This is a genomic window from Streptomyces sp. AHU1 (assembly GCF_045343905.1).
GTDB classification, from domain to species: Bacteria; Actinomycetota; Actinomycetes; order Streptomycetales; family Streptomycetaceae; genus Streptomyces; species Streptomyces triticiradicis.
Window position 1 is genome coordinate 6,853,103 of the sequence record NZ_CP174283.1, and the last position, 56,660, is coordinate 6,909,762.

The 56,660-nt window shown below is 73.0% G+C and carries 49 protein-coding genes (1 of these 49 cut by a window edge); 24 read left to right on the forward strand and 25 right to left on the reverse strand.

From position 1 onward, the window contains the following. Positions 1 to 33 precede the first annotated feature (33 nt). Positions 34 to 699, forward strand: a complete 666-nt coding sequence (locus tag ACICHK_RS30420) for a Tat pathway signal sequence domain protein (protein ID WP_406839354.1) — start codon at positions 34 to 36, stop codon at positions 697 to 699. Positions 700 to 717: 18 nt separating this feature from the next. Here the strand turns inward: ACICHK_RS30420 and ACICHK_RS30425 are convergent, their stop codons facing one another. Beyond that, positions 718 to 1,674: a lytic polysaccharide monooxygenase gene (locus ACICHK_RS30425; protein WP_406839355.1), complete on the reverse strand. Its 957-nt coding sequence runs from the start codon at positions 1,672 to 1,674 to the stop codon at positions 718 to 720. A gap of 415 nt (positions 1,675 to 2,089) precedes the next feature. Between ACICHK_RS30425 and ACICHK_RS30430 the strand changes: the two genes are divergently transcribed. The 6 genes from ACICHK_RS30430 to ACICHK_RS30455 all read left to right on the forward strand — a co-directional run bounded on the left by ACICHK_RS30430 (position 2,090) and on the right by ACICHK_RS30455 (position 9,466). Then, entirely contained in the window at positions 2,090 to 3,289 is a 1,200-nt protein-coding gene (locus tag ACICHK_RS30430) for a damage-control phosphatase ARMT1 family protein (protein WP_151474815.1), read from the forward strand. Between the two features lie 151 nt (positions 3,290 to 3,440). After that, entirely contained in the window at positions 3,441 to 5,612 is a 2,172-nt protein-coding gene (gene cyc2, locus ACICHK_RS30435) for a germacradienol/geosmin synthase Cyc2 (RefSeq protein WP_406839356.1), read from the forward strand. Positions 5,613 to 5,753: 141 nt separating this feature from the next. Beyond that, a complete protein-coding gene (locus tag ACICHK_RS30440) occupies positions 5,754 to 6,488 on the forward strand; it encodes a PDZ domain-containing protein (protein ID WP_406839357.1) in 735 nt (244 codons plus the stop codon). Positions 6,489 to 6,600: 112 nt separating this feature from the next. Beyond that, entirely contained in the window at positions 6,601 to 7,221 is a 621-nt protein-coding gene (locus ACICHK_RS30445) for a LysE family translocator (protein ID WP_406839358.1), read from the forward strand. 94 nt (positions 7,222 to 7,315) lie between these two features. Further along, the gene (locus ACICHK_RS30450; protein WP_151474811.1) at positions 7,316 to 8,440 is read left to right on the forward strand and encodes an aminopeptidase P family protein; all 1,125 of its coding nucleotides are present in this window, start codon (positions 7,316 to 7,318) and stop codon (positions 8,438 to 8,440) included. A gap of 63 nt (positions 8,441 to 8,503) precedes the next feature. Next, positions 8,504 to 9,466, forward strand: a complete 963-nt coding sequence (locus ACICHK_RS30455) for an aminoglycoside phosphotransferase family protein (protein WP_406839359.1) — start codon at positions 8,504 to 8,506, stop codon at positions 9,464 to 9,466. 38 nt (positions 9,467 to 9,504) lie between these two features. Here the strand turns inward: ACICHK_RS30455 and treZ are convergent, their stop codons facing one another. Continuing rightward, the gene (gene treZ / locus ACICHK_RS30460; protein WP_406839360.1) at positions 9,505 to 11,250 is read right to left on the reverse strand and encodes a malto-oligosyltrehalose trehalohydrolase; all 1,746 of its coding nucleotides are present in this window, start codon (positions 11,248 to 11,250) and stop codon (positions 9,505 to 9,507) included. Between the two features lie 193 nt (positions 11,251 to 11,443). Here treZ and ACICHK_RS30465 point away from each other — a divergent pair, with 193 nt between their 5' ends. Together ACICHK_RS30465 and ACICHK_RS30470 are read left to right on the forward strand one after the other, a co-directional pair. Next, complete coding sequence (locus tag ACICHK_RS30465; RefSeq protein WP_151474808.1) at positions 11,444 to 12,013, forward strand: DUF1707 and FHA domain-containing protein; 570 nt, start codon at positions 11,444 to 11,446, stop codon at positions 12,011 to 12,013. A gap of 248 nt (positions 12,014 to 12,261) precedes the next feature. Next, positions 12,262 to 13,587, forward strand: coding sequence for a M14 family zinc carboxypeptidase (locus tag ACICHK_RS30470; protein ID WP_406839361.1), 1,326 nt, complete (start codon positions 12,262 to 12,264; stop codon positions 13,585 to 13,587). 29 nt (positions 13,588 to 13,616) lie between these two features. Here ACICHK_RS30470 and ACICHK_RS30475 read toward each other — a convergent pair whose 3' ends face one another. After that, positions 13,617 to 14,867: a M14 family zinc carboxypeptidase gene (locus tag ACICHK_RS30475; protein ID WP_406839362.1), complete on the reverse strand. Its 1,251-nt coding sequence runs from the start codon at positions 14,865 to 14,867 to the stop codon at positions 13,617 to 13,619. 491 nt (positions 14,868 to 15,358) lie between these two features. Here ACICHK_RS30475 and ACICHK_RS30480 point away from each other — a divergent pair, with 491 nt between their 5' ends. Then, entirely contained in the window at positions 15,359 to 16,690 is a 1,332-nt protein-coding gene (locus ACICHK_RS30480) for a cytochrome P450 (protein ID WP_406839363.1), read from the forward strand. On the opposite strand, the gene treY is transcribed toward ACICHK_RS30480, so the two are convergent. Both treY and glgX read right to left on the reverse strand, forming a co-directional pair. Next, positions 16,650 to 19,112, reverse strand: a complete 2,463-nt coding sequence (treY, locus tag ACICHK_RS30485) for a malto-oligosyltrehalose synthase (RefSeq protein ID WP_406839364.1) — start codon at positions 19,110 to 19,112, stop codon at positions 16,650 to 16,652. The two genes, ACICHK_RS30480 and treY, sit on opposite strands and share 41 nt — an antisense overlap. 120 nt (positions 19,113 to 19,232) lie before the next feature. Continuing rightward, positions 19,233 to 21,341, reverse strand: coding sequence for a glycogen debranching protein GlgX (gene glgX / locus ACICHK_RS30490; RefSeq protein WP_151473481.1), 2,109 nt, complete (start codon positions 21,339 to 21,341; stop codon positions 19,233 to 19,235). A 179-nt stretch (positions 21,342 to 21,520) separates the two neighbouring features. Between glgX and ACICHK_RS30495 the strand changes: the two genes are divergently transcribed. The 4 genes from ACICHK_RS30495 (at position 21,521) to ACICHK_RS30510 (ending at position 25,902) form a co-directional block, all read left to right on the forward strand. Beyond that, positions 21,521 to 22,342 (forward strand): Tat pathway signal sequence domain protein, encoded by an 822-nt coding sequence (locus tag ACICHK_RS30495; RefSeq protein ID WP_406839365.1) that lies wholly within the window; start codon positions 21,521 to 21,523, stop codon positions 22,340 to 22,342. 56 nt (positions 22,343 to 22,398) lie between these two features. Further along, entirely contained in the window at positions 22,399 to 23,715 is a 1,317-nt protein-coding gene (locus ACICHK_RS30500) for a copper amine oxidase (protein ID WP_406839366.1), read from the forward strand. Positions 23,716 to 23,834: 119 nt separating this feature from the next. Then, positions 23,835 to 25,073, forward strand: coding sequence for an SAV2148 family HEPN domain-containing protein (locus ACICHK_RS30505; protein WP_406839367.1), 1,239 nt, complete (start codon positions 23,835 to 23,837; stop codon positions 25,071 to 25,073). Between the two features lie 106 nt (positions 25,074 to 25,179). Further along, a complete protein-coding gene (locus tag ACICHK_RS30510) occupies positions 25,180 to 25,902 on the forward strand; it encodes a 3'-5' exonuclease (protein ID WP_406839368.1) in 723 nt (240 codons plus the stop codon). Between the two features lie 163 nt (positions 25,903 to 26,065). Here ACICHK_RS30510 and ACICHK_RS30515 read toward each other — a convergent pair whose 3' ends face one another. After that, positions 26,066 to 26,929 carry a phosphotransferase gene (locus ACICHK_RS30515; protein ID WP_406839369.1) on the reverse strand — a complete coding sequence of 288 codons (864 nt, stop codon included), beginning with the start codon at positions 26,927 to 26,929 and terminating at the stop codon, positions 26,066 to 26,068. 493 nt (positions 26,930 to 27,422) lie between these two features. On the opposite strand from ACICHK_RS30515, the gene ACICHK_RS30520 reads away from it, so the two are divergent. Next, the gene (locus tag ACICHK_RS30520; protein WP_406839370.1) at positions 27,423 to 28,397 is read left to right on the forward strand and encodes a CDP-alcohol phosphatidyltransferase family protein; all 975 of its coding nucleotides are present in this window, start codon (positions 27,423 to 27,425) and stop codon (positions 28,395 to 28,397) included. A gap of 136 nt (positions 28,398 to 28,533) precedes the next feature. On the opposite strand, the gene ACICHK_RS30525 is transcribed toward ACICHK_RS30520, so the two are convergent. Beyond that, on the reverse strand, positions 28,534 to 30,804 hold the full coding sequence (locus ACICHK_RS30525; RefSeq protein WP_406839371.1) for an MMPL family transporter: 2,271 nt from the start codon (positions 30,802 to 30,804) through the stop codon (positions 28,534 to 28,536). A gap of 262 nt (positions 30,805 to 31,066) precedes the next feature. On the opposite strand from ACICHK_RS30525, the gene ACICHK_RS30530 reads away from it, so the two are divergent. The 4 genes from ACICHK_RS30530 to ACICHK_RS30545 all read left to right on the forward strand — a co-directional run bounded on the left by ACICHK_RS30530 (position 31,067) and on the right by ACICHK_RS30545 (position 33,342). Next, entirely contained in the window at positions 31,067 to 31,615 is a 549-nt protein-coding gene (locus ACICHK_RS30530; RefSeq protein ID WP_406839372.1) for a DUF1697 domain-containing protein, read from the forward strand. Further along, complete coding sequence (locus ACICHK_RS30535) at positions 31,608 to 32,015, forward strand: DUF4440 domain-containing protein (protein ID WP_406839373.1); 408 nt, start codon at positions 31,608 to 31,610, stop codon at positions 32,013 to 32,015. Before ACICHK_RS30530 ends, ACICHK_RS30535 begins: the two co-directional genes overlap by 8 nt. A gap of 10 nt (positions 32,016 to 32,025) precedes the next feature. Next, entirely contained in the window at positions 32,026 to 32,619 is a 594-nt protein-coding gene (locus ACICHK_RS30540) for a TIGR03086 family metal-binding protein (protein WP_406839374.1), read from the forward strand. A 105-nt stretch (positions 32,620 to 32,724) separates the two neighbouring features. Continuing rightward, the gene (locus ACICHK_RS30545) at positions 32,725 to 33,342 is read left to right on the forward strand and encodes a DsbA family protein (protein WP_406839375.1); all 618 of its coding nucleotides are present in this window, start codon (positions 32,725 to 32,727) and stop codon (positions 33,340 to 33,342) included. 34 nt (positions 33,343 to 33,376) lie between these two features. Here the strand turns inward: ACICHK_RS30545 and ACICHK_RS30550 are convergent, their stop codons facing one another. The 15 genes from ACICHK_RS30550 to ACICHK_RS30620 form a co-directional block, all read right to left on the reverse strand. After that, on the reverse strand, positions 33,377 to 34,123 hold the full coding sequence (locus ACICHK_RS30550) for a sirohydrochlorin chelatase (RefSeq protein WP_406839376.1): 747 nt from the start codon (positions 34,121 to 34,123) through the stop codon (positions 33,377 to 33,379). A gap of 7 nt (positions 34,124 to 34,130) precedes the next feature. Next, on the reverse strand, positions 34,131 to 35,033 hold the full coding sequence (locus ACICHK_RS30555; RefSeq protein ID WP_406839377.1) for an ABC transporter permease: 903 nt from the start codon (positions 35,031 to 35,033) through the stop codon (positions 34,131 to 34,133). Next, positions 35,020 to 35,808 carry an ABC transporter ATP-binding protein gene (locus ACICHK_RS30560; protein WP_406839378.1) on the reverse strand — a complete coding sequence of 263 codons (789 nt, stop codon included), beginning with the start codon at positions 35,806 to 35,808 and terminating at the stop codon, positions 35,020 to 35,022. Before ACICHK_RS30560 ends, ACICHK_RS30555 begins: the two co-directional genes overlap by 14 nt. Before the next feature lie 36 nt (positions 35,809 to 35,844). Further along, positions 35,845 to 36,966, reverse strand: coding sequence for an aliphatic sulfonate ABC transporter substrate-binding protein (locus ACICHK_RS30565; protein WP_406839379.1), 1,122 nt, complete (start codon positions 36,964 to 36,966; stop codon positions 35,845 to 35,847). Between the two features lie 232 nt (positions 36,967 to 37,198). Then, positions 37,199 to 38,554 carry a sulfate adenylyltransferase subunit 1 gene (locus ACICHK_RS30570; RefSeq protein ID WP_406839380.1) on the reverse strand — a complete coding sequence of 452 codons (1,356 nt, stop codon included), beginning with the start codon at positions 38,552 to 38,554 and terminating at the stop codon, positions 37,199 to 37,201. Between the two features lie 2 nt (positions 38,555 to 38,556). Beyond that, complete coding sequence (gene cysD / locus ACICHK_RS30575; RefSeq protein WP_406839381.1) at positions 38,557 to 39,495, reverse strand: sulfate adenylyltransferase subunit CysD; 939 nt, start codon at positions 39,493 to 39,495, stop codon at positions 38,557 to 38,559. Continuing rightward, a complete protein-coding gene (gene cysC, locus ACICHK_RS30580) occupies positions 39,492 to 40,091 on the reverse strand; it encodes an adenylyl-sulfate kinase (RefSeq protein WP_151473465.1) in 600 nt (199 codons plus the stop codon). The genes cysD and cysC overlap by 4 nt, the downstream gene beginning before the upstream one ends. Continuing rightward, a complete protein-coding gene (locus ACICHK_RS30585; protein ID WP_406839382.1) occupies positions 40,088 to 40,798 on the reverse strand; it encodes a phosphoadenylyl-sulfate reductase in 711 nt (236 codons plus the stop codon). Before ACICHK_RS30585 ends, cysC begins: the two co-directional genes overlap by 4 nt. Further along, positions 40,795 to 40,974: a hypothetical protein gene (locus ACICHK_RS30590; RefSeq protein ID WP_406839383.1), complete on the reverse strand. Its 180-nt coding sequence runs from the start codon at positions 40,972 to 40,974 to the stop codon at positions 40,795 to 40,797. The genes ACICHK_RS30585 and ACICHK_RS30590 overlap by 4 nt, the downstream gene beginning before the upstream one ends. Next, positions 40,971 to 42,665 (reverse strand): nitrite/sulfite reductase, encoded by a 1,695-nt coding sequence (locus ACICHK_RS30595; RefSeq protein ID WP_406839384.1) that lies wholly within the window; start codon positions 42,663 to 42,665, stop codon positions 40,971 to 40,973. The genes ACICHK_RS30590 and ACICHK_RS30595 overlap by 4 nt, the downstream gene beginning before the upstream one ends. Positions 42,666 to 42,800: 135 nt before the next feature. Next, positions 42,801 to 42,884 carry a putative leader peptide gene (locus ACICHK_RS30600; protein ID WP_309486338.1) on the reverse strand — a complete coding sequence of 28 codons (84 nt, stop codon included), beginning with the start codon at positions 42,882 to 42,884 and terminating at the stop codon, positions 42,801 to 42,803. A 163-nt stretch (positions 42,885 to 43,047) separates the two neighbouring features. After that, positions 43,048 to 43,620, reverse strand: coding sequence for a GNAT family N-acetyltransferase (locus ACICHK_RS30605; protein WP_406839385.1), 573 nt, complete (start codon positions 43,618 to 43,620; stop codon positions 43,048 to 43,050). Between the two features lie 132 nt (positions 43,621 to 43,752). After that, positions 43,753 to 45,099, reverse strand: a complete 1,347-nt coding sequence (locus ACICHK_RS30610; RefSeq protein WP_406839386.1) for a hypothetical protein — start codon at positions 45,097 to 45,099, stop codon at positions 43,753 to 43,755. Between the two features lie 192 nt (positions 45,100 to 45,291). Then, a complete protein-coding gene (locus ACICHK_RS30615; protein WP_406839387.1) occupies positions 45,292 to 46,587 on the reverse strand; it encodes a GAF domain-containing protein in 1,296 nt (431 codons plus the stop codon). Positions 46,588 to 46,845: 258 nt separating this feature from the next. Then, complete coding sequence (locus ACICHK_RS30620) at positions 46,846 to 48,480, reverse strand: acyl-CoA dehydrogenase family protein (protein WP_406839388.1); 1,635 nt, start codon at positions 48,478 to 48,480, stop codon at positions 46,846 to 46,848. Between the two features lie 17 nt (positions 48,481 to 48,497). On the opposite strand from ACICHK_RS30620, the gene ACICHK_RS30625 reads away from it, so the two are divergent. Next, the gene (locus ACICHK_RS30625) at positions 48,498 to 49,676 is read left to right on the forward strand and encodes a YihY/virulence factor BrkB family protein (protein WP_406839389.1); all 1,179 of its coding nucleotides are present in this window, start codon (positions 48,498 to 48,500) and stop codon (positions 49,674 to 49,676) included. 37 nt (positions 49,677 to 49,713) lie between these two features. On the opposite strand, the gene ACICHK_RS30630 is transcribed toward ACICHK_RS30625, so the two are convergent. Further along, positions 49,714 to 50,547 (reverse strand): NAD(P)H-binding protein, encoded by an 834-nt coding sequence (locus tag ACICHK_RS30630; RefSeq protein WP_406839390.1) that lies wholly within the window; start codon positions 50,545 to 50,547, stop codon positions 49,714 to 49,716. 113 nt (positions 50,548 to 50,660) lie between these two features. Between ACICHK_RS30630 and ACICHK_RS30635 the strand changes: the two genes are divergently transcribed. After that, a complete protein-coding gene (locus tag ACICHK_RS30635; RefSeq protein ID WP_406839391.1) occupies positions 50,661 to 51,632 on the forward strand; it encodes an AraC family transcriptional regulator in 972 nt (323 codons plus the stop codon). Between the two features lie 10 nt (positions 51,633 to 51,642). Further along, positions 51,643 to 52,479, forward strand: a complete 837-nt coding sequence (locus tag ACICHK_RS30640; RefSeq protein ID WP_406839392.1) for a helix-turn-helix domain-containing protein — start codon at positions 51,643 to 51,645, stop codon at positions 52,477 to 52,479. A gap of 12 nt (positions 52,480 to 52,491) precedes the next feature. Here the strand turns inward: ACICHK_RS30640 and ACICHK_RS30645 are convergent, their stop codons facing one another. Next, the gene (locus tag ACICHK_RS30645) at positions 52,492 to 52,902 is read right to left on the reverse strand and encodes a VOC family protein (protein ID WP_406839393.1); all 411 of its coding nucleotides are present in this window, start codon (positions 52,900 to 52,902) and stop codon (positions 52,492 to 52,494) included. An 80-nt stretch (positions 52,903 to 52,982) separates the two neighbouring features. On the opposite strand from ACICHK_RS30645, the gene ACICHK_RS30650 reads away from it, so the two are divergent. Continuing rightward, positions 52,983 to 53,672, forward strand: coding sequence for a ThuA domain-containing protein (locus tag ACICHK_RS30650; RefSeq protein WP_406839394.1), 690 nt, complete (start codon positions 52,983 to 52,985; stop codon positions 53,670 to 53,672). A gap of 119 nt (positions 53,673 to 53,791) precedes the next feature. Next, positions 53,792 to 55,591: a carboxylesterase/lipase family protein gene (locus ACICHK_RS30655; RefSeq protein WP_406839395.1), complete on the forward strand. Its 1,800-nt coding sequence runs from the start codon at positions 53,792 to 53,794 to the stop codon at positions 55,589 to 55,591. Positions 55,592 to 56,150: 559 nt separating this feature from the next. Here the strand turns inward: ACICHK_RS30655 and mmuM are convergent. Continuing rightward, a protein-coding gene (mmuM, locus tag ACICHK_RS30660; RefSeq protein WP_406839396.1) for a homocysteine S-methyltransferase crosses the window boundary here: on the reverse strand, positions 56,151 to 56,660 show its 3' portion. Its footprint extends 417 nt past the window's final position; only the last 510 of its 927 coding nucleotides appear in the window; its start codon lies beyond the right edge, outside the window — the gene reads right to left on this strand; its stop codon occupies positions 56,151 to 56,153.

A 56,660-nucleotide genomic window follows, 5' to 3' on the forward strand; every position in this document is an offset into this window, starting at 1 on the left:
CCCACACCCCCATCGGAGAAGAGGCATCCCCCCATGCGTACTCGATCCCTGCTCGCCCTCGTCGGAACCGTCGCGGCCCTCTCGGCCTCCGCGGTCGTCCCCGCCTCCGCGGACGACGTCGCGGTGCTCACCACCGGCAGCGCCGGCGGGACCCCCGTCGCCGTCGGCGACGTCCTCACCGCCTCACTGGCGAGCGGCACCAACGCCACGCTCTACTCCAGCGCCACCGGCACGAGCGGCGTCTCCTGTTCCGCCTCGGCCTTCACCGCGACCGCCGCCGACAACCCGGCGTCCCCCGGCACGGCCACGGAGTCCCTCACCGGCCAGACCTTCAACGCCGGTTCGTGCAGCAGCAACGTCGTCGGCGTCCTCGGCGTCACCAGCATCACGGTCGACAACCTGCCCTACAGCACCGCGGTGGGCTCCGACGGCAGCGTCACGGTCACCCCGGCCGCCGGCTCCAGCATCCAGACCACGGTCAAGCTGCGCTCCCTGCTGGGCACGCTGACCTGTGTCTACCGGGCGGCGAGCCTGTCCGGCACGGCCGACAACGCCGACAACAGCCTCACCTTCACCAACCAGCAGTTCACCAAGTTCTCCGGTTCGTCCCTCTGCTTCGCGAACGGCTACTTCACCGCGAAGTACGCGCCCGTGACCGACACCAGCCAGGCGGGCAGCCCGGCCGTGTTCGTCAACTGACCTCCACGGGAACCGGGTTCACTGCCGGCGTCGCAGCACCACCGCGACGCCGGCAGTGAGCAGCAGTGCCGCCCCGGCTCCCCCGGCGACCATGGGGAGCGCGGGGCCGCCGCCCGAGGTGCTCTGGGCGGCGGGCGCCAGACGGTCGGTGTCCGCCGTCCCGGCCGCCGGACTCGCCTCGGGAGAGGGCGGTTCGGCGGAAGGCGAGGCGATCGTGGGGCTGGGTGACGCGGCCGCCGACCGGGTCGCCCCGGCGGACGCCTTGGCGCCCTTGCCGGCGGAACCGCTCGTGGCGGTCCCCGAAGCCGCTTTGCTCCCGGCCGGCTTCGACGCCCCGCTCCCGCTGGGGAACACCACGTCCGAGCACGAGTAGTACGTGTCCGTCGTGCTGGAGTTCTGCCAGATCGTGAACAGCATCTGACGGCCGGTGCGGTCGGACGGCAGCTTCGCGCCGATCCGGTACGCCCCGCCGACCAGCGGGGGATCGGTGACCGTGGCGAACGGCTTCTCCGGCAGGTCGGACCACTTCAGCGGCCGCGTCGGGCTGTAACCCTGCTTGGTCAGATAGAGCTTGAAGGTCCCCGTGTGCGCGATCGTCGAGCTGTACTTCATGGTCAGGGACGCGCCGGGCGTCAGGCGCGTCGCCGGGAAGTCGGCGCGCGCCAGGTCGAGGCCCTTGTAGGCGGGCAGGCCCCCGCTGCACAGCTTTCCGTCCGGGATGACCGAGCGGTCCCGGCCGTTCACACCGCCCACCCGCAGGTTGTCCCACGCCGTGAAGGACGAGCCGTTCGCGGAGATAGCCGCCCGGCAGGCCGCCGTGCCCTGGCTGCCGCCCTCGGGCGAGCACGCGTACACCCGGCTGACCGGAGACGTCGGGGCGCCGTGCGCCGACGCCGTCCCCGCGGCCCACGTCGTGAGCAGCAGCGGAGCCGCCAGGGCGACAGCGGCCGCGGTGGCGGTGCGGTAGGCGGTCATCCGGGACGTCTCCTCGATGCGTGGGCGAAGCGGTGTGCCCCCGTGCGCGGCCGGGACGCACTCCTCGCACGGGGTACGGAGGGATACGGATCCGGGGCGCGGGGCGTTCAGCCGGATCCGCATTCCGCGCGAAACGGGACCACCCCGCCGGACCGCGGGCGGGCGAGGGCCGTACACCTGCCGGATCGAGGGTTTTCCCGCTATCCCCGCGCTCCGCCGCCCGCCTATCGTTCAGCGCGACCGCCGACGGCGGCTGCGCACCCCGTGTCCCGGACCGGGCCGCGCAGGACACCGGGGCGGACGACAGCTCGAAGCCGACCGACCTAGGCAGAACGCTGAGCTCTACGGGGGGAGGGGCCGCCCGGCGCACACCGCGTCGGACGGCCCCTTCTGTTCAGCCGGTACGGTGAGCCGCATGCGCGATCCCGCCGACCCCGCCCGCTCCGCCGCCGGTCCCGACGACGCCCCGGTGGTGGTGGGTTCGGTGCGGGGCTCGTTCCCCCGGAGCGTGCTGGCCGAGCGGCACCCGGCGATCGTCCGGAAGGTGCGGGACGCCTTCCCGTACGGTCCCGAGCAGCGCCACGCGCTCGACGCCCTGCTGGAGAACTGCGTCGAGGGGGTCGTCGAACCGCTCGCGGAGCCGGCCCCGGACCGCGCCCGGTGGGACGCCTGGGGCGGCCGGGAGCACTACGGCCGGTCCTGGTTCGACCTGCCCTTCCTGTGGTCCGAGAGCTACTTCTACCGCAAACTCCTCGAAGCCGTCGGCTACTTCACGCCCGGCCCCTGGCAGGGCATCGACCCCTTCCGCCCCTTCAAGCTCGCCGAACTCGACACCCCGGAGGCCGACGCGGAACTCGCCGCGCTGGACGACCTCGCGCACCGGCCGGCCGGGGAACAGGAGGAGGCGCTGCTGCACGGCTCCCTGTGGGGCAACCGCGCCGACCTCGGGTTCAGACTGGCCGGCACCGGGAGCGGGACGGCGGACGGGTCCCGGCTCGTGGCGGACGACGCCGAAGTGCTGCGCTCCCTGTTCGCGGGCGGCACCCTCTGTCTCGTCGCGGACAACGCGGGCCGGGAACTCGTTCCCGACCTGCTCCTCGTCGACCACCTGCTCCGGCACGGCCGGGCCGGGCGGACCGTCCTGCACGTGAAGCCGTACCCGTACTACGTGTCCGACGCCACGACGGCGGACGTGCTGGACGCCCTGCGCCGGCTGACCGCGGCGAAGGGAGCGGCCGGCGAGGCCGGCGACCGCCTCTGGGCGGCCATGTCCGAGGGCCGGCTCACCGTCCGGGCCCACCCCTTCTCCTGCGGCCCGCTGCCGTACACCGATCTGCCCGACGACCTCCGGCAGGAGTTCGCCGCCGCCGACGTGACCCTGCTGAAGGGCGACCTGAACTACCGCCGGCTCATCGGCGACCGGCTCCACCCCGCCACCACCCCGTTCGCCGCCGCCACCGCCGGCTTCCCCGGTGCGGTGGCGGCGCTGCGGACCCTCAAGTCCGATGTCGTCGTCGGGATCGCCCCCGCCGTCGAGGCGGCCCTCGACGCCGCAGAGGGCGACCGCTGGCGCACCGGCGGCACCCACGCGCTGATCCAGGCGAGACGCGGCTGACCGGCCGGCCGCCCCGGTGGCCGGGCCGAAGCGCCGGGGAACCGGGCGGGCGGGGGCGTCGTCGCGCGCGGTTTCCGGACCGGTTCACGCGATGGTGTGATCATGTCCCGGCCCGCGGATGTGCCTCCGGGGCCCCGGGTAGGGCCCGGCCATGACGCAGCCGTTCCGACTCCCGCACTTCTACATGCCGTACGCCGCACGGCTGAACCCGCACCTGGACGAGGCCAGGGCGCACTCGCGCGAGTGGGCCCGCGGCATGGGCATGCTCGAAGGCTCGGGCATCTGGGAGCAGTCCGACCTCGAAGCCCACGACTACGGCCTGCTGTGCGCCTACACCCACCCCGACTGCGACGGACCGGCCCTCTCCCTCATCACCGACTGGTACGTGTGGGTGTTCTTCTTCGACGACCACTTCCTGGAGACCTTCAAACGCACCCAGGACCGCGTCGGCGGCAGGGCCTACCTGGACCGGCTGCCCCTCTTCATGCCGCTCGACCCGTCGGCCCCCGTCCCCGAGCCGGAGAACCCCGTCGAGGCGGGACTCGCCGACCTGTGGGCGCGCACGGTTCCCTCGATGTCCGCGCGGTGGCGCAGGCGGTTCGCCGTCTCCACCGGGCATCTGCTCGACGAGTCGATGTGGGAGCTGTCCAACATCGACGAGGGGCGGATCGCCAACCCCGTCGAGTACATCGAGATGCGCCGCAAGGTGGGCGGAGCCCCCTGGTCGGCCGGACTCGTCGAGTACGCGACCCGTGAGGTGCCCGCGTCCGTCGCGGGGTCGAGGCCGCTGCGCGTCCTGATGGAGACGTTCTCCGACGGCGTCCACCTGCGCAACGACCTGTTCTCCTACCAGCGGGAGGTGGAGGAGGAGGGCGAACTCAGCAACGGCGTCCTCGTCCTGGAGGCGTTCTTCGGCTGCACGGCCCAGCGGGCCGCCGAGACCGTCAACGACGTCCTCACCTCACGGCTCCACCAGTTCGAGCACACCGCCCTCACCGAGGTGCCCGCGCTGGCCCTGGAGAAGGGGCTCACCCCCGCGGAGACCGGAGCCGTCGCCGCGTACACGCGGGGCCTCCAGGACTGGCAGGCCGGCGGACACGCATGGCACATGCGCTCCAGCCGTTACATGAACGGGGGCGCCGTCGAGGAGGCGCGGCCCCTCGGGGCGAGCGGATCCGGCACGTCCGCCGCGGACGTCGGGGCACTGCTCTCCGCGGCCGGGGCCGAGCGGCTGCGCGCGTACACCCACGTCCCGTTCCGGAAGGTCGGACCCTCCAGACTCCCCGAGTTCCACATGCCGTTCGAGGTCACCCTCAGTCCGCACCTCGCGGGCGCCCGGGACCGCCTCGGCATCTGGACGCACGCCATGGGCATGCTCCGGGAGGGCGTCTGGGACGAGGACAAGCTCATCGCCTACGACCTCCCGCTCTGCGCCGCCGGCATCCACCCCGACGCGACACCCGAGGCCCTCGACCTCAGCTCGCAGTGGCTGGCCTGGGGCACCTACGCCGACGACTGCTACCCGCTGTACTTCGGCAACCACCGCGATCTGGCCGCCGCCCGGCTGGCCACCGCGCGTCTGTCCGCCTGCATGCCCGTCGAGGGCGAGGGGACGCCCGTCCCGGTCAACGGCATGGAGCGCGGGCTGATCGACCTGTGGCGGCGCACCACCGCGGAGATGACCCCGGACGCCCGGAGCGCCCTGCGCGCTTCGGTGGACGTGATGACGGAGAGCTGGCTGTGGGAACTGTCCAACCGGCTGCAGAACCGCATCCCTGACCCGGTCGACTATCTGGAGATGCGCCGGGCCACGTTCGGATCCGAGCTCACCATGAGCCTGTGCCGCCTCGGACACGGCCGGACGGTCCCGCCGGAGGTCCACAGCAGCGGCCCGGTCCGGTCGCTGGAGAACGCGGCCATGGACTACGCGATGCTCCTGAACGACGTCTTCTCGTACCAGAAGGAGATCGAGTACGAGGGGGAGATCCACAACGGCGTCCTCGTCGTGCAGAACTTCTTCGGCTGCGACTATCCGGCCGCGCTCGGCATCGTCCATGACCTGATGACCCGGCGCATGGAGCAGTTCCAGCATGTCGTCGCCCATGAACTGCCCATCCTGTACGAGGACTTCAAGCTCTCGGAGGAGGCCCGCGGGATCATGCGCGGCCATGTGGCGGAGCTGGAGAACTGGCTGGCCGGAACCCTGAAGTGGCACCGGGAGTGCCACCGGTACGGCGCGGCCGACCTGGCCCGGCGCGCCCACGGCTTCGTACCGGACCGGCTGCCCGCGCCGCCCGTGGCCCGGCGGGCGCAGCCCGTCTGACGGCCGGCGCCGGCGAGGGACCCGGCCGCCTTCCCGGGGACGGGGGCCGCAGTCTCACTCGTTGGGGGATCGTCGCTGGCGGGAGCGATGGGTAGGGCATGAGCCGAGAGCGGCCCGTGGAACATCTGCCGGAGGCGACCCATGGAACAGACCACGTTGCGGCCCAAGCCGATGCCGGGACGGGAGCCGGGCGGCGGCCCCCGTCCCACGGACGGTGCCCGTCCGCTCGCCGGAATCCGGCCTCCGGGCGCCGCGCGGCGTCGTGGCCGGCGACTGGTCACCCTGTTGCTCGGGGTGTCGGCCGCCGTGGTCCTCGTCCTGTCCGGCGTGGGGCTCGGCGCGGTGGGCGCGACCGTGATCGGCGTGCACGGACTGGCGCACCTCCGGAAGGAGGCCGCCGCGGCCGGGCTGCCGGGGCATCCCTCCGCCGGCTCCGGGGCGCGGCGGCCGGACGGTTCCGGAACACCACGGTCCGCCGGGCCGCGGTCCGCCGGGCCCGCGGCGCCGTCGTCCGCGGGGTCCGCGGCGGCGCGGGTCACCGGTTCCACGGCGGAGTCCGGCAGCGGCCGTCCGGTCCGGCCGCGGGAGTCCGAGGGGCCGGCCGCACGGGGGACCCTCGGGATCGAGGCCGTCGACGCCCCCGGCGGCGGCGGGGGCGCGCTGATCGTGGGGGTGCACCTCCCCGGTCCCGGCTACAGCGCCGGCCTGGTACGCGGCGACGTCCTGCTCGCCCTCGACGGGACCGGGATCACCTCGGCCGCCGACCTCGCGCGCGCGGTGGCGGACGCGCGGCCGGGCCGGGAGGTCACCCTGCGCGTGCGCCACGCGGACGGCGGACGCGGGCGCCTGTCCGCGGTCCCCGGCACCGCGACCTGAGGCGCCCCGGTCCGGGCCGTCCCGCGGGCATGGGTCCCCTTCGTCGGTCCCCTTCGTCGATCCCCGGGGAAAAGGGCTGGTCAACGGAGTCGCGGCCCGTCACGATGGCCGCATGCTGAGCACCCTCGTCGCCTTCCTCGGCGCCTGCACCCTGATCGCGGCCTCCCCCGGACCGAGCACCGTTCTGATCATCAAACGGTCCCTGGGCAGCAGGCGGTCCGGCTTCATGACCGTGCTCGGCAACGAGACGGGCGTCTTCCTGTGGGGCGCCGTCGCCGCTCTCGGCCTCACCGCCCTGCTCGCCGCCTCCGAGATGGCGTACGGGATCATGCGCGTCGTCGGCGCCGTCGTGCTCGTCGGCTTCGGCGTCCAGACGCTGTGGCAGGCACGCCGTTCCAAGGGGGCCGCCGACGGCGGCTGGGAGGGCGCGGAGAAGAGCGCCTGGGCGTCCTACCGGGGCGGTCTGCTGCTCAACCTCGCCAACCCCAAGGCGGCCGTCTTCGCGATGTCCTTCCTGCCGCAGTTCGTGCCCGAGGGCGCCCCGCACCTGCCCGCCATGCTCGGCCTCGCCGCGCTCTGGGCTGTCTACGAGGTGGGGTACTACGGCGTCTACGTGTGGTTCGTCGGCCGGATGAAGGCCGTGCTGTCCCGGACGGGCGTGCGCCGGCGCCTGGAGCAGGTCTCCGGTGGTGTCCTGCTGCTCCTGGGGGCCCGCCTCGCCCTGGAGGGCTGACCCGGGGCGGCCGCGACCGGCTCGCGCACACCCCACCGGAGGGGCAGGATGCTGCCGTAGCCCTCTGGGGAACTCCGGACACACGGAGGCATGGATGACCGCCGCCACACCCGCGCCCTTCACCGCCGACGACTACGAGGCCCGTATGCGGCGCGCCGCCGAGGCCGCGGCCGATGCCGGGCTCGACGGAGTCCTGGTCGCGCCGGGGCCCGACCTGGTGTGGCTGACCGGGTACCGCCCGGTGGAGACCGAGCGGCTCACCCTGCTGGTGCTGCGGGCGGGACAGGACCCCGCCCTCGTCGTGCCCGTCCTGGAGGCACCCGACGCGGCCAAGTCGGCCGGCGCGTCCGCGCTGACGCTGTACGACTGGGCCGACGGCACGGACCCCTACGCGGCCGCCGAACCCCTCATGGGCCGCGCCGGCCGCTTCGGCATCAGCGACAACGGCTGGGCCCTGCACCTGCTGGGCCTCCAGAAGCGGCTCCCCGCGACCCGCTACTCGGCCCTGACCGAGGTCCTGCCGATGCTCAGGGCCGTCAAGGACGCGGCCGAGCTGGAGCGGCTCGCGTCCGCCGGAGCCGCCGCGGACCAGGCGTTCGAGGAGATCCGCAAGGTCCGCTTCGCGGACCGCAGGGAGTCGGAGGTCTCCCGAGACCTCGCCGAGCTGCTGCGCCGGTTCGGGCACTCCCAGGTCGACTTCACCATCGTCGCCTCGGGGCCCAACGGGGCCAACCCCCACCACGAGGCCGACGAGCGCGTGATCGAGGACGGCGACATGGTGGTCCTGGACTTCGGCGGCCTCAAGGACGGCTACGGCTCCGACACCTCCCGCACGGTCCACGTCGGCGAACCGGACGACGAGGAGCGCAAGGTCCACGACATCGTGCGCGAGGCCCAGGAGGCCGGCTTCCGCGCCGTGCGGCCCGGGGCCGCCTGCCAGGACATCGACCGCGCGGCGCGCGCCGTCATCGAGGCCGCCGGGTACGGCGAGTACTTCATCCACCGCACGGGGCACGGCATCGGCGTCACCACCCACGAGCCGCCCTACATGGTCGAGGGCGAGGAACAGCCCCTGGTCCCCGGCATGTGCTTCTCCGTGGAACCGGGGATCTACCTGCCCGGCCGCTTCGGGGTCCGCATCGAGGACATCGTCACGGTCACCGAGGACGGCGGACGCCGGCTCAACAACACCTCCCGCGAGATGGTGATCGTCGACTGACGTGCGCCCGCAGACCGCGCGGCACCCCCTTCGCCCCCGCCCCCGGACGACAAGGGCGCGACCATGAACCCGACACCGACATCGACACCGGAACCCGCACCGGCACCCACCCCCGAGGCCGTCCGCGGACTGGTCCGTTCCCTGCTCTCCGACGACACCGCGCCCGGTCCGGGACCGGAGGTGCGGCCCGTCCGCGAGCAGGGCGGCCACTTCACCTGGTGGGTGGGCCGACGCCATGTGCTGAGGCTCGCCCCCGACCGCGAGGCCTCCCTGCGCCAGCGCCGTGAGCTGCGGCTGCGCGATCTGGTCCGCCCCCTGGTCGGGGGCGCCGTCCCCATGAGCGTGGCGAGTGGCGAGTGGGCGGGCGGACTGAGCTACACCCTGGACACCAGGGTGCCCGGCGTCTCCGGCGAGGAACAGACCGTCTCGGCACTCGGCGAGGCCGACCTGGCGGACCTGCTGACCGGGCTGCGCGAGGTCCCCGTACGGCAGGCCGAGACCCTCGGCGTGCCGCGGACCCCGCCGCGCTCCCTGAAGGCGCTGCGGGCCACCGCCGTACGGGCCGCCGGGCGTCTTCCCGCGGAGGAGTTCGACCCCGCCCGGTTCGACCAGCTCGCCGAGCCCGCCGCCGTCCAGCTCGGCGCGCAGACCGGCCCCGCGGTCCTCGTGCACCACGGACTCCTGGGCGAACACCTCGTGGTCAGCCCCGACGGCCGGGTGCGGGGCGTCCTCGACTGGACCGGCACGGTGATCGGGGACCCGGCCGAGGACATCGCCGGGCTGGCCGTCGCCGTCGGCGCCCCCGCGGCCGTACGCGCCGCCACCCTCGCCGGTTACGGGGCCCGCCCCTGCCTGCGCGGCCTGTGGCTCGCCCGCTGCGACACCGTCGTCCGGCTCGCCGGCCGCCTCCACGGCGGCGATGCCGGACGGCTTCCGCTCCTGGAGGCCCAGCTGGGGCGGGCCTGGGAGTCGATCCTGCTGGAGCGGGTCACGGACCTGCGGGAAGGGCCGGGCGAGGCGCCGTAGGGGCGCGCGGCCGGCCCTTCCCGGCCGCGGGTGGGCCCTCACGCCTGGGTCAGCACCACGCACGACTCGCCCGGAACGTGCAGCATCCCGTCCGCTCCCGGTGCCTCGACCGGCTCCCAGGCCGCGAGGACGAGCACGCGGCGGATGCCGAGGGGAATCGCCGCGGGGCCCTTGCCGAGGTTCACGGCGACCCGGACGTCCCCGCGCCGGACGGCGATCCAGCGGGCTCCCGGGTCGTGGGCGACCCGGACCGCCGCGAGATCGGGGTCCGACAGGTCGGCCTGGCTCCGGCGCAGCGCGATCAGTTCGCGGTACCAGGCCAGCAGGCGCGCGTGCGGCTCCCTCCCGGGTTCCGACCAGTCGAGGCAGGAGCGGTCCCGGGTCGCCGGGTCCTGCGGGTCCGGCACGTCCTCCTCGGCCCAGCCGTGCGCCGCGAACTCCCGCCGCCTGCCCCGCCGTACGGCCTCCGCGAGCTCCGGGTCGGTGTGATCGGTGAAGAACTGCCAGGGCGTCGCGGCGCCCCACTCCTCGCCCATGAAGAGCATCGGCGTGAACGCCGCGGTGAGGGTCAGCCCGGCCGCGCAGGCCAGCAGTCCGGGGGACAGGGAGGCCGACAGCCGGTCCCCTTGGGCGCGGTTGCCGATCTGGTCGTGCGTCTGCGTGTAGCCGAGCAGCCGCTGCGCCGAGACCCGCGCGCGGTCGAGCGGGCGGCCGTGATGACGCCCGCGGAAGCTGGACCAGGTGCCGTTGTGGAAGAAGCCCGTCGTCAGCGTCTTGCACAGCGCGGTGAGCGGGGCCCGCGCGAAGTCCGCGTAGTAGCCCTGGGCCTCGCCGGTCAGCGTGGTGTGCAGCGCGTGATGGAAGTCGTCGTTCCACTGGGCGTGCAGCCCGAGTCCGCCCTCCTCGCGGGAGGTGATGAGCCGCGGGTCGTTGAGGTCCGACTCGGCGATCAGGAAGAGCGGCCGGCCCAGGTCGCCGGCGAGCGCGTCCACGGCCGCCGAGAGCTCCTCCAGGAAGTGCACCGCCCGGGTGTCCCGCAGCGCGTGCACCGCGTCGAGGCGCAGTCCGTCGAGCCGGTAGTCGCGCAGCCAGGCCAGCGCGCTGCCCACGAGGTAGGCGCGCACCTCGTCCGAGCCGGGCGCGTCGAGGTTCACCGCGGAGCCCCAGGGCGTCTGGTGGGTGTCCGTGAAGTAGGGCCCGAACGCGGGCAGGTGGTTGCCGGACGGGCCGAGGTGGTTGTGCACGACGTCGAGGACGACGCCCAGGCCCAGCTCGTGCGCCCGGTCGACGAAGCGCTTCAGCGCCTCGGGACCTCCGTACGGCTCGTGCACGGCCCACAGGGAGACGCCCTCGTACCCCCAGCCGTGCCGGCCGGGGAACGGGCACAGCGGCATCAACTCGACGTGCGTGACGCCCAGTTCGACCAGATGCCCGAGCCGGTCCGCCGCCGCGTCCAGGGTGCCCTCGGGCGTGTACGTACCCACGTGCAGCTCGTAGAGGACCGCGCCCGGCAGCGGACGTCCGGGCCAGTCGGCGCGCCACGCGTACCGCCCCTGGTCGACCACCGCGCTCAGTCCGTCGGGGCCGTCCGGCTGGCGGCGCGAACGGGGATCGGGCAGGACGGGACCGTCGTCCACCGCGAACCCGTACCGGGTCCCCTCCGCCGCCTCCGCCTCTCCCGTCCACCATCCGGTCCGCCCGGCGTCACGGTCCAACGCGCGCGTGGCACCGTCGCAATGGAGCGTCATCCGGTCGGCCCGCGGTGCCCACACCTCGAATCGCATGGACGCTTCCCCCTTGTCGGCTCGCAGTGACCCAGCCCGTCCATGGTGCTCCACGGGAGATCAATTCGCTTACGGATCCACCCTTTTGCCGCGTGTCTCCCGCCTTTCGGTCGCGCGAACGGCCGCACCCGGTCCCACCAGCCGTTTCCGGGTCTTCTGGACACTCCGTGGTTACTGGCCGACAATCACGAACGTGACGTCGTCCTTCGAGTTCCATCCGTACCCCGCGCGGCTGTCCGACGCGGAGCGCGACCGGGCGCTCAAGTCCCTCCGTGACGGTGTCGCGCTCGGCCGCCTCTCGCACGACACGTTCGTCCGCCGCATGGAGCTGGTCCTGTCCGCCCGCCGGTCCGAGGAACTCGCCGTGCTCACCGCCGACCTGCCCGACGGCGACGAGCCCGCCGGGCGGCGCTGGGCGAAGGTGGTGTTCGGCACCGTGGAGGCCGTGTCCGGCTTCTCGGTCCGGTTGCGCCGGGCCTGGCAGGCCGAGCGGCTGCCCAAGCTGCAACTGCCCGATCCGGGCAACGCCTATCCGCTGCGCATCGGCCGTGACCCGGCCAGCGGACTGCGCCTCAACCACGAGACGGTGTCCCGGGTGCACGCCGAACTGCGCCGGCAGGGCGGTGTGTGGGTGCTGCGCGACCTCGGCTCGACCAACGGCACGACCGTCAACGGCCGGCGCGTCATCGGCGCGTCCGTCGTGAAGGACGGCGACCAGGTCGGCTTCGGCCGCATGATGTTCCGCCTCGCCTCGGCGGCCTGAGCCGCGTCGCCTCCCGGCTGCCCGCCTCCCGGCTGCCCGAGGAGTCCGGGCGCGCCCGGAGAGCGGGCCCGGAGAGCGCGCCCGGAGAGCGGGCCCACCCGCCGGATCCCGCAACATCCTTTCGCCCCGGCGGTGTTGACGCGCCCCCGAAGTCGTGACTGACTGTGTGTACTTCGTGTACATCAGGTGAAACGACGGCACCGTACGAGTGGAGGTGTGCTCTGCCGCCCCTCCGCCGCTACCCGACCGTGGACGAACTCGGGGTCCGCGCCGCCGCGCTCGTCGCCCGGCGCCCCGGCGACGCCCGGCTGCGCCGCGTGGGCACCTCCCGGGCGGGCACGCCGATGCTGCTCCTGTCCGTCGGACACGGCAGCCGCCAGGTCCTCGTCGTCGCCGGACCGCACGCCAACGAACCCGTGGGCGGCGCGACCGCGCTCAGACTGGCCGAACGGGCGCTCGCCGACCCCCGCCTCACCGAGGGCGCGGACGCCACCTGGAACCTGCTGCTCTGCCTCGACCCCGACGGCTCCCGCCGCAACGAGGCCTGGCTCCAGGGCCCTTACACCCTCGGTCACTACTTCCGGCACTTCTTCCGGCCGGGCTTCCTCGAACAGCCGGAATGGCTGCCCGACGGCCCGGACGGCGCCGCCCTGCCGGAGACCCGGGTCCTGCTCGCCCTCCAGGACGAGCTGAGGCCGTTCCTGCAGTGCTCCCTGCACGGCGTCGACGTCGGCGGCGCCTTCGTCGAGCTGACCCGCGACCTGCCCGGCCTCTCCCGGCGCATCGCGCACAGCGCGGCCCGCCTCGGCATCCCGCGCGAACTCGGCCCCTACGACACCCTGTACTGGCCGGAGCTCGGCCCCGCCGTCTACCGCGTCCCGCCGCCGCGCCGGGGAGACCTGGCCGCCGCCATCACGGAGGCCGCGGTCGACTCCACCTGGTTCCACCCCCAGCCGTACGGCACGGTCACCGCGATCGTCGAGGCGCCCATGTGGGGTGTCGGCGCCGTCGAGGACCGGGCGCGTCCCGCCGACGCCGACGCGGTGCTGCGCTCCGTCAGCCGGGCGCTGCGGCACGACACGAGGACCCTGGAGGACGTCCTGGCCCGGGTGCGGCCCGGCCTCGGCGGTTCCCCGGACGTGACCTGTCTGCTCGCGCCCGTCGACGACTATTTACTGGTCGGCCCCGGACTCGCCGACTCCTGGGACCCCGACGCGCGCGACACCGGGGCACGGGCCCTGCCGCCGCTCGACACCGCCCGGCTCACCGCCCTGCGCCTCGCCGGGCGCCGGGTCGCGCTGCGCACGGCCGGGCTGCTGCACCAGCTGGTCACCGCCTCCGGGCAGGACCCGTGCGGCGCGCTGCCCGAGCTCGACCGGCTGATCGACGCGTGGTGCGCCGACTACCGCGACGGCTGCGGGGCGCGCTGGATACCGGTCGCGCGCCAGGTCGAGTACCAGGCGCGTGTCGTCCTCTCCGCGTTCGAACTCGCCGGGCGGCACACCGGCGCACGTCCCCGTTCGGGCGACTCCGGCCGGCCCGCGCAGGCCACGGTGCCGACACACCGGGAATGACGACGCCCCTCCGGGCGGTCCGCGCCGGGTCAGACGGTGCCGTCGCGGGCGTGGCGGGCGGCCGCCATCACCGTACGGGCCTGGTGCTCGACCTGGTTCTCCAGCGGCACCCAGCGCGCGCGGAAGCGTTCCGCGAAGGAGTCGCTCCAACCGGCGACCAGCTCTTCGAGGCGCGGCGCCTCGCGGTCGCCCGCCTCCCGGAGGACGCGCAGCAGCATCGACGCGGCCCGCAGCGGGATCCGCCGGCCGAACGCGTCGACACTTCCCACGTACGCCATCGTCGTGTCCACGGGGAGCGGCTGCGACCAGTCCGCGGCGAGCCCCGGCACCAGGGCCAGCGCCCACTTCGAGGCCCGCAGGAGGGGCCCGTCGGGCCCCCGCAGCCGGGGCAGGGCCCGTTCGAGCACCGCCTCCACCTGGCCCGCGTCCGCCACCAGCCGGTCGGCCAGGCGTCGCATCGCGGCCGCGGGCGCGGGGTGCGGCGCCGGATCGTCCACCAGGTCGCTGGCCCACATCGGCACCTCCACGACGGCCGTCAGACCGCCGTACCGGTGGGCGTGGTACCAGGTGCTGTGCCGGGCGTCGTCCGGCATGCTCGGGTACGCCGCGTCCGAGCCGGGCGCCGGCATCACATGTACCCCCGGCCCGGACGCGGGCCAGCCCGCGGCGTCCGAGGCGGCCGTCTCGACCGGGATGCGCAGCTCCGCCGCGGACTTGGCGAACGGCTCCGCGAGACCGGGGATGTCCTTGGTCAACTGCACCCAGCTGCCGCCCAGATCGGTCCCGTGCAGGGTCACCTGGAGGTAGGGCCGCACCTCGTCGATGACCCGGGTCAGCGCCCGGGTCTCCGGCGGCAGCCGGTCGGGGGGCAGGACCGAGGGCGACCACTCCGGCTGCTCGGGCCCGGCCGGACGGAAGAAGCCCAGGTGGTAGTCGAGGAGGGTCCGGGGCGCGGGAGTCGCATGGAGGCTCGCCCCGTCGGGGTCCGCGCAGAGCAGGAAGTGCCAGGAGGTGTCCCTGCGTAACTCCCGCCGGTACAGCACGCGTTCGGCCAGCGACAGCAGCGTCGAACCGCCCGTCGGCTCGTTGGCGTGGGCCCCCGCCACGACGAGGACCGCGTGCCGGGAGTGGCCGACGGACAGCAGGTGGAGGGGTCTTCCCGCGCGGGAGGCGCCCACTTCCCGAAGGACGCACAGATCGGGCCGGTGGGCCGCCAGCGCCGAGGCGGACGACACGATTTCGGCCACACTGGGGTAGCGCAACTCCGGCAGATGACTCACCCCCGACTTGTCCGCCCTGCGTCGCTTTTGGCAGTACTCCACGGTCTCGGAGAACTGTCAAGGACGCGTCGGCGCGGCCGTGACGGACCCCGGCCGGCGTTTTCCGCCGGCGACGGGCGGCGGCGGGTGCCCGGACCTCCCCGGCCGGAACGGACCGCGTCCCGCGGGCCTGCGGAGAACCGGGGACGGGCGCGCCGGAGCGGGCGCCCGGGAGACGGCGGCCGGCGTCCCCGCGTGCCGCGGGCGGATGGATCGATGCGATGTACACGATTCACTCGTCCGGGTGTACGGGACCTGCGCTCGCGGGCTGATGGTGGTCGACTCGGAACAACCGCGCGCGGGTCCGGCGCGCAGACCCGAGGCGGTGGCCCGCGGTGCTGTGTCCACACGGTCTTCCCGGCGAAGGCGCCGCGACGGCGACCCCCACGGGCCCACGGGCCCCGGTCCCGCCGCCCTCGCCCGCCGACGCCGGGCCACCGACGGCCGCGGGCGTGACCTCCGCGCACGTCGCGGGCGAGCCGCCCCCGCCGGCCGCGGGCCCGGCACCGGCGTCCTCCGCCACCGGTGATCCGGGGACCGCGCTCGTGGGCTCCCGGACGCCGCGGTCCGGCACCGCCGCGCCGCGCCCGTCCCCGGCGGGTCCGGCGCCGGTCCCCGTGCCGGGGTGTCCCTCGCCGACGGCCCCGCTCGCCCCGTCGGGCCCTTCACCGTACGGCCCGTACACGCCGCCGCGCGGGCCTTCCGTGCACAGGGGCGCCCCGGCCAGCCTCCTCGACCCGGGAACGGAGGACGATCCCCACCCGCTCCACCGCACCCTGCGCGGAAAGTTCCCCCTGGTCCACGACGAGCCGTTCGGCGCCTGGCTGATCAGCAGGTACGCCGATGTGCGCGCCGCGCTCGCGGACCCGCGGCTCGTCCCGCCGTCACCCGGACCCGTACCGGCCCGCGGCGCCTGCCGGGCCGTCGTGTCCCAGGCGCTCGGGGACCGGGTGCCGGCCGCGCTGCGAGCGGGCGTCGAGCGCACCGCCCACGTCCTCGCGAGCCGCCTGGCCTTCCGCCAGGAGGCCGATCTCGTCGCCGAGTTCTGCCAGTGGCTGCCCGCCGCCGCGGCCGTCGCCGCGCTCGGACTGCCGTACGAGGACACCGCGCGCGTGCACGCCTGGTGCCGGACGGGACTCGACCACCTCGGCGGCCACCACCCCGGACTCGCCGCCCATCTGCGGCCCCACGTCGCCGCCCGCCGTGCCCACCCCGGTGACGACCTGCTGTCCGCGCTGTGCGCGGCCCGTCCCGACGGGCGTCCCCTGCCGGACGAGGCGGTGACCGGCCTCGCGGCGACCGTGCTGGGCGCGGCGGGCGAGACGACGGCGCGCGCCCTCGCCTCGTTCCTCGCCAACCTCCTCGACCATCCGCGCCAGCTCGACCTGGTCCGCGCCCGGCCCGAGCTGGCGGGTGCCGCCTGGGCCGAGTCGCTGCGCCGCGACCCGCCGCTGCAGATCGTGGCCCGCCGGGCCCTCGAACCGGTCGGCCCGGTGCCCGAGGGCGCCACCGTGGCGTGTCTGCTCGGCGCCGCGGGCCGCGACCCGGCACGGTTCGCGGACCCGGACCGCTACGACGTCTTCCGCGCCGACCCGGGCGGCCTCGCGTACGGCTCGGGACCGCACCGGTGCCCGGGCGCCGCGCTGGCCCGGCTGACGGCGGAGAGCGGGCTGCGCGCCCTGCTGACCGTGCTGCCGGACCTGCGCAGGGCGCCGGGACCCCGGCCGCGGGCCGAGGGTCTGGTCAGCCGCTCTCCCCGGACCCTTCCGGTGTGTCCGCGCTGACGCGCTCCAGCAGCGCCACGGGCGACCTCCCGAAGAGGTCCGCCACACGCGCGTGGCCCGTGAACTCCCGTCCCGCCGAGCCGGAGGGGAGCACGTCGGCCCACCGTCCGCCGGGGAGCGCGAGGACGGTGTCCCGCCAGCCGCCGGCCTCGGCGAGCCCCAGCGACAGCCGGGTGACGGCCGTGATCACCTCCCCCGACCGCGCGAACGCCACGCAGTGCTCGGCCGCCGGTCCCTCGGCCCGCAGCGGCGCGTACGTCGCCGAGGCGCCGAAGACGTCGGGCCGCCGGGCCCGCAGCCGCAGCACGGCGGCCGTGAGCGCGGGCTTCTCTCCGGACGGTTCGCGCGGTGTGAACGCCGCCCGGTTGTCCGGGTCCACCAGCGCCCGGTACTCGTCCTCGGTGCCCTGGTACACGTCCGGCACCCCGGGCATCGTCAGATGGACCAGGGCGGCCCCCAGGACGTTCGCCCGCACGTGCGGCGCCAGCGAGGCCCGCAGGGCGGCCACGGGCCGTCCGGGGGGCCCGCACGGCCCGTCGGTGACGAACGCCGCCACCGCGTCCTCGTACGCGGGATCGCGCTCGGTCCAGGCGGTGCGCGTCCCGGCCTCCCTGACGTGCTTCAGCAGGGCGTCCCGGACGCGCTCCGCGTAGACCCCGGGCCCGTCCCCGGGCCCGTCCCCGCCGGTGGCCGGGCCGAGGCCGAACACCGTCTGCCACGCGGCCCACGCCATCTGCGGGTCGGGCGTCCCCGGCCCCTCGCGGGTCACCTCCGCCAGCACCTCGGACCAGGCCTCCGGGCACTGGGTGAGGACGGAGACGGCGGCGCGCACGTCCGCGCTGCGCTTCGTGTCGTGGGTCGACAGGACGGTCCCGCCGACGGGCCAGTCGCGCTGCACGCGCGCGCAGAAGGCGTGGAAGTCGTCCGGGGACACCGCGGGGCGGCCCGGGTCGCCGCCCACCTCGTTCGCCGACAGCAGCGGCACGTAGCGGTAGAACGCCGTGTCCTCCACCGACTTGGCCCGCAGCGCCGACGAGGTCTGCGCGAACCGGGCCCGGAACGCGGCCTCCCCGGGTCCGTCGCCGTCCCGCGCGAGCAGCAGGTCCCGTACGAGATCCACGGCGTGCGCCTCCTCGGGCACCCGGAACGCGGACCTGGCCTCGGCGGCGGCCCGTTCCGTGAGCGCCCCGGCCGCGTCGGTGGACGGATAGGTCCGGTACACCTCCATCCGGACCAGGAGTTCGCGCAGCGCGGCGCCCAGGGCCCAGGGGGCGTGGTCGCGCGCGGCGGGGTCGGGGGAGGCGGCGCACAGCGCGCTCACCTCGCGGGTGAGCCGTCCGGCCTCCGCGGCGAGCTCGTGCGTGATCACCTTGTACGCCGCCTGGCGCACCGTGCTGTCCCAGTGGCCGCCCCGGTCGGCCTCCGGGCCCGCGAAGCGCCGGTAGCGGCCGAGCAGCCGGCTCGCGCCCGCCTCGTCCGTGAAGAGGCCGTCGACGTGCCGCAGCGCGTCGTAGCCGGTGGTGCCCGCCACGGGCCACGCGGGCGGGAGCGGCTCGCCGTCCGCGAGGATCTTCTCGACCACGGTCCAGCGGCCGCCGGTCGCCTCGTGCAGCCGGCGCAGATAGGCGTCCGGGTCCGCCAGCCCGTCCGGGTGGTCGACGCGCAGCCCCTCGATCACCCCGTCGGCGACGAGCTCCAGGATCTTCGCGTGGGTCGCCGCGAACACCTCGGGGTCCTCGACACGCACCCCGATGAGCTCCGAGATGCTGAAGAAGCGCCGGTAGTTGAGCTCGGTGCGGGCCAGCCGCCACCACGCGGGGCGGTACCACTGGGCGTCCAGGAGCTCGGGCATCGGCAGTCCCGCCGTGCCCTCGCGCAGCGGGAACACGTGGTCGTAGTAGCGCAGTATGTCGCCGTCGACCTTCAGCTGGCCGATCTCGGCGCCGAGGCGGTCCCCGAGCACCGGCAGCAGCAGCCGGCCGCCCCGGGCGTCCCAGTCGATGTCGAACCAGCGCGCGTACGGTGACTCCGGACCCTCGCGCAGCACCTCCCACAGGGCGTGGTTGTGGCGCGGGGACATCGCCATGTGGTTCGGCACGATGTCCACGACGAGTCCGAGGCCGTGCTCCCGCGCGGTGCGCGCGAGGGAACGCAGTCCCTCCTCCCCGCCCAGTTCGCCCCGCACGCGCGCGTGGTCCACCACGTCGTAGCCGTGCTTCGAGCCGGGGACGGCCTCCAGGACGGGGGACAGGTGCAGATGGGAGACGCCGAGCGAGGCCAGGTGGGGCACGGCCGCCTCGGCGCGGTGGAAGGGGAACTCCGGCTGGAGCTGGAGCCGGTAGGTGGCGGTCGGCACGACGGGGGCGACCGGGCCGGGGACGACCGAGTCCGCGATCGCCGGTTCGGGGCGCTCAGGTGTCATGCGACTCTACGTACCCGTTCGGCCGCCTTTCTGTCGCCGCGGCCCGCACAAGGGCACGCACGGCCCCGTCCCGCGCGGGTCCGTGGCGGGAGCCCGCGCGCGGGACGGGACGAGGGTTTCCTAGGCGGGCCGCTGGAGCACGGTCATGCTGCGGTCGACCAGGGGCAGCCGGTCGCCGGCCGTGACCTTCGCGCCCGTGCCCGGGGCCACCCCCTCCGGCAGGGAGGTGTCGACGACGACCTGCCACCGGCGGCCGTGGTCGGCCGGCACGACGAATTCCAGGGGCTGGTCGGAGGCGTTGAACATCAGCAGGAAGGAGTCGTCGCAGATGCGCTCCCCGCGCGGCCCCGGCTCGGAGATCGCGTTGCCGTTGAGGAAGACGGACAGCGCCCGGGCCTGCGCGGACCCCCAGTCGCGCTGGGTCATCTCCTGGCCCTCGGGGGTGAACCACGCGATGTCGGAGAGCTCGTCGTGGGTGCCCTGGACCGGCCGTCCGTGGAAGAAACGCCGCCTCCGGAAGACGGGATGGTCCCGGCGCAGCCACACCATCGCGCGCGTGAAGGCGAGGAGTTCGCAGTCCTCCTCCGGCCACGGCACCCAGGACAGCTCGCTGTCCTGGCAGTACGCGTTGTTGTTGCCGCCCTGGGAGCGCGCGAACTCGTCGCCGTGGCTGAGCATCGGCACGCCCTGGGAGAGCATCAGGGTGGCGATGAAGTTGCGCCGCTGCCGGGCCCGCAGCGCCAGCACGTCCGCGTCGTCCGTCTCGCCCTCGACGCCGCAGTTCCAGGAGCGGTTGTGGCTCTCGCCGTCCCGGTTGTCCTCGCCGTTGGCCTGGTTGTGCTTGTCGTTGTACGACACGAGGTCGTTCAGGGTGAAGCCGTCGTGGCAGGTCACGAAGTTGATGGAGGCGAGCGGACGGCGCCCGTCGTCCTGGTACAGGTCGGACGAGCCGGTCAGCCGGGAGGCGAACTCGGCCAGCGTGCGCGGCTCACCGCGCCACAGGTCCCGCACGGTGTCGCGGTACTTGCCGTTCCACTCCGTCCACAGGGGCGGGAAGTTGCCCACCTGGTAGCCGCCCTCGCCGACGTCCCAGGGCTCGGCGATCAGCTTCACCTGGGAGACCACCGGGTCCTGCTGGACGAGGTCGAAGAACGACGACAGCCGGTCCACCTCGTGGAACTGGCGCGCCAGTGTGGCCGCGAGGTCGAAGCGGAAGCCGTCCACGTGCATGTCGGTGACCCAGTAGCGCAGCGAGTCCATGATCAGCTGGAGCACGTGCGGGGAGCGCATGAGCAGCGAGTTCCCCGTGCCCGTGGTGTCCATGTAGTAGCGGGGGTCGTCCGCCAGACGGTAGTACGAGGCGTTGTCGAGCCCCCTGAAGGAGAGCGTCGGCCCCAGGTGGTTGCCCTCGGCGGTGTGGTTGTAGACCACGTCGAGGATGACCTCGATGCCGGCCTCGTGCAGCGCCCGGACGGCCGACTTGAACTCCAGCACCTGCTGGCCCCGGTCGCCCCAGGAGGCGTACGCGTTGTGCGGGGCGAAGAAGCCGATGGTGTTGTAGCCCCAGTAGTTGCCGAGGCCCATGTCGGCCAGCCGGTGGTCGTTCACGAACTGGTGTACGGGCATCAGTTCCAGTGCCGTGACGCCCAGCCGCGTCAGGTGTTCGATGATCGCCGGGTGCGCGAGGGCCGCGTACGTGCCGCGCAGCTCGTCCGGGAGCGCCGGATGCAGCATCGTGAGGCCCTTCACGTGGGCCTCGTAGATCACCGTGTGGTGGTACTCCGTCCGGGGGCGCCGGTCGTCCCCCCAGTCGAAGTACGGGTTCACCACGACCGACGACATGGTGTGCGGCGCCGAGTCGAGGTCGTTGCGCCGGTCGGGGGACCCGAACGGGTAGCCGTACACCTCCTCGCCCCAGTCGACGGAGCCCGCGATCGCACGCGCGTACGGGTCGAGCAGCAGCTTCGCGGAATTGGCGCGCTGCCCGCGCTCGGGCGCGTACCGCCCGTGCACCCGGAAGCCGTACCGCTGCCCGGGCATGACGCCGGGCAGGTACGCGTGCCGCACGAACGCGTCGGTCTCCCGCAGTTCCACGGCCGTCTCCGAGCCGTCGTCGTGCAGAAGGCACAGCTCGATACGGTCGGCGGCCTCCGAGAAGACCGCGAAATTGGTGCCGGCGCCGTCGTACGTGGCACCGAGTGGATACGCCTCGCCAGGCCAGACCTGCATGGATATGACTCTTCCAGTAGTTCCGTGCCCCTGGGGGGCGAGTCCGAGCCGAGTCTCCCCGAAAGTGATGGAACCTCACATGCCTTACATCCCTCTTACCCCGCGACCAGGCATATCTCGTATGCCGAACCAGTGGGACTCGAACGACTCCTGGGGACACGGGGGGAGTAGGGGGAAATGTGCGCAAGATAGTGCACCGCCATCTGGGCAAGGTGGTGGCGGGTGCGGCCATCGCGGTGGCCGGGACGGCCGTGATGATCGGTGTCACCCTTCCGGGGTCGGCGGGGGCCGAGGAATCGGGCGGAACGAGCGGGAGCGGCGGGTCCGCGCAGCAGGCGGCGCAGGACGGTCAGGGCGGCCAGAGCGGCGCCGTGCGGCCCGGTGTCGTCGAGCGGGCGCCGACCGAGGGGCAGAAGGGCAAGGGCCGTGACCCGCTGACCGACGACGAGATGCGGCGCGCCGAGCGGATCGCGGTGAACCGGCAGCTCTTCAATTCCAGCGAGAACGTCGAGGGAGAGCGCGGACCGCAGCGCCTCGGGGTCGACCTCGCCGAGCCCGAGACGGCCGACCTGGACAACCCGGACGCGCCGCGCCGCGCCGACATCAGGTTCTACGACTACAAGGACGACACGCTCGTCACCAAGACCGTCGACCTCGACACCGGGAAGGTCGAGCAGACGGGCGTCCAGCACGGTGTGCAGCCGCCGATCAGCCGGGACGAGATGACCGAGGCCGCCAAGCTGCTGATCGCCGATCCGCTCGGCGCCGGCCTCAAGGCCGACTTCAAGGACGCGACCGGCAAGGAACTCACCTCGCCCGACCAGCTGGCGCTCAACAGCATGGTCTACCGCGCCACCTCCGGTGCCCAGCCCGCCGCCCTCGGCGCCTGCGGCGAGCACCGGTGCGTCCGGCTCTTCCCGAAGGTCAAGAACGGGCCCTGGATCGACAGCCGTGACCTGGTGATCGACCTGAGCGCCCGCAAGGTCGGCAAGCTCGGCTGAGCGCCGCCCTCCTGTCCTTCCCACCGTCACAGCTTTCCGCAAGGAGTCGTCTCTTCATGCGCGTCAACAGAAACAGCCGTGCCCGCAGCCGGGCGGCCGTGGGCCTCTCGACGCTCGCCCTGGCCGCCGGAGCGACGACGGCCGCGGGACCGGCCGTCGCCCAGCCCCGGTCCGCGCCCGCCCCGGCCGCCGACTGCAGCGCCGCCTACAAGATCGAACAGAAGCTCGCCACCGGCACCACCTGGCGGATGTGCTGGAGCTACGAGAGCGAGGCCGGGCTCGTCCTGTCGGACATCTCGTACCAGCCTCCCGGCGAGGCCGCCCCGATCAAGGTCCTGAGCACCGCCAAGCTCGCCCAGATCGACGTCCCCTACGACGACGGCTCGGTCGAGTACAGCGACCTGACCGGCGCCGGCTTCGGCCAGGGCCTGGTCGACATGGTCCCCGCCGAGTGCCCCGGCGGCACCATCAAGACGGTCAAGGTCCCCGAGGCCTGGGACCCGCAGCACGCGAACGTCAAGGGCCTGTGCACCACCACCCGTTCGCGCGGTCACGCCTACCGGATGGAGGCCGACACCGGGAACAAGGTCTTCCAGAAGCAGGGCAAGGACCTGCTGATCTACACCGTCAACAAGGTCGGCTGGTACGAGTACATCACCGAGTGGCGGTTCCAGGACGACGGCACGATCAACATGAACGTCGGCGCCACCGGCAGCCTCTCGCCCTTCGACTACGACGCGGGCGACGGCCGCGGCTGGCCGCTGGGCAAGGGCGCCAAGGACTACGCCACCAGCCACAGCCACAACGTCTTCTGGCGGCTCAACTTCGGCCTGGACGGATCGTCCAAGGCGAAGGTCGAGCAGTACGACTCCGTGGTCAGCCCGCCCGCGCAGGGCCAGCAGGCCCCCAGCAACAAGACCACGGTCACCAAGGTCGGCAAGGAACTCGCCGGCGACGCCAAGAACATGCGCTGGTGGCGGGTCGTCAGCAACTCCGGCAAGAACAAGGACAACCACGCACGCTCGTACGAGATCGTCCCGGGCGCGACCACCAAGTACCTCGGTCGCCCCTTCACCAAGCACGACGTCTACTTCACCGAGTACAACAAGTGCGAGCAGTTCGCGAGCGACAACCTGCGCAACTGCGGTGCCGGGCACGGCAAATCCGTCGACAAGTGGGTCGACGGGCAGACGCTCACCCACCCCATGGTCTGGGTCAACGTGGGCTTCCACCACGTCGCCCGGGACGAGGACCAGCAGCCGATGCCGGTCCACTGGCAGGGATTCTCCATCGCCCCGCGTGACGTCACCGCTATGAATCCGCTCACTCCTGCGGAGCTGGCGGACCAGAACGGGCATGTCGAACCTAGGTAGTTGGGAAACTACCTGTGCATCGGGCTGCATCGTCCACCGCTCCCGGAGTACCCTTCCTTGATCGTTGATTGGGGCCTGGCCCCTGGGGAGTGCTCGGGGGAGCGGAAGGCGGTGCGTGGGTGGGCTCGGGAGGGCTGGAGCTGCCTCCTGGTGACGAGGGTCACGAGGGGAACTCCACAGATGTCCCACCCGGCGCGGTGTCACTGGCGCGGCCGATGGAGATGGGATCCATCGGACCGGAACTGGACTGGGGCGCCGACGCCTGGGGCGAGGTGCGTACGCGTGCCCAGCGAGCCGGGCGCGCCTACATCTGGCTGAACCTGGTGGAACAGCGGCTGCGCGCGGTCGTGGCCGCTGTTCTCCGGCCCGTCTACGAGCCCGTCCACGGCGACGACTGGGTGGTCGCCGCCGCGGGACCGGCCGGACAGGAATGGGTGCAGCGCGCGGTCGCCGTGCGCGAAGTCAGCCGCCGCAAGGGGTACTTGCTCGACCCGGCCGACGACAACGTGCTGAGCTTCCTCACGCTGCCCCAGCTGCGCGAGCTGATGGTGCAGCACTGGCCGTGCTTCGAGCCCTACTTCGACGAACGCAGGGACGTCGAACTCGCGCTGGACGAGCTGGAAGTGACACGGAACGTCGTGTCACGCAACCGCGCCCTGTCCGAGGCCGTCCTGAACCAGGCCGAGCGGGCCGCGGCGAAGCTCCTGGAGATCCTCGGCGCCGGCAGCGACGTGCCCTCCGCGCGCCGGCTGCCCGTGGACGCCGTCGAGGACCTCGTGGGCGACCGCTACGCGGACGTCGTCGGTGTGCACTCCGACCGGGTGCGGCTGCTGCGCCAGTTCCCCGCCGAGGACCTCTTCGGCGGGGCCCGGCGGCTCGACGCCGTCGGCATCGGCCTGAACCTGCTGGTGCAGAACTTCTCCGGGCGCCGGCTGGTCCGTCTCGCCGAGTCCGGCTGCCGCACCCGGCTGCTGTTCCTGAACCCCGCGTCCAGCGCGGTCAAGCGGCGTGAGCGCGAACTCGGGATCAAGCGCGGCGAGTTGAGCCGGTCGGTCGAGATGAACATCCTGCACATGCGGCGCGTGCGGTCCAGGCTGCGCGACCCGGACGCCTTCGAGATCCAGGTCTACGACGAGACGCCCCGCTTCACCGCGTACCTCGTCGACGGGGACGGCTCGGACGGCATCGCGGTCGTGCAGTCCTATCTGCGCCGCACGCGGGGCATGGAGGCGCCGGTCCTGGTGCTGCGCGGCGGGAGCCGGGTGCTCAGACCGGACCAGATCGGCGAAGAGGGACTTTTCCCCACGTATCGTGAAGAATTCGAGGTGGCCTGGGCCGATTCGCGGCCGGTGTCCTGAGGGCGGTCCCCTCCGGCCCGGTGGAACGCGTTCCCGGGGATTGTCAGTGGCTCATGGGATCGTGGGAACCACTGGGGGAAAGCACCACGAAGAAGGGGGGCCGCCCATGGGCTGGCACCAGGAGCTGCTGATCGGCTTCGACCTGGAGACGACCGGGACCGATCCGCGCGAGTCGCGCATCGTCACGGGGGCCGTGATAGAGGTCAAGGGCGGAGAACCGCTGGACCGCCGCGAGTGGCTGGCCGATCCGGGCGTGGAGATCCCGGCCGACGCGGTGGCGGTGCACGGGATCACCAATGAGCGCGCGACCGCCGAGGGCCGCCCCGCGGCCGAGGTCGCCGACGCCATCGCGGGAGTCCTCGTCGGCCACTGGCGCGCCGGGGTCCCGGTCGTCGCGTACAACGCCGCCTTCGACCTCACGCTGCTCTCCGCCGAGCTGCGGCGGTACGGACTGCCGTCGCTGGGCGAGCGGCTCGGCGGCATCGACCCGGCTCCGGTCATCGACCCGTACACGATCGACCGCTCCGTGGACCGTTACCGCAGGGGTAAGCGCAATCTGGAGGCGGTCTGCACCGAGTACGGGGTGGTCCTGGACTCCGCCCACGACGCCTCCTCCGACGCCCTCGCCGCCGCCCGGCTCGCCTGTGCGATAGCCGACCGCCACCCCAAGGTCGCGGCCCTCGGTCCCGTCGAGCTGCACCGCCGGCAGATCGAGTGGTACGCGGAGTGGGCGGCGGACTTCCAGTCCTTCCTGCGCCGCAAGGGCGAGACGGACGCGGTCGTGGACGGGACCTGGCCGCTGCGGGACCTGGCGGACGAACGCGTCTGACCCGAGCGGGCCCCGGGGCGCACTCACCGGGGACCCGGCCGACCCGGGTGACGCGGGCGGTCCCTGGCGGGCACGGGGCATCCCGGCGGGCACCCGGCCTCAGGGTGGCCGCGGCTTACGCCCCGCGTCAGGGCGGTGGTCCCGGCGGGTGCCCGGGATCAGGTCAGAACGGGTACCAGCGCACCGTCTCGTCGCCGTCCCGCAGTGACGCCACCCGGCGTTCGAACTCGGCCAGCGCCTCGGGGTTCGTCGGCGCGTGCTGGGCGACCCAGGCGCAGCTCGCGGTCTCGCGGGCGCCCCGGAGCACCGAGCAGCCCTCCCACGTCCGGACGTCCCAGCCGTACGTCTTCGTGAAGGAGTCGTAGGCCTCGGCGGGAAGCCCGTAGCGGTCGCGGGAGAGGGCCATGACCACCAGGTCGTGCTCCCGCAGATCCGCGGAGAAGGTCTCCAGGTCGACCAGGACCGGTCCGTCCGGGCCGACGTGGACGTTGCGGGGCAGCGCGTCGCCGTGGATGGGGCCCGGCGCCAGCCGCGGGGTGAGCGCGGCGGCCGCGGCGGCGAAGCCGTCGCGCCGCTCCCGCAGGTAGGCCGCGTCCGCGGGGGCGATCGCGTCGCCCGCCAGGCGCAGCCAGCGCTCCACGCCGCCGAGGAGCTCGCGGGGCGGCAGCGCGAAGGAGGGCGAGGGCAGCGCGTGCACCACCCGCAGCAGCCCGGCCAGATCGCCCGGCTCGGCGGGGCGGACGGCGTCGGGCAGCCGGTGCCACACCGTCACGGGGTGTCCGTCGACCAGCAGTGCCTCCGGCTCGGCGGCCCGCACCGCGGGGACGCCCGAGTCGGCGAGCCAGGCGGCTACGGCCAGTTCCCGGCGCGCACGGTCGTGGAGTTCGGCGTCGCGCCCCACCTTGACGACCAGGTCACCGGCGCCGAACACCGCGTTCTCGCCGAGGGCGAGGAGCGACGCGTCCCGCGCCGGCCACGGCAGCACCTTCGCCGCGGCCAGTACGTCCCGCGCCCGTGCCTCGTCCATCGCTCGCCTCCGTGTCCTCGCGCACCACCCGCGCGGCCCTCGCGTACGACGGCTCCGGGTTCCCGCCGTCCGTCGGCCAGTGTCGCATTTCCCCAGGCCGGACCGGGCGCGCGGTGTCCTGAGCCGTGCGGTGCCGCTCGGCGGGCCGTGATCACGGCAACGGCGTACGAGGGAGGCGGATCCCGTCGAAGCGGAACCGCGCGGCCGAGTGCCGCGAGCGGGCCGGGGCCACCGGAATGTCACCGTCCGCGAGCCGCGCGACCCCCTTCCGCAAGGGTTGTACCGGGGACGTGAAGTCCTGGCGCACATTCAATAACGGTCGGGTCATTGTGTAACGCGCGGATAACGAGGGAGGCGCCGGAAAATCCCATGGACTCGGGTTCCGGTTGGACCGTTGATCCCTCGAAAAGGTTGCACGGAACGGATCTTGTGACCCGGGTAAGGGGATTCCTAACGTGAGGTTAATTTCAATCGAACGTCGGAGAGTTGACCCATGAGACTCGTACGTCGAGACATTCCGGACCTCGCCGAGGTGCGGCGTATCACGGAGAAGAAGCGTGACGCGTGGTGGACCGTGCTGCTCGTCGACCCGGTCGCCACACCGCTGGTCAGGCAGCTGGCCATGCGGACGCGGGTCACGCCGAACCAGATCACCTGGGGCGCGTTCCTGCTCGGTCTGGTCTCGGCGGCCCTTTTCGCGCTCGGTGACTGGCGCTGGCTCGTCGCGGGCGCGGTCGTCTACCACGTCAGCTTCATTTTTGACTGCATGGACGGCAAGCTCGCCCGGCTCACCGGTCAGGGCTCGGTGTTCGGCGCCTGGCTGGACTTCGTCTTCGATCGCATCCGGGTCGCCGCGTGCGCGGTGGCGCTGATGGCCGGCCAGTACGGGCGCAGCGGAGAGGAGCTGTACATCTGGCTGGCCCTCGCCGTCGTGGGACTCGACACCCTGCGCTACATCAACTCCCTGGAGATCTTCAAGATACGCCACACGATGCGCAAGCAGATCAAATCCCGGCTGCGGGAGGCCCGCCGTGCCGAGAACCAGGCCGAACTGACCTTCATGGAGGACCTGCTGCGCGACAACCCCGCGGCCGACATCGAGCAGGACACGGGCGAAGCCGAGGCGGCCGCCGGGGTGGAGGCCGCCCGGGGTGCGACGGCCGTTCCCTCGCCCCGGGTCGTCGATCTGCAGCGGGAGTTCCGTCTCCGTTTTCCGGTTTATCTGAGAGTGCGTTCCCTTCTGCTGCGGTACCGGATTCGCCCTCATCTGGTGAGCGGAATCGAATTCCAGATGGGTGTCTTCATCATCGGTCCGCTCCTCGACGCGGTCCTGGAGGCGACCGTCGTCTCGGGTGTGCTGATTCTTGTTTTCGAACTCGCCATCATCTACAAGCTGCTGCTGTCCACCCGGGACTTCACGCGCACGATGAATTCGTTCGAGCGCGACGCGGTGACCAAGGCCGCCTGAGTCCCGTTCGTCGGTGGGGCCGTCAGGGCGGCCGTGCCGCACCGGGGAAACGGCAGCGGCCCGTCGGCCTCCCCCGAAGCGGAGGCCGACGGGCCCGGAAGATGCGGCACTGGACGCGTGAGGCCGTTCCGGCCGGTTACACCCCGGCCCGCTCGCCCTGGGGCAGCACCGGCTGCAGGGCGGCCTCGGGGGCCTCGTCGTGGGTGAGGTCGGGCATCCGGTTCAGCCACTTCGGCAGGTACCAGTTGCGCTCGCCGAGCAGCGCCATGACCGCCGGGAGCAGGACACCCCGGATGATCGTCGCGTCGATGAGCACCGCGGCCGCCAGGCCCACGCCCATCTGCTTCATGGACTGCATGGACAGGGTTCCGAAGATCGCGAAGACGGCGACCATGATGACGGCGGCGCTGGTGACGACACCGGCCGTGGTGACCACCCCGTGCCGGATGGCGTCCTTGGTGCTGCGGCCCCGCAGCCGTGCCTCGCGGATCCGGGAGACCACGAACACGTGGTAGTCCATCGAGAGCCCGAAGAGGATCACGAACAGGAACAGCGGCAGCCAGGTGACGATGGCGCCGACGCCCTCCGCGCCCACCAGGGAAGCGCCCCAGCCGTGCTGGAAGACCGCGACCAGGATGCCGTAGGCGGCCGCCACCGAGAGGAGGTTGAGCACGATCGAGGTGACCGCGATCGTCAGGGAACGGAAGGAGAGCAGCATCAGGACGAAGGCGAACACGACCACGAAGGCGAACACCGGGGTCACCGAGCCGATGAGCTGGTCGTTGAAGTCGTGCGATCCCGCGACCTGGCCGGTGATGGGCGCCTGCAGGCCGTCGACCTTGCCGAGCGTCCGCGGGCGCACCGTGTCGCGCAGCAGCTCCAGGCTCTTCTCCGCCTTGCCCTGGTCGGAGCCGCCGACCAGCGGGACGGAGACGAAGGCGACGTCGTGCTCCGCGTACACCTTGATGTCGACCGGACCGCGCGAGGCACCCGAACTGACCGCCGCCTCACGGAAGTCGGCGAGCGCGGCCTTCACGTCGGCGGCGTCGATGTCCCGTGCCTTGACGACCACCTGGGCCGGCTCGGAGCCGCCGGGGAAGGCCTCGTTGACCCGGTTGTACGTGCCGACGATCGCCAGCGAGTCGCCGAACTCCTTGTCCAGGGTGAGCTGCTGGGTCTTCATGCCGAGCGCCGGGGCGGCGACGGCGAGCAGCGCGCCCGTCGCGACGACCAGGGAGACGGCGGGCTTGGCGAGCACCACGCGCAGGACGGCGCTCCAGAACCGGCTGCCCTCGTCGGCCGGACGGCGGTTGCCCCGGCCCGCGGCGCGCCGCTTGGCCCGGTGCAGGAACGGGATGCGGCCCTTCTCGACACGGTCGCCGAGCAGGGAGAGCAGTGCGGGGAGCACGGTGACCGAGCCGACCATGGCGACGGCGACGACCATCAGGGAGGCCAGGCCCATCGCCTCGAACTCGGCGAGCCCGGTGAAGAGCATGCCCGCCATCGCCACGCACACGGTGACCCCGGAGACGATGATGGCGCGGCCACTGGTCGCGGCGGCGATCCGCAGCGCCGTACCGGCGTCGCGGCCGGCCTCGCGCTCCTCGCGCTCACGCCGCAGGTAGAACAGGCAGTAGTCGACACCGACGGCCAGACCCACCAGCAGCATCACGGAGTTGGCCGTGTCGCTCATCGGCATCAGATGGCTGACGATGCCCATCAGGCCCATCGTCGCCATGATGGCCGTGACGGCGAGCGCCACCGGGAGCAGCGCCGCCACCAGCGCGCCGAACGCGATCAGCAGGATGCCCAGCGCCACGGGGACGGCGGACAGTTCGGCCTTCTGGAAGTCGTCGCCGAACGCGTCGTCGTACTGCTTCATCATGCTGGCGCCGCCGATCTCCTCGATCCGCAGCCCGGCGTGGTCCTTCTGGACGCGTTCGACGGCCTTCAGCACGGGTTCGACGCGGTCGCCCGCCGTCTCCGAGTCGCCGCGCATGTCGAACTGGACGAGCGCGCTGCGGCCGTCCTTCGAGATCGTCTTCGTGTCGTACGGCGAGGTCACGTCGGTGACCTTGCCGGTGGCGCCGACGGCCTGGACCACCGCGGAGACCGCGCTCCTGAAGTCGGCGTCGGTCGCCCTGGTGCCCGCGTCCTTCGCCTGGACCAGAACCGTCTCGCTCGCCGGCTCCTCGATCCCGGCATCCTCGATGATCTTGGCTGCGGTGTGGGTCTCGCCCTTGAGCTGGTCGCTCTCCTTGACGTCGACGCGGCCCGCCGCGGAGCCGAGGCCCATCGCCAGGACGACGAAGAGCACCCAGATTCCGACGGCGGCCCATCGGTGGCGGGCGCTCCAGCCGCCTGCTCGCGCGGCGATGCCGCGCACCCGTGTGTCTGCGTTCCCCATGACGGGCCTGCCCCCTTGAGCACGGTGACAGCCCCCTGCCGCCACCTTCCGTAATGAAGGTATGGGCCCGACAATCACGTCTCCTCGTGCTGTCCGGTGAACCGCCGGACCTGCCGCTCCTCCCCGGGGACCCCGCGTCCTCCCCACTGGGGAGGATGGAAGCCCCTTACACGTAACGGCACTTCTCGGGGGCGCCACTCAGGGACCGGCCCGGCTGTCGCGCCCCGCCCCCGGTACGCCGCGCCCGGCCTATGGTGGGCGGATGACGACGACGTACGCGGCGCTGTTGCGCGGCATCAACGTGGGCGGCGCGAAGAAGGTGCCGATGGCCGAGCTGCGCACCCTGATGGAAGGACTCGGGTACGGCGGCGTCCGCACCTATCTCCAGAGCGGGAACGCGGTGTTCAGCAGCGACGGCGGCGACGAGGAGTCCCTCGCCGAGGAGCTGTCCGGGGCCGTCGAGAAGCACTTCGGCTTCGGCGTCGGCGTGCTCGTCCGCGATCACGCCTATCTGCGGGCCGTGCGGGAGGCCTGCCCGTTCCCGGCGGCCGAGCTGGAGGCCAGGCAGCTGCACGTCACGTACTTCTCGCACCCCGTCGACGCCGGGCGCTTCGCCTCCATCGAGCCCGCGGCCTTCCTCCCCGAGGAGTTCCGCCTCGGGGACCGCGCCCTGTACCTCTACGCGCCCGACGGGCTCGGCCGCTCCAGGCTGGCGGAGACCCTGGCGAAGCCCAGGCTGCTCAAGGGCGTCCTCGCCACCACGCGGAACTGGAACACCGTCGTCAAACTGGAGGAGCTGACCGGTGTCTGAGCACAACGCCGCCGTCGAGGCCGCCGTCGAGAACGAGCTGCGCCTGCTCGATCCGGCGGTCCGCCGCTCGCCGGACCTGGTCGTCGCGCTGCTGCACCCCGACTTCCGCGAGTTCGGCTCGTCCGGCCGGGTCTGGGACCGCGCCTCGACCGTCGCGTCGCTGGCCGACGGGATGGATGACGGCGGCCGGATCACGACCTCACGCATGAAGGGGGTGCAGCTGGCCCCCGACCTGGTCCACCTGACCTTCGACACCGACAGCAACGGCCGCCGGGTGCACCGCAGTTCGCTGTGGCGGCGGGTCGGGGACGACTGGCTCCTGTACTTCCACCAGGGCACGCCGTACGACCCCGCGGGGACTGTCGCGTTTGTTCAAGAGGCGCGGCCCCCGCTTCCGTAGCGTGGAAGCCATGAACGATGCGTACAAGAACGTGTATCCGCACATGGTCGAATGCGCCGCCGAGGCCGCCCGGGTGGCCCGCGGGGTCACGGCCGAACAGCTGTCCAGGCCCTCGTACTGCACGGACTGGGACGTCCGCACCCTGGTCAACCACTGGGTCCTCTACACCTCGCACGGCCTGGAGCACCGGGCCCTGCGCAGGCAGCTCCCCGAGGAGCTGACCGCGCGCGACTTCACGGCCGAACCCGGCTGGGCCGAGGCCTACGCCGAGCAGCTCGACCGGGCGGTCGCGGCCTGGGACGACCCCGCCGTGTGGGACGGCGAGGTCCCCCTCGGGACGGAGAGGATGCCCGCCGCCGACATCGCCGCGATGATCGTCAAGGAGATGGCGGTGCACGGCTGGGACGTCGCCGCGGCCACGGGAGGGACCTTCCGCGTCTCGGACGGCGCCGCCCGGTTCGTCCTCGACGTGGTCGACACCCACGCCGAGCTCTACCGCCGCTACGAGGGCTTCGCCGACCCGGTGGCCGTCTCCGAGGACGCGCCCGCCTTCGACCGCGCCCTCGCCCACAGCGGCCGGGACCCGCGCCGGTCCACGACGTAGCGGCCGGCGGGCCGTGCGGCCGGAGCCGAACCGGAGAATTGGCCCACGATTCCCATGCGTGATTGGGCCAGGATCCTGTGCCACCGGGTGACTAGCCTCGACGGCATGACGACGACATCACCCACCCGGGTCGACTTCTGGTTCGACCCCGCCTGCCCCTTCGCCTGGATCACCTCGCGCTGGATCCTCGAGGTCGAGCGGAGCCGTCCGCTCGACCTCCGGTTCCACGCCATGAGCCTGTACCTGCACAACACCGGCAACGAACTGCCCGACTGGTACCGGGATCTGGTGGACCGGTCCATCGGGCCGGTACGGGTGGCGGTGGCCGCGGCAGAGGCGCACGGCGAGAAGGTGCTGCGCGATCTCTACACCGCGCTCGGCACCCGCATCCACCAGCGCGGGATGAAGGACTTCGACGCGGTGACCGCCGAGGCGCTCGCCGAGCTCGGACTCCCGGCCGACCTCGCCGACGCGGCCCACGACCCCTCGTACGACGAGGCGGTGCGCCGCAGCCATGACGCCGGGACCGAGGCGGACTCCGGCGCCTATGTGGGCACCCCCACCATCCATGTGGATGGAACGGTGTGGTTCGGCCCCGTGCTCCGGGCCGTTCCGCGCGGCGAGAAGGCCGCCGAACTCTTCGACAGCTTCCGCGTCCTCGCCGCCCACCCCGACTTCTTCGAGCTCAAGCGGACCCGGACGGGCGGCCTCTCCTTCGACTGACCGCCTCCAAAACCCCCGCGACCGTGCGCGGAGGTCAGGCGCCGATCGCGGACAGCGACGGCGTCCGGGCCCCGTCGTAGCGGTCCAGCAGGACCCGCGCGACCTCCGGCGCGGGACCGAGGACGTCGCCGAGCACGTCCGCCCCGGCGGCGCCCCGGGCGATGCGGTCCGGCAGGAAACCGGGGGCCAGGACGTACGGGGCGACGGCGACGCGTTCGCAGCCGAGGGCGCGCAGCTCGCGGACGGCGTCCTCGGTGCGGGGAAGGGATGCGGAGGCGAACGCGGGCCGCACGGCGCACCAGCCGGTGTGCCGCCACTCCCGCGCGATTTCTGCGATCACCGCGATCGCCTCCGGGTCGGTGGACCCCGCCGAGGCCAGTACGACCCCGGTCCGGGACTTGTCGGCGGGCGCGAGCCCCGCCTCGTACAGACGGCGTTCGAGCGCGGCCGTCAGCAGCGGGGACGGGCCGAGCACCTCCGCCTGCCGGATCCGCAGCCGTGACGGTGCCTCGCGCAGCACCGCCGGGATGTCCGACTTGGCGTGGAAGGCGCGGGTCAGCAGCAGCGGCAGCGCCACCACGTCCCGCACCCCCTCGGCCGCCAGGGACTCCAGCACCCCCTGCACGGAGGGGATGTTGAAGTCCAGGAAGCCCGTCTCCACGCGCAGGCCCGGGCGCAGGTCGCGCACCCTCTCCACCAGGGCGTGCACCGTCGCGGCGTGCCGCGGATCGCGGCTGCCGTGGGCGATGACGACGAGGACGGGACGCTCGGACCTGTTCATGACGGGGTCAGCCCTTCACCAGGAGTCCGCGGCTGCGCAGCACCCACCGCTCCACCGGGCTGAAGATCAGCAGGTCGATGGCGATGCCGACGAACAGGATGAGGAAGATGGCGAGGAAGACCATCGGCATGGAGCTGGCGTTGCGGCCGTTCTCCAGCAGCTGGCCGAGGCCCACGCCGAGGTCGGGGGAGGAGGCGATGATCTCCGCGGCCATCAGGGAGCGCCAGGAGAAGGCCCAGCCCTGCTTCAGACCGGCCAGGTAGCCGGGCAGCGCGGCCGGCATCACGATGTGCCAGGTCCCGCGCAGACCCGTCGCGCCCATCGTGCGGCCCGCCCGCAGGAACAGCGGCGGCACCTGGTCCACGCCCGACACCAGCCCGTTGGCGATCGAGGGGACCGCGCCGAGCAGGATCACCGCGTACATCATCGAGTTGTTCAGGCCCAGCCAGATCACCGCCGGCGGCACCCACGCCACCGAGGGCAGGGACTGCAGACCGGACAGGATCGGGCCGATCGCGGCGCGCACGAACCTCACCCGGGCCACCAGCAGACCCAGCGGGGTCCCGATCACCAGGGCGAACAGGAAGCCGAGCAGACCGCGCGAGACGCTGGTCCAGATGTAGTCGAGGAGGGTGCCCTGGAGCCAGGCGTTCCGGACCTCGCTCCAGACGTCGGACGGCGAGGGCAGCTTGGTCGGGTCGTCGACGATCTTGAAGGTGATCAGCGCCTGCCAGGCCGCCAGGACGATCACGAACGCGATCAGCGGCGGCAGCACCTTCTGCCGGAAGGTCGTGCCGAAGGAACGGTGACCGACCTCGGAGGACTCCAGCGCGTCGAGGCCCGCCTCCAGCCCGCCGAGGCCGTCGGTGTCCTTGACCGCCTCGTCGGACTTCGTCTCAGTGCTGGCCATGACGGCGGATCTCCCCACGCAGTTCTTCGGTGATCTCGATGGACAGCTCCGCCACGGGAGCGTCCTCGATGCGGCGCGGCTGCGGGATGTCCACCCGCCACTCCCGGGCGACGCGCCCCGGGCGGGAGGACAGCAGGACCACGCGCTGGGCGAGCCGGACCGCCTCACGGACGTTGTGCGTGACGAAGAGGACGGACAGCCCCGTCTCGCGCCAGATCCGGGTCAGTTCGTCGTGCAGCACGTCCCGGGTGATGGCGTCCAGCGCCGCGAACGGCTCGTCCATCAGCAGGATCTGGCTGTCCTGGGCGAGCGCCCGGGCCATCGCCACGCGCTGGCGCATACCGCCGGACAGCTCGTGCACCCGCTTGCCGTACGCGCCCTTCAGCCGGACGAGTTCGAGCAGTTCCTCGGCCCGCCCGCGCCGCTCGGCCTTCGGCACTCCCCGGAGCCTCAGGGCGAGTTCGATGTTCTTGCCCGCGGTCAGCCACGGGAAGAGGGCGTGCTCCTGGAACATCAGAGCGGGGCGCCCGTTGGTCGATATGGTGCCGGCCGAGGGCTTGTCCAGCCCCGCGACCAGGTTCAGCAGTGTGGACTTGCCGCACCCCGAGGCCCCCAGGAGGGTGACGAACTCGCCCGGCGCGACATCGAGGGTGATGTCGTCGAGGACGAGCTGGGGCCCCGCGGGTCCGGCGAAGGACTTCGAGACGTGCTCGATGCGGGCGGCGTACTCGGTCGTGTCGGCGCCGTCGGCGGCCTTGGCGAGCGTCGTTGCCATGGTCGTCACCTCCTGGGAACTCATCGGGATCCGGGCTTACTTGACGCCGAGACCGGCGTCGTCGACCTTGCTCTCACCCGCGGCGGCGAGGACCTTGTTCAGGAGCGTGAGGTCGTAGATGCCGCTCAGGTTCGGCTTCTCCAGGAGACCGGCCTTCACCGCGTGGTCCGCCTCGGTGTTCAGCGTGGAGGCCAGCGGGTCGTCGGTGATCTGGATGGACTTCCAGGCCGGGTCGAGGACCTTCGCCGGCAGCGCCTTGCCCGAGTCGGCCTCCAGCTGCTTGTTCGCGGCGGCCTTGGCGTCGTCCGGGTTGGCGTTGATCCACTTGTTCGTCTCGACCGAGCCCTTCAGGACCGCCTCGACGACCTTCGGGTGCTCCTTCAGGAACTTCTGCGACACGATGATGTTCGTGATCACGAACTTCTTGTCGGGCCACAGGTCCGACTCGTCGAGCAGCACCTTGCCGCCCTCGGCGACCAGCTTGGACGCGGTCGGCTCCGGCACCCAGGCGCCGTCGATGGAACCGGACTTGTAGGCGTCCGGGGTGATCTTGTTGTCGGTGCGGACGACCGACACGTCACCCTTGCCGCTCTGCGCGTCGACCTTCCAGCCCTGCTCCGCCGCCCAGTTGAGGAACGCGACGTCCTGGGTGTTGCCGAGCTGCGGGGTGGCGATCTTCTTGCCCTTGACGTCCTTCAGGGACGTGACCTTCTTGGGGTTCACCACGAGCTTGACGCCGCCCGAGGCCGAACCGCCGATGATCCTGAGGCTCTTGCCCTCGGACTTGGTGAAGCCGTTGATGGACGGCGAGGGGCCGATCCAGCCGATGTCGATGGAGCCCGAGTTGAGCGCCTCGATCTCGGAGGGCCCGGCGTTGAAGATCTGGTACTTCGCCTCGGTGGCGCCGAGCTCCTTCTGGAAGAAGCCCTTCTGGTTGCCGACCAGCGCGGTGGCGTGCGTCAGGTTGCCGAAGTAGCCGATCTTCACGGAGTCGAGTCCGTCGATCTTCTTCGACCCGGCGGCGACCTTCGCCGCGGAGTTGTCGTCCTTGGCCTCGGAGCCGTAGCTGCAGGCGGCGAGCGCCAGCAGGGGGAGAGCGGCGACGAGGGCGATACCGCGGCCCAGCAGCTTGGTGCGCGTGGAGCGGATGGCAGGCACGGGAGGGTTTCCTCTCGGTGGCCCGGCGGTCACGCCTTTCTCAGGTCGTGGCCGGGAGGTCGGCAGGTCTTCGTCGTAACGGGGACGTCCGGTGGGGGGACGGGGCGCGCAGGCAGTGCGCGTACGTCATCGCGCACATCGCGCCACTCCGCCCTGCCCGCTGCCGAGGGCGCCGCTGCCGACGCGGCCGCCCTCCTTCGCGAACGTCGCGTAGATGTCGATGGGGTTCATGTCAGAAGTCCCAGCCGTCGTCGTCGGACTCGTCCTTGACCGGCTGCGGCGCGGCGAAGGACTCGCCGACCATGCCGGCGGTCAGCGTGGTGCCGTCGGCCGGGTCGATGAGGATGAAGGCACCGGTGCGGCGGGAGTCGGCGTAGGAGTCGACCGGGAGCGGCTCGGCGGTGCGGATCTTGACGCGGCCGATGTCGTTGGCGACCAGACGGCCCGGGTGCGGGTGCAGCGAGAGGTCGTCGAGGGTGAGGCGGGAGGGGATGTCCTTGACGATCGCCTTGACCGTGCGGGTGCCGTGCTTGAGCAGCACCCGGTGGCCGACGGTGAGCACCTCGTCGGCGACGTGGCAGACGGTCGCCTCGACGTCCTGCGTGGTCGCGGGCGCGTCCTTGCTCGGCACGATCAGGTCGCCGCGGGAGATGTCGATGTCGTCCTTCAGCAGGACGGTCACCGACTGCGGGGTCCACGCGATGTCGACGGGCTCGCCCAGCAGGTCGATCCCGGAGATCGTCGAGGTGCGCCCGGACGGCAGGACGGTGATCTGCTGGCCGACGCGGAGCGAGCCGGCGGCGATCTGGCCGGCGTAGCCGCGGTAGTCGGGGTGCTCGGCGGTCTGCGGGCGGATCACGTACTGCACGGGCAGCCGGGCGTGGCAGTGCGCCAGGTCGTGGCTGACCGGAACGGTCTCCAGGTGCTCCAGGACCGTCGGGCCGCCGTACCAGTCCATGTTCGCGGACGGTTCCACGACGTTGTCACCGGCGAGCGCCGAGATCGGGATCGCGGTGATCTCGGGGACGCCCAGCTCGGAGGCGTACGCCGTGAACTCCTCGGCGATCGCGGCGAAGACGGACTCCTCGTAGCCGACCAGGTCCATCTTGTTGACGGCGAGCACCACGTGCGGGACGCGCAGCAGCGCGGCGACGGCGGCGTGCCGGCGGGTCTGCTCGATGACCCCGTTGCGGGCGTCGACGAGCACGACGGCGAGGTCGGCGGTGGAGGCGCCGGTGACCATGTTGCGGGTGTACTGCACGTGGCCGGGGGTGTCGGCGAGGATGAACCGGCGCCGCGCGGTGGCGAAGTAGCGGTAGGCGACGTCGATGGTGATGCCCTGCTCGCGCTCGGCCCGCAGGCCGTCGGTGAGCAGCGCGAGGTCGGGGGTGTCCTGGCCGCGGTTGCGGGAGGCGTGCTCGACGGCCTCCAGCTGGTCGGTCAGGATCGACTTCGAGTCGTGCAGCAGTCGCCCGACGAGCGTGGACTTGCCGTCGTCGACGGAGCCCGCGGTCGCGAACCGCAGCAGGGTGGTCGCCGAGAGCTGTTCGACCGACAGGGGCTCGGTGGGTTCGGTGGTGCTGGTCATGTCTAGAAGTACCCCTCGCGCTTGCGGTCTTCCATCGCGGCCTCGGACATCTTGTCGTCGGCGCGGGTCGCGCCGCGCTCGGTGAGCCGGGAGGCGGCGATCTCGTTGATGACGGCGTCCAGCGTGGTCGCGTCGGAGTCGACGGCGCCGGTGCAGGACATGTCACCGACCGTGCGGTAGCGGACGAGCCGCTTCTCGACGGTCTCGCCGTCCTTGGGGCCGCCCCACTCGCCGGCGGTCAGCCACATGTTCGACCGCTGGAAGACCTCGCGCTCGTGCGCGAAGTAGATCTCGGGCAGTTCGATGCCCTCGCGGGCGATGTACTGCCACACGTCGAGCTCGGTCCAGTTGGACAGCGGGAAGACGCGGACGTGCTCGCCGGGCGCGTGGCGGCCGTTGTAGAGGTTCCACAGCTCGGGCCGCTGGCGGCGCGGGTCCCACTGGGAGAACTCGTCGCGCAGGGAGAAGACGCGCTCCTTGGCGCGGGCCTTCTCCTCGTCACGGCGTCCGCCGCCGAACACGGCGTCGAAGCGCTCGGACTGGATCTTCTCCGTCAGCGGCAGCGTCTGCAGCGGGTTGCGGGTGCCGTCCGGGCGCTCCTTGAGGACACCGCGGTCGATGTAGTCCTGCACCGAGGCCACGTGCAGCCGCAGCCCGTGGCGCGCCACGGTCCGGTCGCGGTAGTCGAGGACCTCGGGGAAGTTGTGCCCGGTGTCCACGTGCAGCAGCGTGAAGGGGATCGCCGCGGGGGCGAACGCCTTCAGCGCCAGGTGCAGCATGACGATGGAGTCCTTGCCGCCGGAGAAGAGGATCACCGGCCGCTCGAACTCGCCCGCCACCTCACGGAAGATGTGGACGGCCTCGGACTCCAGCGCGTCCAGGTGCGACAGCGCGTACGGGCTGCTCTCCGTCTCCTCGGAGACGCTGGCGACGGTCGTCATGCGAGACCCTTCTCGGTGAGCAGCGCGTGCAGCGCGGCGGCGGACTCCTGCACGGTCTGGGTGTGCGACTCGATGCGCAGGTCGGGCGACTCGGGCGCCTCGTAGGGGTCGTCCACCCCGGTGAGCCCCGTCAGTTCCCCCGCGGCCTGCTTGGCGTACAGACCCTTCACATCCCGTACGGAGCACACCTCGACCGGGGTCGCCACGTGCACCTCCAGGTACGTCGTCCCGTTCTCCTCGTGACGCCCCCGCACCGCCTCACGGCTGTCGGCGTAGGGAGCGATGACCGGGACGAGCGCCGTGACGCCGTTGCGGGCGAGCAGTTCGGCCAGGAAGCCGATCCGCTGCACGTTGGTGTGCCGGTCCTCGCGGCTGAAGCCGAGGCCCGCCGAGATGAACTCGCGGATCTCGTCGCCGTCGAGCACCTCGACGCGGCGGCCCTCCTCGCGCAGCCGGCCCGCCAGCTCGTAGGCGATGGTGGTCTTGCCGGCGCTCGGCAGACCCGTGAGCCAGACGGTGGCTCCGCTCGTCACTTCCCGCTCCTGAGAAATCGTGGGACCCGCGCCGGGCGCGGTGTTCGTCGTGGTCGTCGTCATCCGTGCAGTCCGCACTCGGTCTTGGCGCGGCCCGCCCAGCGGCCGGCGCGCGCGTCCTCGCCCTCCAGCACCCGGCGGGTGCAGGGGGCGCAGCCGACGGAGGCGTAGCCGTCCATCAGCAACGGGTTGGTCAGGACGCCGTGTTCGGCGACGTACGCGTCCACGTCGTCCTGCGTCCAGCGGGCGATCGGGGAGACCTTGACCTTGCGGCGCTTCTCGTCCCAGCCGACGACCGGGGTGTTCGCCCGGGTGGGGGACTCGTCGCGGCGCAGGCCGGTCGCCCATGCCTGATAGCCCGTCAGGCCCTGTTCCAGCGGCTGGACCTTGCGGAGCTTGCAGCACAGGTCGGGGTCGCGGTCGTGCAGCTTCGGCCCGTACTCGGCGTCCTGCTCGGCGACGCTCTGGCGCGGGGTCAGAGTGATGACGCGGACGTCCATCACGGCCTCGACCGCGTCCCGCGTGCCGATCGTCTCCGGGAAGTGGTACCCGGTGTCGAGGAACACCACGTCCACGCCGGGCCGGGCGCGCGACGCCAGGTGGGCGACCACCGCGTCCTCCATCGAGGAGGTCACGCAGAACTTCTCGCCGAAGGTGTCCGCGGCCCAGCGCAGGATCTCCAGCGCGGAGGCGTCCTCGAGGTCGCGCCCGGCCTGCTCGGCCAGGTTCCTCAAGTCGTTGTCCGTGCGCTCCTGCTGAACGGTCGTCATATCTCCGCCCCTCCACGTTCCTCCGGCTGGACGCCCCGGGACAGCAGTCCCAGGAACTTCAGCTGGAAGGCTCGGTTGCACGCCGCGCATTCCCACGCGCCGTGGCCCTCTTCGCTGGGTCGCAGGTCCTCGTCCCCGCAGTAGGGGCAGTAGAACGGCGCCGCGCGCTCGCTCACGACAGTGCCTCCTCGGAGGCGCGCGCGGCCCAGGCGGCGAAGCGCTCGTCGGCCTCGCGCTCCGCCTGGAAGCGCTTGAGGACACGCTCGATGTAGTCGGGCAGCTCGTCCGAAGTGACCTTCAGGCCGCGGACCTTGCGGCCGAACCCGGCCTCCAGGCCGAGCGCGCCGCCCAGGTGCACCTGGTACCCCTCGACCTGCTCGCCCGCGTCGTTCAGGACCAGCTGGCCCTTGAGACCGATGTCCGCGACCTGGATACGGGCGCAGGCGTTGGGGCAGCCGTTGATGTTGATGGTGATGGGCTCGTCGAACTCGGGGATGCGGCGCTCGAGTTCGTCGATCAGGGAAGCGCCGCGCGCCTTGGTCTCGACGATCGCGAGCTTGCAGTACTCGATTCCGGTGCAGGCCATCGTGCCGCGCCGGAACGAGGACGGCCGGGCGGTGAGGTCGAGGGCCTCCAGACCCTCGACGAGCGAGTCGACCTGTCCCTCCTCGACGTCGAGGACGATCATCTTCTGCTCGACCGTGGTGCGCACCCGGCCCGAACCGTGCGCCTCCGCCAGTTCGGCGATCTTCGTCAGGGTGGCGCCGTCGATGCGGCCGACGCGCGGGGCGAAGCCGACGTAGTAGCGGCCGTCCTGCTGCCGGTGCACGCCGACGTGGTCGCGCCAGCGGGCGACGGGCTGGGTGGGGGCGGGGCCGTCGACCAGCTTGCGCTCCAGGTACTCGTCCTCCAGGACCTGGCGGAACTTCTCCACGCCCCAGTCGGCGAGCAGGAACTTCAGGCGGGCGCGGTTGCGCAGCCGCCGGTAGCCGTAGTCGCGGAAGATCGAGATGACACCTTCGAAGACGTCCGCGACCTCGTCGAGCGGGACCCAGGCGCCGAGGCGCTGGCCGATCTTCGGGTTGGTGGAGAGGCCGCCGCCGACCCAGAGGTCGAAGCCGGGGCCGTGCTCGGGGTGGTTCACGCCGACGAAGGCGACGTCGTTGATCTCGTGGGCCACGTCGAGCAGCGGCGAGCCGGAGATCGCGGACTTGAACTTGCGGGGCAGGTTCGAGAAGTCCTTGTTGCCGATGATCCGGCGCTGGATCTCCTCGACGGCCGGGGTGCCGTCGATGATCTCGTCCTCGGCGATGCCGGCGACCGGCGAGCCGAGGATGACGCGGGGCGTGTCACCGCAGGCCTCGGTCGTGGACAGACCGACGGCCTCCAGGCGGTCCCAGATCTCGGGGACGTCCTCGATGCGGATCCAGTGGTACTGGACGTTCTGACGGTCGGTGAGGTCGGCGGTGCCGCGCGCGAACTCCTGCGAGATCTCGCCGATGACCCGGAGCTGTTCGGTGGTCAGCCGGCCACCGTCGATGCGCACCCGCAGCATGAAGTACTTGTCGTCCAGCTCCTCCGGTTCCAGGATCGCGGTCTTGCCGCCGTCGATCCCGGGCTTGCGCTGGGTGTAGAGACCCCACCAGCGCATCCGGCCGCGCAGGTCGTTGGGGTCGATCGAGTCGAATCCCCGCTTCGAGTAGATCGTCTCAATGCGTGTCCGCACATTGAGACCGTCGTCGTCCTTCTTGAACTGCTCGTTGCCGTTGAGCGGGGTGAAGTGACCTACGGCCCACTGGCCCTCGCCGCGGTGACGGCTCACCTTGCGGCGTGGCGCGACGGCGGGATCCTGCGGGGTGGCGGCCATGGCTGTTACGTCCTTCGAGACTGCGGGGCAGGTCTGACTGCGGCTCTGACCTGCGCATACGGGTGCATACGGAAGAATGGGCGCAGCACTGCGCAAGGGTCGCAAAAAAGAGGGGGTTCGGCGCTGCTGGGCTGGTCAGCTCGCCGGACAGATGGCGCTGGACATGCGGCCGAGGTCGACGTGCCGCCGACTCACCAAGGCAATTCCAGTTCCAGACATGACGGAAGCGTGTCACGGGGATCTCCGGGCAGTCCACCGTCATCCATCATGTGGACACCCTTGTCCCGGATTCTGGGACAAGGGTGCTGTCGATCACATGACAGGCTTTCACGCGGTGCCGTGAGGGGAGCCGGAAGCCGCGGACATCACGTGATGAAGCAGGTCATACGGTATGCGCGCCGGGCCACGGCCCCGGGGTGACGGCCTCCGCCTCCTGCTCGACCTTGGTGTCGAAGAGCCGGAAGCCACGGCGCAGATAGTTGTCCATCGCGTGCTCGCCGTCCTTGCTGCACGTGTGCAGCCACACGCGCTTCGTTCCGTCCCGTCCCGGCCAGCGTTCGGCCAGGTCCCAGGCGCGCGCGGTCCCGAACGAGAGGAGGTGTCCCCCGATCCGGCGCCCGCGGAAGGCGGGGACGAGTCCGAAGTAGACGATCTCCACGACCCCGTCGTCCTGGGCCTCGAGTTCGACGTAGCCCGCGGGCGTCCCCCGGTCGTAGGCGACCCAGGTCTCCGTGCCCGGCCGCTCGAGGACCTCCTGCCACCGCGCGTACGTCCACGCGAGCCGGTCCGTCCAGAGGATGTCCCCGCCGACCGAGGCGTACAGGAAGCGGCTGAACTCGGGCGAGGGGACCTCGGCGCGGACGATCCGCAGATCCCCGTCGGGCGCGCTCGCGGGGAGCAGGTCGGACGGGGCCGTCTGCTCCAGGGACCAGGTGGTCACACTGATGTCGCTCATGACCGCCAGGGAATCACGGGGGCGGCCGTCGCTCCAAAGGCGTCCGCGGAAGGCGTCCACGGACCGGCCCGGCCGAGCGGACCGCCCGCGTGCCGGCCCGCTGCCGGGGCGGGCCGTCCGGGAACCGGCCCGCTATCCGAGCGAGCCGTCGACCGACGACAGCGGCACCGCGTAGAGCACCCGGCGCTCCGCCGCGTCGGTGAGGGTCCACAGCTCGCCGGTCCGCCGCCCGTAGGAGAGCGACCCGGTGCCCAGGCCCCAGCAGGCGTGCGACTGGTCGGCGGTGCACGTGGCCGCCTCGGCGCCGTCCACGCTCTGGCGCCACAGGGATCCGTGCCGGTCGCCGCCGTCGGACGGCCGCGCGATGTACCACCGGGCGTCGCGGGCGCCCTCGGGCCGGTACGAGAGGGCGCCGGAGATCCCGGAGCCCTTGGTCGTGTAGGCCTCGACCGCGTCCACGTGCCCCTGCGCGTCGGCGAGCAGCCCCGTGCGGTACGCGGCGGTGCTGAACCCGTACCGCCAGACGCGGGTGCGTTCCGTACGGCCGCCCGCGGCCTCCGCCGCGACCAGGCTGTCGGGGGCGGTCGTACGGTCCAGGGAGAGCGAGCCGAAACAGGGGACCGCGCGGTCACGGCCGCGGGCGCACGGGCCGCCCTCGAGGTCGTACGAGCCGACGGCGGGGAGCACGTAGCGGTAGCCGGCGGCGGAGTAGCCGTGGCCCACCCGGCCCACGGCGCCGCTGTCCACGTCGGCCCGCAGCAGCCGGTGCAGGTCGAAGACGAGCAGGCCCTCGCCGTGCTCCGCGGTGACGATCAGCTTGTCCCGGTACCAGACCATGCCGTCGAGGCCGGTGCGGAGCGCCGTGAAGTCCTTGCCGCCCGCGCGCGGGGCGACCAGCAGGACCCAGCGGTAGCGCGGGGCGTCCGGGTCCGTCGCGTCGACGAAGGCGATCCTGGCCAGCCCCTCGTCCCGGCCCGGCGCGGCCGCCCGTCCGTCGCGGTGGGTCCAGCCGGCGAGGATCACCTGGCGCGTGCCCCAGGCGCCGCTGTCCTCGGCGTCGCCGGACGTGGTCACCGAACGCGGCCGCCACCGCGAGGTCCGCGCGTCGGCGTCGTCCCAGCAGTACGCGCGGGTGGCCGTCGGCTCGACGGGGAGCGCGGCCCGCTCGTCCGCCGTGCAGTCGGCGGTGGCGCGCATCGAGTGGTCGGCGTCGCGCAGGACGCCCTCGACGCCCACGTTGCCGCCCATGTTCCCGCTGAGCGTGTCGAGCGACTCCCGGGAGGTGAGGTTCTCGTGGAGGCGCAGCTGCGCGACGGAGCCGGAGCGGAGCGGGGTGAGGGCGCCGGGACTGTTGGTGCCGGTGGCCTGCGAGGTGCTGATCAAGGTGGCGGCGGCGGTGAGCGCCAGCGCGGTCCCGGCCAGGGTGGCGCGCAGCGCCTGGCCTCTTCTTCGGCGACGGTGCCTGCCGCGCTGCTTCATGCGTCCTCCCGGATAGGCCAACTGCCTCCCCCGCCGAAGGCGTTGACGGAGAGACGGGTGGGGTGGCCTGCGCAGTGGATGCTACGGCAGAGACCTCGCGGCCAGGACGAATACCGCGGAAGACGCTCGGGAAATACGCCCGCTCTCCGTCTTCCCGTCTTCCCGCCTTCCCGCCTTCCCGCCTTCCCGCCTTCAGGGCGGTGGAGGTCCGGCCGCCGTGCGGGCTCCGAGCACCGCGGGCGCGGCCGAGTGCGGCAGCAGGTCCCGGGGGTCGTCCGGCAGCAGCACCTCGACCTCCACCTCCTCGCGGAAGCGGTACGGGCGGTGGTCGAGGAGCCCGACGAGCCGGCGCCGCACGCGGGAGAGTTCGGCCCGGACCGTGACCGTGCGGGTGGGATCGCCGAAGAGGTCGACCGCGAGCTGGGCGGCGCTGCGTCCCTGCCGGTGCACGGCGAGGACGTAGAGCAGCTCGGCGTGGCGGGGACTCAGGTCCTGGTCCCAACTGCCAGCCGTGCCCGAGACGGTGACGCGCGGGCGCCGGGGCTCGCCGAGGTCGAGGACGACCCGCCCGGCGCTCCCCGGTTCGCCGCCGCCGGTGACGCGCAGCAGCCAGCCGCCGGGCATCGGCTCGGCGACGCACGTGCCGAGGGAGGGCAGCCAGTTGTGGCCCGCGCCGAAGGAGTCGGGCAGCGGGACCCGGTCCACGGGCGGCATCCCGGTGACGGCGGCGAGCCAGCCGTGGGAGTCCACCACGAGGGCCGGACCGGTCAGCCGGCACAACAGGGGGGCGGCCACCGCGCGCAGCCGTTCGATGGCTCTCAGATGCGCGGTGCGCAGTTCGCTTTCGGCCAGTCTGGACACCGCCTCGACCAGCGCGAGGGTGGCGGGGTGGAAGGTGCTGTCCGGGCCGCTCACGTCGATGACCCCGAGCAGCCGCCCGTCGCGCGGGTCGTGGACGGGTGCCGCGGCGCAGGTCCAGTCGTGCAGGGTGCGTACGAAGTGCTCGGCGGAGTGCACCTGGACGGGGGCGCCGGCCGACAGGGCGGTTCCGATGGCGTTGGTGCCGGTGGTCTCCTCGCTCCAGGCGGCGCCTTCCTCCAGGCAGATGGCGTCGGCCCGGCGCAGCACGCCCGCGTTCCCCTCGCGCCACAGCACCCGGCCCTCGGGGTCGGTGACCACCATGATCTGCAGGGAGGCGTCGGCGACCGTTCCGAGGCCGCCGTGCAGGGTCGGCAGCACATCGGCGAGCGCGGTGGACGTCCGCCGGCGTTCGAGTTCGTCCGGTTGCAGAAGGACGCTGTCCGTTCCCTGTTCGGGATGGACGCCAAAACGTTTTGCTCTTTGCCAGGATCGACTGATCACCGGACGGGGGGCGATCGGGCCACGCCCGCCCCTGGCCGACACGGCCCAGGTCTCCCGGAGATGCCCGGCCGTCTCGGACGCGTCGGGTGGTGCGAAACGGGCTGGATTGAACGATGTGGTCTTCACAGAGCACCCCCGGAACCAGGACCTCGTACGGGCCGCGACACCGCCGTCATCCCACATCGTGCCTGCTCTCGGCCGGGTCCGCCGGGCCTTCGCGCAAGGTGCACGAAGGAATGCAACGGTCTGCAACTCTCGCCAAGGTCACGAGGTTCCCCGAGACTGACAGCGACGCCGCCCGTGCGGCGTCCGAGCTCCCGAACGGGGCGAGCGGCGGGGGTGGTGCCGTGTCGGCGCAGCACCACCCCCGCGTCAGCGCTCCTTTCAGGACACCGGCCGGGCCCGCTCCACCACCGTGGCCAGATCCAGACTGTGCGGCAGCGTGCCGAACCCCGTACCCCAGTCACCGCCCAGACGCGAGGCGCAGAACGCGTCGGCGACCTCCGGGGGCGCGTACCGCACGAGCAGCGAACCCTGGAGCACCAGCGCGATCCGCTCGGCCAGCCGGCGGGCGCGGGCCTCGACGCCGTCCAGATCGGCGAGTTCGGTCAGCAGGTTCTTGATGGCCCCGTCCAGCCGGTGGTCGGCACCGCGGGCCTGCCCCACCTCCCGCAGATACGCGTCCAGGGCCCCCGGCTCCCGCTGCAGGGCGCGCAGGACGTCCAGTGCCTGCACATTGCCGGCGCCCTCCCAGATGGAGTTGAGCGGGGACTCCCGCAGCAGCCGCGGCATGCCCGACTCCTCGACGTAGCCGTTGCCGCCCAGGCACTCCAGCGCCTCCACCGCGACCGGCGTGCACCGCTTGGTCACCCAGTACTTGGCGGCGGGCACCGCGAGCCGCAGGAACGCCCGCTCCCGCTCGCTCCCGTCGTCGTACGCCGCGGCGAGCCGCATCGCCAGCGTCGTCGCCGCCTCCGACTCCAGCGCCAGATCGGCCAGGACGTTGCGCATCAGCGGCTTGTCGACCAGACGGCCGCCGAACGCCTCGCGGTAGGTGCAGTGGTGGATCGCCTGCGCCACCGCCTGCCGCATCAGCGAGGCCGAACCGAGCACGCAGTCCAGCCGGGTCGCCGCGACCATCTCGATGATGGTGCGCACCCCGCGCCCCTCGTCGCCCACCCGGCGCGCCCACGTCCCGTCGAACTCGACCTCGCTCGACGCGTTGGACCTGTTGCCCAGCTTGTCCTTGAGCCGCTGGATGCGGAAGACGTTGCGGGTGCCGTCCTCCAGGACGCGCGGCACCAGGAAACAGGTCAGCCCGTCCGGGGCCTGCGCCAGCACGAGGAAGCCGTCCGACATCGGCGCCGAGCAGAACCACTTGTGCCCGGTCAGCGCGTACGCCCCGTCCTCGGCCAGCGGCCGCGCCCCCGTCGTGTTGGCGCGGACGTCGCTGCCGCCCTGCTTCTCCGTCATGCCCATCCCGAAGAGCGCCCCGGCCTTCCGGGACGCGGGACGCAGTTCCTGGTCGTAGACCGCGGACGTCAGCCGCGGCACCCACTCGGCGGCGAGCTCCGGGTCGGCGCGCAGCGCGGGCACCGCCGCGTGGGTCATCGACAGGGGGCAGCCGTTGCCCGCCTCGGCCTGCGTCCAGACCACGAAGCCCGCCGCGCGCCTGAGGTGCCCGCCGGGGCGGGTCCAGGCCGATGTCAGCCCCGCCGACACGCCCTTGCCGAGGAGGCGGTGCCAGGCCGGATGGAAGTCGACCTCGTCGATCCGGTTGCCGTAGCGGTCGTGGGTGCGCAGCTTCGGCGGGTTCTCGTTGGCCAGCGCGCCCCACTCCTGGACCTGGGCGGAACCCGTCGTCCGGCCGAGCCCCGACAGTTCCTCGCGGGCCTCCGGGAGGAGCTCCGGATCCAGATGCCGCTCGACCGCCTCGCGAAGCGCCCGGTCTGCGGCGAATACGTCATATCCGACCAGGGGCGGAGCCTGGTTGGTCACGGTGTGGGTGCTGGCTGCCATACCGCTACCGTAAGGACGTGCACCAGGCAAAAGAAACACCTGAACGGCCTCGTCCGGGCCGCTTCCACCGCGCTCGCGCGCTCTACCGGAACGTTTCGAAGCGCAGGACCGCCTGGCTGCTGCTCAAGGACACCGTCAACTCGTGCATGGAGTACCGGATCCTCGGACTGGCGGCCGAGGCGGCCTTCTTCACGCTCCTGTCCGTGCCGCCGCTGCTGCTCAGCCTGATCGGGCTGCTCGGATACGTGGACGCCTGGACCGGCGCCGACACCATCGCCAGCCTGGAGACGAACATCCTGAACGCGTCCCGGACGGTGCTCACCGAGAAGGGCGTCCACCAGATCGCCGAGCCGATCCTGCACGACGTGATGAAGGGCGGCCGGCCCGACATCATCTCCCTCGGCTTCCTGTTCGCCCTGTGGTCGGGCTCGCGCGCGGTGAACGTCTTCGTCGACACCATCACCGTGATGTACGGCCTCGACGGCACCCGGGGCATCGTGAAGACCCGGATGATGTCCTTCCTGCTGTTCATCGTGGCGCTGCTGATCGGCTCCGTCGCGCTCCCGCTGATGGTGGCGGGCCCGGACGCCGTGGTGAACGTCGTCCCGTGGTCGACCACCGTCGTCCAGATCCTGTACTGGCCGGTCGTCATCGTCCTGTCGGTCGCCTTCCTGACGACCCTGTACCACGTGTCCGTCCCCGTCCGCTCCCCCTGGGTCGAGGACGTGCCCGGCGCCCTGGTCGCCCTCGCCATGTGGGTCCTCGGCAGCTTCCTGCTCCGCATCTACCTGACCAACACCATCGAGGGCCCCACCATCTACGGCTCGCTCGCCGCGCCCGTGGCCGTCCTGCTGTGGATCGGTGTCTCCGCCTTCGCCGTCCTGGTCGGCGCGGCCGTCAACGCCGCCATCGACCGGGTCTGGCCGGCCGCCGCCACCGCCGCGGCCCGTGCCGCCAACGAACGGCTGCGCGAGGCCCAGGCCGCCGAGTACGTGGCCCGCGTCGCGGCCCACCGCTCGTACGACGCCGATCCCGACGACCCCGACATGCCCTCCGAGTTCCCCGAACGCTGGTCGCGCTTCCTGCCCCCGGAGGACGTCACCTCCCGCCTGCGCACCCACGCCAAGAACACCCACCACACCCACCACACCCACCGTGACCCGAAGAACGGCGAGGAACACTCGTCGGGGGAGTGAGCCCGGAGCGGGTCCGGAGGGGCCGGGCGGTCCCTCGTCAGGCCTTCCACACCCCCGCCGCCGCGGCCTCCCGCGCGAAGTCCGTGAAGTCCCGCGGCGCACGGCCGAGGATGTCCCGGACCCCGTCCGAGAGGTGGGAGTTGCGGCCGTCGAGGAGCGTCTCGAAGAGGCCGACGAGGAATCCCGCCTCTTCGGCCGGCACCCCGAATCCGGCCAGCGCCTCGCCGTACTGCCGCGCCGTCACGGGCGTGTACGCCAGCTCCCGGCCCGTGGCCCGGGAGATCTCCGCGACCGCCTCCCGGAAGGTCAGCAGCCGGGGCCCCGTGATCGCCAGCTCCCGGCCGGTGTACCGCCCGTCCCCGGTCAACACGGCCACCACGACGTCCGCGATGTCCCGGACGTCGATGAACGGCTCCCGCACCTCACCCGCGGGGAAGACCAGCTCCCCGTGACGCAGCCCCTCGACCAGCGGGCCCTCGCTGAAGTTCTGCGAGAACCACGACGCTCGTACGATCGTCCAGTCCGCGCCGGACGTCCTGAGCGCCTCCTCGGTCGGTCCGGCCTGGTCCTCGCCCCTCGACGACAGGAGCACCAGCCGCCGCGCGCCGAGCTCCACCGCCTCCCGGGCCAGGGCCCCGACCGCCTTCGTGGCGGCCGGCGAGCCGACGTCCGTGGGATGGACCAGATAGGCCGCGTCGGCGCCGCGCAGCGCCTCGGCCCAGGTCGAGGGGTCCTCCCAGTCGAAGCCCGTGCCGCGCGAGGCGGCCCGGACCGTCAGGCCCGCCGCGCGCGCGGCCCGCGCGACCCGGCTCCCGGTCCGCCCCGTGGCTCCTGTCACCAGCACTGTCATGTCCTGCGTGTTCTCTGTCATGCGCTCCAGTCAACTGCCGCCCCCGGCGCGGAACCATCGGCGAAAGGCTCATCCCCATAAGCGGTCGTCCACAGGCGTCCCCGGCGGTCGGGGCCGCCGTCTACGCTGGCGGCATGGACGCTCCGCCACGTTCGGACACGCTCATGCGGGGGGACCCGCTCGCAAGCCTGCTCGAGGGTCCGCGCGCGCGGGGCGCCTTCATGATCCGCGCGTGCTTCGACCCGCCGTGGTGCGTACGCGTCGAGGACCGCGCACCCCTGTCGATCATGCTGGTGGTCCGCGGCGACGCCTGGGTCGTACCGGACGAGGGCGAGGGGCTGCGGCTGCGGGCCGGTGACCTCGCCATCGCGCGCGGCCCCGACCCGTACCGCTGCGCCGACGACCCCGGCACCCCGCCCCAGGCCGTGATCCTGCCGGGCGGCGAGTGCTCCTACCCGGACGGACGCTCGCTGAAGGGCCACTGGGACCTCGGCGTCCGGAGCTGGGGCGACCGGCCCGACGGCTCCACGGCGCTGCTGATCGGGACGTACATGATGCGGGGCGAGGTCAACCGACGGCTGCTCGACGCCCTGCCGCCGCTGCTCGTGCTCCCCTCCGACGTGTGGGAATGCCCGCTGACCCCGATCCTCGCCGCGGAGATGGTGCGCGACGAGCCCGGCCAGGAGGTCGTCCTCGACCGGCTCCTCGACCTGCTGACGATCACCGCCCTGCGGGCCTGGTTCTCCCGGCCCGAGGCCGCCGCGCCCGCCTGGTACCAGGCCCTCGCGGACCCGGTCGTGGGCCGCGCGCTCCGGCTCCTCCAGGACGGCCCCGCCCGGCCCTGGACGGTCGCGGCGCTCGCCGCCGAGACCGGCGTCTCGCGCGCCGCGCTGGCCAGACGCTTCGGCGAACTCGTCGGGGAACCCCCGATGACGTACCTGACCGGCTGGCGTCTCGCCTCCGCCGCCGACCGGCTCCGCGAGAGCGACGACACCCTGGAGACGATCGCCCGCCACGTCGGCTACGGCAGCGCCTTCGCCCTGTCCAGCGCCTTCAAGCGGGTCTACGGCGTCAGCCCGCAGGAGCACCGGGCCCGCCCGGCGTAGCGTGGCGGCCATGTACGCGGAACGGGCGTCCCGGCTGCCGGGCGCGGTGGTCTGGAGCCGTGTCCTGACCGGCCCCGCGACCGGCCCCGCAGCGGGGGCCGCGCATCCGGGGGAGCGTGCGTCCGCGCGGGGTGCGGAGGCGCTGAGGGACGGGTTCGTCCGTGGGCTCGAGGACGAGGGTCCGGGCCAGGAGGTCTCCGGCACCGCCCGGGACGCTTCCGGGGCTGCCCGGGACGCCGTGCTTCCCGACGGCTGCATGGATCTGCTGTGGACCGAGGGGCGGTTGCTCGTCGCCGGTCCCGACACGCGGCCCCACGTCCCGGACGGGGCGCCCGGCGGCTGGGTGGGCGTCCGCTTCCACCCCGGCACGGCACCCGCCTACCTGGGCGTCCCCGCGCACGAACTCCGGGACCGGCGCGTCGAGCTGGCCGACCTGTGGCCCGCCCCCGAGGCGCGCCGCCTCACCGCGCGGATCGACGCGGCCGCCGACCCCGTGGACGCGCTCGAGGAGCTCGCGCTGCTCCGGGCGGCCGAGGCCGGGCCCCCCGATCCGCTGTTCCTGGAAGTGGTGGCCGCCCTGGACGCGGGACGCCCGGTCGCCGAGACGGCCGACCGGCTCGGCCTGGGAGCGAGGCAACTGCACCGCCGCTCGCTCGCCGCCTTCGGGTACGGGCCCAAGACCCTGGCCCGGATCCTGCGGCTGCAGCGGGCGCTCGCCCTCGCCCGCGACGGCGTGCCCTTCGCGGAGACAGCGCTGCGCGCCGGGTTCGCCGACCAGGCCCATCTGGCGCGCGACGTGAAGGAGCTGACGGGGGCGACGCTCGGTGAGCTGGTCGGCCGCCGGTAGCGGGCCGGAGCACTACGCGGGGGCGGGCCCGCCGGGCAGCGGGGCGAACAGGTCGACGCCGTTGCCGTCCGGGTCGTGCACGACGGCGTACCGCATGCCCCAGAAGGCGTCCCACGGCTTGAGCTCGCCGTGGTGGCCCGCGCCGACGAGCTCCCCGTACACCGAGTCGACCTCGGCGGGGTCCTCGCAGCGGAAGGCGAGCGACACCCGGCCGCCGCCCCTCGGAGGCTGCCATCCGGCGTGGAACGACCGAATGGTGTCCTCCGTGTCCAGCGCGAGGCGCAGCCCGCCGGGCAGCCCGGCCTCGACGTGCGGCTCGTTCTCGGCGCCCTGCGGGAAGACCAGCCCGAGACGGCGGTAGAAGGCGAGGGAGGCGGCCATGTCGGAGACGACCAGCCCGATCACATCGAATCGTGGAGTCATACGGCCACCGTAGGCGGGCCGCCCCCGGCCGGTCTTGAACGGAACGGACACGCCCCGAGGCCACCCCCTAGGCTCCGGGCATGGCCTTCCGCGTTCTCGTGTACACCCGTACGACCGGCTACCGGCACGACTCCATCCCGGCCGCCGTCGAAGCCGTGCGCGCCCTCGGCCGGGACCACGGCTTCGAGGCCGACGCCACCGAGGACCCCGCGGTCCTCGAGGCCCCCCTCGACCGGTACGCGGCCGTCGTCTTCCTGTCGACGAGCGGCGAGGTGCTGACGCCGCCGGGCCGCGACCGGCTCGCCGCCCACGTCGAGGACGGCGGCGGCTTCGTCGGGGTGCACGCCGCCGCCTGCACCGAGTACGACTGGCCCCACTACGGCGAACTGCTCGGCGCCCGCTTCGCGCGGCACCCGGACCTCCAGCCGGGCCGGGTCCTCGTCGAGGACCACGGCCATCCCGCGACCCGGCACCTGCCGCCGGTCTGGGAACTCACGGACGAGTGGTACGACTTCCGCTCCAATCCGCGCGAGGCGGATCACGTGCGCGTGCTCGCCTCCGCCGACGAGACCTCCTACGAGGGCGGGGGAATGGGCGCCGACCACCCCTTGGTGTGGTGCCGGGAACAGGGCGCGGGCCGGGTCTTCTACACCGCGCTCGGACACACCGCGCAGGCGTACGAGGACCCGGACTTCCGCGGGCACCTGCTCGGCGGCATCCTCTGGGCGGCGCGGGAGTCTCCCGCGGGCGCTCCGGACCGCGGACACTGACCCGCGCAGGCCCGCGTCGTGGGGCGATACCGGCCGAGCAGGGGGCATCCGCAGGAATACCGGGAAATGATGTGGTGCTCTGATCTCTACGACGCGCGACGGTGAGGAGCTGGTCCCGGATGGCGGTGGACACGGTGGAACCGGTGGCGGGGACGAGGGACCCGGTGGTCGCCACTCCGTACGGAGCGGTGCGCGGCCGGTACGAGAACGGGATCGCGGTCTTCCGGGGCGTCCCTTACGCCGCCCCTCCCTTCGGCGCCCACCGCTTCCGCCCGCCCGTGCCGCCCGAGCCCTGGGACGGGGTCCGGGACGCCGGCGCGTTCGGACCGACCCCGCCGAAGCCGCCGTACTCCGAGGCCTTCGCCCGGCTCCTCTCCGACCCCGTCGTCCCCGGCGACGACTGCCTCAACCTCAACGTGTGGACCCCGGCGCCGGACCCCGCCGCCCGGCTCCCCGTCATGGTGTGGATCCACGGCGGGGCCCTGACCCGCGGTTCCTCGGCCGTTCCCGTGTACGACGGGCACGCCTTCGCCCGCGACGGCGTGGTCTTCGTGTCCGTCAACTACCGCCTCGGCGTGGAGGGCTACGGCCTCTTCCCGGACGCGCCCGCCAACGCCGGGCTGCGCGACCAGCTCGCCGCGCTGGAGTGGGTGCGGGAGTCCGTCGCCCGGTTCGGCGGGGATCCCGGCCGGGTGACCGTCTTCGGCGAGTCCGCCGGAGCCATCAGCATCGGCGCGCTGCTCGCGAGCCCGCGCGCCCGGGGCCTGTTCCACCGGGCGGTCCTGCAGAGCGGGCCGCCCGAGGCGAGCGACCGCGACAAGGTGCGCCGCATGGTGCGCAGGATGGCCACCCGGCTGAAGGTCCCCGCGACGGCGGAGGCGTTCGCCGCCGTCGACCGCGACCTGCTCCTGCGCACCCAGGCCGAGGTGGGCAGGCTCAGCAGCCCGGTGCTCGGCGGTCCCGCCTTCGGCATCGTCGTCGACGGCGACCTCGTGCCGCGCGACCCGCTGGAGGCCCTCGTCGAGGGCGCCGCGGCGGACGTCGGCCTCCTGCTCGGCTGGACCCGTGACGAGTACCGGCTGTGGCTCGTCCCGGGCGGGCTCCTGGAGCGCGTCGACCGGCTCGGTCCGGTCGCCCTGGCCGGTGCGATGGCCCGCTGCCACTGCGGCCACGAGGTGCCCCGCGGCTACCGCGCCCTCCACCCCGAAGGAGGGACCGCCGATCTCGTCGGCCAGATGATCACCGACCATCTCCTGCGGGTGCCGATGCACCGCCTCGCCGACGCGCGCGGCGGCGGCTCCACCGCGTCCCCCGCCGCGGACGCCCCCGGCGAGGGCCGGGCCCCGGCGCACGTCTACGAGTTCGCCTGGCCGTCGGGCGTGCCCGGCCTCGGCGCCTGCCACGCCCTGGAACTGGGCTTCGTCTTCGACACGGCCGGAGCACCGGAGTCGGCGAAGCTCGCGGGCGAGGGCGCCCCGCAGGAACTGGCGGACGCCATGCACGGCGCGTGGGTGCGGTTCGCGGTCGACGGCGACCCGGGGTGGGCCGCCTGGGACGCCTCGCACCCGGTCCGGGTCTTCGGCGCCGGTGCCCCGCACACCGTGCACGGTCCGCGCGACCGCGAACTCGCCCTGTGGGAAGCCGAATCGGCCAGAGCGGCGGCCGGGCCCGCGACCGGTCCCACGCGCCGGCACACCGGCGGAGCCACGGTCGGGGCCGTCGCCGCGCCGACGCTCGCGGCCGCCGGACGGTCCGTCGCCGGGGCGGACACCGACCCCGCGGCCGATGCCGCGGACAGCCCGCCTGGGGCGGCCGAGGGCGCGCCCGCCCTTCCCACCGCCGACGCGCCCGTGCGCATCACGACACCGCTGGCAGCCGTACGACGCTTCCGCCGCCCGGGCGGCGCGGGACGGCGCTGACCCGCTTCCGGGGGGCTCTCCGGCCTGCGGCACGACCCCCGGAGACCTCCCGAGCCGTCCTGGGACGGGCGTCCTGGGCGGCCCCGGGGCCGGACACGTGAGCCGGACGGGGGAGGGACCGGGAGCGGGGTACCGGACGGGGCACGGCTCTCACGGCACCACCCGGCACCCCGGCCCGGCGGTGCTGGCCGGGGGTGTCCGGGCTGGGGTGGGTGCGGTTCGGGAGCGGGGCGCCGGGCGAGGGTGCGGCTTCTCGCGGTGTCGGCCGGTGCCGTGCGGGTCGGTGGTGTACGGGGAGTCGGGGTGCCGGGGTGGGGGTACGGCTTCTCTCGGTGCCTGCCGGTGCCTGCCGGTGCCTGCCGGTGCCTGCCGGTGCCTGCCGGTGCCTGCCGGTGCCTGCCGGTGCCTGCCGGTGCCTGCCGGTGCCTGCCGGTGCGGGGCGTGCGGGGAGCCGGGGTGCAGGGTGAGGGGCGTTGCCTCTCGTGGGTCGTCCGGGGCGGCTCGAGCCGGTGGTGTCCGGGGCGGGGCGGTCCGGGCGGAGCGGGGGCGGTGCGCGGGATCACGCTGCCCGCAGTACCTCCGTGATGCTGGTGATCGCCTCCGGGCTCACCCGGCAGCAGCCGCCGATCAGGCGGGCCCCGGCCCGCTCCCATCCGACGACCCGCGCGGCGGCGAACGTGGAACCGCCGGTCCAGGCGCGGGCCGCGGCGTCCCACGTCTCGCCGCTGTTCGGGTAGACCACGACCGGCTTTCCGGTCACGCGCGAGGCCGTGGCGACCGCGGTGTCGGCGTCTTCGGGAGCGCAGCAGTTGACGCCGACCGCGATGACCTCGTCGGCCTCGGCGGCCAGGGCGAAGGCCTCCTCCAGCGGCTGCCCGGCCCGGGTGCGGTCACCGGCCACGCTGTACGACAGCCACGCCGGTACGCCGAGCCCGCGCACCCCCCGCAGCAGCGCCCGCGCCTCGTCCGTGTCCGGGACCGTCTCCAGGGCCAGCACGTCGGGCGCGGCGGCGGCCAGCACCTCCAGGCGCGGCAGGTGGAACCGTTCCAGTTCCGCGACGCTCAGTCC

Excerpts from the sequence above, each read along its gene's own strand:
- ACICHK_RS30560 (WP_406839378.1), bottom strand. The coding sequence starts at position 35,808 with ATGGCAACGACGCTCGCCAAGGCCGCCGACGGCGCCGACACGACCGAG.
- ACICHK_RS30570 (WP_406839380.1), bottom strand. The coding sequence starts at position 38,554 with ATGACCAGCACCACCGAACCCACCGAGCCCCTGTCGGTCGAACAGCTC.
- ACICHK_RS30635 (WP_406839391.1), top strand. The coding sequence starts at position 50,661 with ATGGACGCTCCGCCACGTTCGGACACGCTCATGCGGGGGGACCCGCTC.
- ACICHK_RS30550 (WP_406839376.1), bottom strand. The coding sequence starts at position 34,123 with ATGAACAGGTCCGAGCGTCCCGTCCTCGTCGTCATCGCCCACGGCAGC.
- ACICHK_RS30620 (WP_406839388.1), bottom strand. The coding sequence starts at position 48,480 with ATGGCAGCCAGCACCCACACCGTGACCAACCAGGCTCCGCCCCTGGTC.
- ACICHK_RS30425 (WP_406839355.1), bottom strand. The coding sequence starts at position 1,674 with ATGACCGCCTACCGCACCGCCACCGCGGCCGCTGTCGCCCTGGCGGCT.
- ACICHK_RS30605 (WP_406839385.1), bottom strand. The coding sequence starts at position 43,620 with ATGAGCGACATCAGTGTGACCACCTGGTCCCTGGAGCAGACGGCCCCG.
- ACICHK_RS30420 (WP_406839354.1), top strand. The coding sequence starts at position 34 with ATGCGTACTCGATCCCTGCTCGCCCTCGTCGGAACCGTCGCGGCCCTC.
- ACICHK_RS30440 (WP_406839357.1), top strand. The coding sequence starts at position 5,754 with ATGGAACAGACCACGTTGCGGCCCAAGCCGATGCCGGGACGGGAGCCG.
- ACICHK_RS30545 (WP_406839375.1), top strand. The coding sequence starts at position 32,725 with ATGACGACGACATCACCCACCCGGGTCGACTTCTGGTTCGACCCCGCC.
- ACICHK_RS30585 (WP_406839382.1), bottom strand. The coding sequence starts at position 40,798 with ATGACGACCGTTCAGCAGGAGCGCACGGACAACGACTTGAGGAACCTG.
- ACICHK_RS30655 (WP_406839395.1), top strand. The coding sequence starts at position 53,792 with ATGGCGGTGGACACGGTGGAACCGGTGGCGGGGACGAGGGACCCGGTG.
- ACICHK_RS30500 (WP_406839366.1), top strand. The coding sequence starts at position 22,399 with ATGCGCGTCAACAGAAACAGCCGTGCCCGCAGCCGGGCGGCCGTGGGC.
- ACICHK_RS30650 (WP_406839394.1), top strand. The coding sequence starts at position 52,983 with ATGGCCTTCCGCGTTCTCGTGTACACCCGTACGACCGGCTACCGGCAC.
- ACICHK_RS30525 (WP_406839371.1), bottom strand. The coding sequence starts at position 30,804 with ATGGGGAACGCAGACACACGGGTGCGCGGCATCGCCGCGCGAGCAGGC.
- glgX (WP_151473481.1), bottom strand. The coding sequence starts at position 21,341 with ATGCAGGTCTGGCCTGGCGAGGCGTATCCACTCGGTGCCACGTACGAC.
- ACICHK_RS30600 (WP_309486338.1), bottom strand. The coding sequence starts at position 42,884 with ATGTCTGGAACTGGAATTGCCTTGGTGAGTCGGCGGCACGTCGACCTC.
- ACICHK_RS30540 (WP_406839374.1), top strand. The coding sequence starts at position 32,026 with ATGAACGATGCGTACAAGAACGTGTATCCGCACATGGTCGAATGCGCC.
- ACICHK_RS30595 (WP_406839384.1), bottom strand. The coding sequence starts at position 42,665 with ATGGCCGCCACCCCGCAGGATCCCGCCGTCGCGCCACGCCGCAAGGTG.
- treY (WP_406839364.1), bottom strand. The coding sequence starts at position 19,112 with ATGACACCTGAGCGCCCCGAACCGGCGATCGCGGACTCGGTCGTCCCC.
- ACICHK_RS30430 (WP_151474815.1), top strand. The coding sequence starts at position 2,090 with ATGCGCGATCCCGCCGACCCCGCCCGCTCCGCCGCCGGTCCCGACGAC.
- ACICHK_RS30455 (WP_406839359.1), top strand. The coding sequence starts at position 8,504 with ATGAACCCGACACCGACATCGACACCGGAACCCGCACCGGCACCCACC.
- ACICHK_RS30610 (WP_406839386.1), bottom strand. The coding sequence starts at position 45,099 with ATGAAGCAGCGCGGCAGGCACCGTCGCCGAAGAAGAGGCCAGGCGCTG.
- cyc2 (WP_406839356.1), top strand. The coding sequence starts at position 3,441 with ATGACGCAGCCGTTCCGACTCCCGCACTTCTACATGCCGTACGCCGCA.
- ACICHK_RS30630 (WP_406839390.1), bottom strand. The coding sequence starts at position 50,547 with ATGACAGAGAACACGCAGGACATGACAGTGCTGGTGACAGGAGCCACG.
- cysD (WP_406839381.1), bottom strand. The coding sequence starts at position 39,495 with ATGACGACCGTCGCCAGCGTCTCCGAGGAGACGGAGAGCAGCCCGTAC.
- ACICHK_RS30510 (WP_406839368.1), top strand. The coding sequence starts at position 25,180 with ATGGGCTGGCACCAGGAGCTGCTGATCGGCTTCGACCTGGAGACGACC.
- treZ (WP_406839360.1), bottom strand. The coding sequence starts at position 11,250 with ATGCGATTCGAGGTGTGGGCACCGCGGGCCGACCGGATGACGCTCCAT.
- ACICHK_RS30530 (WP_406839372.1), top strand. The coding sequence starts at position 31,067 with ATGACGACGACGTACGCGGCGCTGTTGCGCGGCATCAACGTGGGCGGC.
- ACICHK_RS30640 (WP_406839392.1), top strand. The coding sequence starts at position 51,643 with ATGTACGCGGAACGGGCGTCCCGGCTGCCGGGCGCGGTGGTCTGGAGC.
- ACICHK_RS30445 (WP_406839358.1), top strand. The coding sequence starts at position 6,601 with ATGCTGAGCACCCTCGTCGCCTTCCTCGGCGCCTGCACCCTGATCGCG.
- ACICHK_RS30555 (WP_406839377.1), bottom strand. The coding sequence starts at position 35,033 with ATGGCCAGCACTGAGACGAAGTCCGACGAGGCGGTCAAGGACACCGAC.
- cysC (WP_151473465.1), bottom strand. The coding sequence starts at position 40,091 with ATGACGACGACCACGACGAACACCGCGCCCGGCGCGGGTCCCACGATT.
- ACICHK_RS30645 (WP_406839393.1), bottom strand. The coding sequence starts at position 52,902 with ATGACTCCACGATTCGATGTGATCGGGCTGGTCGTCTCCGACATGGCC.
- ACICHK_RS30515 (WP_406839369.1), bottom strand. The coding sequence starts at position 26,929 with ATGGACGAGGCACGGGCGCGGGACGTACTGGCCGCGGCGAAGGTGCTG.
- ACICHK_RS30520 (WP_406839370.1), top strand. The coding sequence starts at position 27,423 with ATGAGACTCGTACGTCGAGACATTCCGGACCTCGCCGAGGTGCGGCGT.
- ACICHK_RS30450 (WP_151474811.1), top strand. The coding sequence starts at position 7,316 with ATGACCGCCGCCACACCCGCGCCCTTCACCGCCGACGACTACGAGGCC.